The sequence below is a fragment of the Plesiocystis pacifica SIR-1 genome (assembly GCF_000170895.1).
GTDB lineage: Bacteria > Myxococcota_A > Polyangia > Nannocystales > Nannocystaceae > Plesiocystis > Plesiocystis pacifica.
Genome location: NZ_ABCS01000031.1, coordinates 1 through 53,884, shown reverse-complemented (window position 1 = coordinate 53,884; position 53,884 = coordinate 1). Strand labels below are relative to the sequence as shown.

Here is a 53,884-nt window from a genome sequence, read left to right as displayed (position 1 = left end):
CCGTCGACAAGCTCGCCCTGGCCCAGGCCGCCGAGGGCGTCGCCCGGCGCCGCCACGAGCTCGGCGACGTCGGCGGGCTCGAGGAGTCGAGCGCCGCCCTGGCCAGCGCCCACGCGGCCCTCGAGCTCGAGCGCGATCGGGCTCGGCTCGAGCGCGTCGAGGGTCAGCTGAGCGCGCTGCTCGGCTACGCCGCCGGGACCCGCCTCGAGCTCGTCGGGGACCTGCGCGAGCTGGCCGTCGAAGGTACCGCCATCGACGGGAACCCGGGCGCGGCCTCCCTCGAGGCCCGCCCCGATCTGCGCGCCCTCGAGGCCGAGGGTCGCCGCGCCCAGGCCAGGGAGGCCCTCGGCCGGTCCGAGCGGGCCCCCAAAGTCGCCCTCGGCCTGGGCTACACCCTCGAAGAGTCGGAGCACGTCGTCCTCGGCGTGGTCGGCATCGCCCTGCCCGTGTTCGCCCGCGGACAGGGTGAGGTCGCCGTCGCCCGGGCCGAGGCCGCCCAGGTCGACGCCGCGCTCGAGGCCACCCGCAGCGCCGCGGCCGTCGCCGCGGACACGGGCGAGGCCTTCGTGCGCCGGGCCACCGACGCGGCCCTGCAGTTCGAGCGCGACGGCCTCGCCCAGCTCGAGCGCACCGCCGAGCTGACCACCGTCGGCTACGACAAGGGCGCGGTCGCCTACGACGCGGTCCTGGTCGTGCGCCTCGAGCTCGTCGCGGCGAGGCTCGACTACATCGATCTGCTCCACGCCGCCGCCGCGGCGCGGGTCGAGCTCGCGGCCACGAAGGGGGTGCAGCCATGACCCGCCTGCTCCTCGCTTGCCTCGTCCTCGCGGTCGGCGTGCTCGGGCTCCCGGCCTGCGACGCGCCGCGCGACCAACAAAGCCGACCCGAGGGCCGCGCTGTCCACGACGATCACGGCCACGACGACGACCACGGCCACGACCAAGAGCCGGCCGCCCTCGACTGGTGCGAAGGCCACGGCCTGCCCGAGTCCAAGTGTACGAAGTGCCACCCCGAGCTCGTCGCCGAGTACAAAGCGTCCGGGGATTGGTGCGCGGGGCATGGCTTCCCCGAGAGCGTGTGCCCTAGCTGCAACCCCCAGCCCAAGCCCACGGCTGAAGGAGACGAGCACGGCCACGACCACGCCCACGACCACGACCACGCCGCCCCCGAGCCCGTCGACTGGTGCGTCGAGCATGCCCTGCCCGAGTCCAAGTGTACGAAGTGCAACCCCGGGCTCATCGCCGAGTACAAGGCTTCCGGGGACTGGTGCGCCGAGCATGCCTTCCCCGAGTCGGTGTGCCCGATCTGCAACCCCGCGACGCCCCCGCCCGGCGCAGAGCGGGCCGCCCTCGAGGCCCGGATCGTCCGCCTGCGCGACCCGGAGCTCGAGCGCATCTCCGGCATCCGCACGGTCACGGCCCAGCGCGCGATCGCGGCCAGCGAGGTCCGCTGCGCCGCGCACATCGAGTACGACACCGATCGCATCGCGGACGTCCGCGCCCTCGTGCCTGGGGTCATCCGTCGGGTCCACGCCCAGGTCGGCGACCGCGTCGAGCTCGGCGATCCGCTCTTCGAGCTCGACAGCGTCGACATTGGTGCTGTCCAGGCCGGCCTGCTCAGCGCCCGCGAGCGGGTCAAGGCGGCGCAGGCCAACCTCGATCGCCAACTCGAGCTGCGCGAGGCCGACATCGCCTCCCAGCGCCAGCTCGAGCTCGCCCAGCGCGAGCTCGCCAGCGCCAAGGCCGAGGCCCGAGCCGCCCGCGCGGCCCTCGACATGACCGGGGCCGGGAGCTCGGGGCGGGTCGGCCGCTACACGATCACCGCGCCCATCGCCGGCACCGTGCTGCGCCGTCCGGCCGTGCTCGGGACCCTCGCCCACGCCGACACCCCCGGCGACGCCGGCTCCCTCGCAACCATCGGCGACACCTCCCAGATGTGGGCGGTGTGCGAGCTCGCCGAGGACTACGCCGACCACGTCGCCCTGGGCCAGACCCTCTCGGTCGCCTCGCACACCCACCCCGAGGCCGTCGCCGAGGGCACGATCCGCTGGGTCGCCCCCGAGGTCGACCCCCACACCCGCACCGTCACCGTGCGCGCCGACATCCCCAACCCCGAGGGCTCCCTGCGCGCCAACCAGTTCATGCGCGGGACCGTCGCCACGAGCACCGGCCGGGCCGTGGTCGCCGTGCCCCGCGTCGCCGTCCAGCGCGTCGGCGCCTTCGAGCTGGTGTTCGTGCGCACCGCCCCCGGGGTCTACGAGCCGCGCGTGGTCGAGCGCCACGGCGGGGGCGAGACCGTCGAGGTCGAGGGGCGAATCGCCGGCGGCGACGCGGTCGTGACCACGGGCGCGATGCTGCTGCGCACCGAGATCCTGCCAGGCAGCATCGGCGCGGGCTGCTGTGAAGTGAGCGGCGAGGGGGGAGGCCGCTGATGCTGACCCAGCTCATCGATCTGTGCCTGCGCCACCGCCCCCTCGTGCTGCTCGCGGCGGCGCTGCTCGTCGCCCTGGGCCTGGTCAGCTTCCGCGACCTGCCCATGGACGCCTTCCCCGACACCACCTCGGTCCAGGTCCAGGTCAACACCACCTCCCCCTCGCTCTCGCCCCTCGAGGTCGAGCGCCAGCTGAGCTTCCCCGTGGAGCAGGCCATCTCGGGCCTCCCGGGCCTGGTCGAGGTCCGCTCGGTCTCGAAGTTTGGCTTCTCGCAGGTCACCGCGATCTTCGACGACGACACCGACATCTACCTCGCCCGCCAGGTCGTCAGCGAGCGCGTCGCCCAGGCCGAGCTGCCCGAGGACATCCACGGACCCGGCCTGGGCCCCGTGGCCACGGGGCTGGGCGAGGTCTTCCAGTACACCCTGCGCAGCGAGACCCTCTCGCCCGCGGAGCTGCGCACCCTGCATCACTGGGTCATCCGCCCGCAGATGCTCCAGACCCCGGGCGTCGCCGAGATCAACACCTGGGGCGGCGAGGAGAAACAGTTCCACGTCGTCGTCGACCCCTACCGCCTCGTCGAGCACCAGCTCACCCTCGAGGACGTCGCCCGGGTCCTACGCCACGCCAACCGCAACGTCGGCGGCGGCGTGCTCGAGGTCGCCGGCGAGGCCCAGCTGGTCCAGGGTCAGGGCCTGGTCACCGGGCTCGCGGACCTCGAGGCCATGGTCGTCGCCCAGGTCGAGGGCACCCCCGTGCGCCTGTCCGACGTGGCGTCGATCCGCGAGGACCACGAAATTCGCCGGGGCGGGGTCACGGCGGGCGGCGAGGGCGAGGCCGTGCTCGGCCTGGGCTTCATGCTCATGGGCGAGAACAGCCGCGAGGTCACCAAGGCCCTCGAGCAGCGCCTCGACGCCGTGCGCCCGAGCCTGCCCGAGGGCGTCGAGCTGACCCCGGTCTACAGCCGCAGCGAGCTCGTCAACGCCGTCCTGCGCACGGTCCGGGAAACCTGCTCGAGGGCGCGCTGCTGGTCATCGCCGTGCTCTTCCTCGCCCTCGGCAACTTCCGCGCCGGGCTGATCGTCGCCTGCGCCATCCCCCTGTCCATGCTGTTCGCGTTCAACGCGATGCTGTGGGCCGGGGTCGCCGGCAGCTTGATGAGCCTCGGCGCCATCGACTTCGGCCTGGTCGTCGACAGCTCGGTGATCGTGGTCGAGAACGCGGCCCGGCGCCTCGAGCAGGACCGCTCCGAGCGCAGCGTCGTCGAGGTCGTCCGCGACGCCGTCGTCGAGGTCCGCCGCCCCACCCTGTTCGGCGAGCTGATCATCGCGATCGTCTACCTGCCGGTGCTGACCCTCGGCGGCGTCGAGGGCAAGCTGTTTCGGCCCATGGCGCTGACGGTGCTGTTCGCCCTGGCCGGCTCCATGCTGCTGTCCCTGACCTTGATGCCGGTGCTCGCCAGCTACGCCCTCGAGCGCAGGCGCGAGCCCTCGCCAGACGCCCAGCCCGGCTTCCTGACCCGCGCGGCCCGGTCCCTCGAGGCCGGCTACCGCCGGGCGCTCGAGGCCGCCCTCGCCCGCCGCCGCCTGGTCCTCGGGGTCGCGCTCGTGGCCGTGCTCGGCGCGGGCGGGCTGGCCACGCGCCTGGGCTCCGAGTTCGTCCCGCGCCTGAGCGAGCACGCCGTGGCCATCAACACCGTGCGCGCCGCGGGCATCTCCCTCGACGAGTCGATGCGCTACGGCACCCAGATCGAGCGCCACCTGCTCGACCGCTTCCCCGACGAGATCGACGAGATCTGGACGCGCACGGGCACCGCCGAGGTCGCCACCGACCCCATGGGGCTCGAGGTCTCCGACGTGTTCATCACCCTCACGCCCCGGGACCAGTGGCGCCGCGGCGAGACCCAGGCCGAGCTCGTCGAGCAGATGTCCGCGGAGCTCGAGGGCATGCCCGGCATGCGCAGCGTGTTCACCCAGCCCATCGAGATGCGGGTCAACGAGATGCTCGCCGGGGTCCGCACGGACGTCGGCGTCAAGCTCTTCGGCGACGACTTCGAGGTCCTCGAGCGCGAGGCCGAGACCATCCGCCAGGCCCTCGAGGCCATCCCCGGGGCCGCCGACGTCAGCGTCGAGCAGATCACGGGCCAGGCCATGGTCACCGTCGACATCGACCGCGAGGCCGCCGGGCGCCACGGCGTCCCCGTGGGCGAGCTCCTCGATCTGGTCGAGTCCCTCGGCACCCGCAAGCTCGGCGAGGTCGTCGAGGGCCAGCGCCGCTTCGAGCTGGTCCTGCGCCTCGACGACGCCACCCTCAGCTCCGCCGAGCGCATCGGCGATCTGCTCGTCCCGACCGCCGCCGGCGGCCAGGTGCCGCTGTCGAGCCTCGCCGAGATCGCGGTCGTCGAGGGCCCCTCGACCATCCAGCGCGAGTGGGCCCAGCGCCGCATCACCGTCCAGGCCAACGTCCGCGGCCGCGACCTGGGCTCCTTCGTCGCCGACCTGCGCCGGGTCCTCGACGAGGACATCGAGCTCCCGCCCGGCTACTACACCAAGCTCGCCGGCTCCTTCGAGCAGCTCGAGGCCGCCAAGGCCCGGCTCATGGTCGTCGTGCCCATCGCCCTCGCCCTGGTGTTCGCGCTCTTGTACGTCACCTACGGCCGAGCCATCGACGCCCTGCGGGTGTTCACCGGCGTGCCCTTCGGCGCCGTCGGTGGCGTGCTCGCGCTGTGGGCCCGGGACATGCCCCTGTCCGTCGCCGCCGGGGTCGGCTTCATCGCGCTCTCGGGCGTGGCCGTGCTCGGCGACATCGTGCTGGTGTCCCGAGCCAAGCAGCTCATGGCCGAAGGCGCCGGGGCGCGGACGGCCATCGTCGAGGCCGCCGTCGGCCGGCTGCGGCCGGTGTTGATGACCGCCGCCGTGGCTGCCCTGGGCTTCTTGCCGATGGCCTTGAACACGGGGGTGGGCGCGGAGGTTCAACGGCCCCTGGCGACCGTCGTCGTGGGCGGGATGATCAGCGCGACGCTGGCGACCTTGCTGGTGTTGCCGGTGCTCTACCTGAGCGTCGGGCAAGGGCGAGGCTCTGGGCGAGCGCCCGAGGGCCTCCCGGCCAGCGGACCGTCGTGATCGCCATCGCTCGCGCGCCGCTCGTGAAACATCGCCGACTCCGTCGCGGTCTGCGAGCGTGATGCCCTCTCGCACGACCATCGCCCTCAGCGCGCCCCTGCTCCTGTGTTCGCTCCTCCTCGCATCCAGCTGCACCGACGACGCGGGCGCGGAGGGAGAGAGCGCTGACACGGAAATGGACACGGAAGCCAGCACGGATGGCGAGACGACGGGCGGCGACGAGGTCGGAGACTCGAGCACGACCGACACCGGCACTGACACGACCGAAACGGGTACTGACACGACCCAAACCGACACCACGGATACCGACACCGACACCGACACCGACACCATGGACACCGACACCGACACCACGGACACCGACACCGGTGGCGTCTGCGACGAGGACTGCAGCGAGCTCGACGGTCCCTGCGTCGAGGGCCAGTGCATCGCTGGAGAGTGCCTCGCCGTCCCCCTCGCTGACGGTACGCCGTGCGAGGACCCGCTCGGCTGCGTCGTCGACGAGGCCTGCCTCAGCGGAGCGTGCGTCGGCGAATCCCTCGCCCCGCACGAGCCCCCGGTGATCCCCCTCGGCGAGCTCGGCTGCATGGGCTACAGCATCGACGGTGACCTCGCCGACAGCCAGCTGGGTTGGTCCGTCGCGGGCGAGGTCGACTTCAACGGCGACGGCCTCGACGACCTGCTCATCGGCGTCCCCTACGACAACCTGGTGTCTACCACTTCGGCAGCTCTAGCGTTGACGACAAGGCGAGCGCGATCTACGTGATCTTCGGCAAGGACGACCCTGCCCCAGTGCTGCTCGAGGAGCTCGAGGACGGGATCGGTGGCTTCGTCATCCAAGAGGCCCTGCTCTCCGACGGCGCAGGCTACAGCGTCGACGGGGTCGGCGACGTCAACGGCGACGGCCTCGACGACTTGATCGTCGGAGCGCCCCTGTCCGAAGTGATGGGGGCCAGCGGCGCCGGCCGAGCCTACCTCGTCTACGGCAAGGAGGACGGCGACCCCGTCGCCCTCGCCGAGGTCGAACTCGGGATCGGCGGCCTCGTGTTCACGGGCGAACAGGCCGACGCGCGAGCGGGCTGGTCCGTCGCCGGAGCGGGCGACCTCGACGGAGACGGCCGCGGCGACCTGATCATCGGCGCCCCACACCACAGCCACGACGCCGACGCGTCGAGCGGCCGGGCCTACGCCGTGTTCACCGGAAACTTGTGATCGGCAGAGCTCACCACCTCGACGAGCGCGACGAGCCGCGCCCTTGACCCGCGGCCTGACGGCGCCTAGGTGAAGCTGGGTGCCGTCGCCCATCGACGGGCCAGCGAACGATCATGAGCACCTTCGAGTTTGATTTCGTCCCCCGCGGAGTGAAGCCCCCTGGCGACCAGCTCGTGGAGTCCATCTGGTACGCCCGGGGCACCATCCCCTATCGCCGGGAACGCATCGCGCCCACCGGCTCGACGGTGGCGGTGTTCGTATTGGGCGACGCCATCTTGCAGACGCCCCGGGACGGGCAAGGGCCGACCCTGCGCGCCGAGCAGGGCTTTTTGATCGGACCCCACGATGGCCCGGTCATCAACGAGCCCACCGGCGAGACCTTCGCGGTGGGCATCGTGTGTACCCCGGTGGGCTGCGAGGCCGTGTTCGGCCTGCGCCCGGCGTCGCTGCGTGGTCGGGTGGTCGACCTGATGGAGGCCTGGCCCCCCGCCGCCGAGCTTCGCCGTCGCTTGCTGGCCAGCAAGGGCTCCGACGCCATGCTCGCTGCCCTCGAAGGCGCCCTCGCGGCCCTCGCCGAGCGCGATCACGAGGTCAAGGGCATCGAGCGCTGCGCCGCCGCCGTGGCCATGCTCGAGGCCGATCCAACCCGACCCGTGGCCGACATCGCCCAGGCCCTGGACATCTCCCACGGCTACCTCGATCGAGAGTTCACCCGAGTCGTCGGCCTCTCCCCTCGACGCCTCGCCAGGCTCTTGCGCATGCGACGGCTGCTGGCGCTGATCGACGCCCACGGGCCAGTGCGCTGGGCCGAGCGCGCCCTCGACCTGGGCTGGTCCGACCAGGCCCACCTGGTGCGGGACTTCAAGCGGCACACCGGGGTCACGCCGACGGCCTACCTCGCCGCGCAGCGGACCCACTATCCGCCGGACGAGCACGGGGACGGGGCCGGCTTCGTGCCCGAGAGCTGAGCGACCTCCTCCAGGTCAAATCGGTTCAAGACCGGGGGCTCGGCTGGTGGCAACTTGGGTCCACATCCGATGGAGGTCCCCGCATGAAACAGGCATTTTCGGTCGACGAGACCATCGCGCGCCCGGTCGAGTTCGTCTGGCAGGCCATGGTCGACTGGGAGCACGCCGGTCGATGGATGCACGGCATCGACCGGCTCGAAGCCCACGGCCCGCTGGCGGTGGGCACGACGCTCACCTTCCACACCCGGGGCAAGACACGCCAGGCCGAGATCGCAGTCTGCAAGCCAGGCGAGCGCCTGGTCCTTCGCTCCCGCCAGGGCGCCGTCGAGGCGGAGTACGCCTACGCCCTCGACCCCCTCGACCCCGAGCGCACCCGGGTGAGCCTGACGGCCCGGTGCGCCGTGTCGGGCCCCCTTGGCCTGTTCGCCCCGGTGCTGCGCTGGCTGGTGGCCCGCACCGACGCGGGCCAGATCGCCGCCCTCGGGGCCTGGCTCGAGACGAAATAGGGCTCAGAGACGCCGCCGCTTCTGCCCACTCAACCTCCGCCGCCGCTCGTCAACGAATCCACGCCCCCGCGAGCGGGGGCGACCACATGCCCTCTCGATGGCACGAACGCCACTGCCCACCAAGCCAAAGCGGAGGAGCGGATAGCGACGAAGCGCCCCCGGTCCCAGGCGCCTGTGTGGGCAAAACAGAGCTCAGAGACGCCACCGCTCGTCAACGAATCCACGCCCCCGCTTGCGGGGGCGACCACATGCCCTCTCGATGGCACGAACGCCATTGCCCACCAAGCCAAAGCGGAGGAGCGGACAGCGACGAAGCGCCCCCGGTCCCAGGCGCCCGTGGTTTGAGGGGTCAAAAGGTCCGTCTACGGGGCGTGAGGGGGCTGGCGCCCCTCCGTCTCCCGAATCTCTCCAAGCCGGGGCCCGGCCGTGGGCTCAGCCGGCTTCAGGACCGGGGCCGGCTGCTCGAGCAGCGCGATCGCGGCCTCGGTCGCGCCCGGGGACAGGTGCATGTAGCGCTGCGTCGTCACCAGCGACGCGTGCCCCGCGAGCTGCTGGATCACCCGTGCCGCCGCCCCGCGCATGGCGAGGTGACTACAAAAGGTGTGTCGCAGCGTGTGCGGCCCTCGACGTCGCAGCTTCGCGGCGTCCTGGGCCTTCTCCAGCATAGTCCGCCCCGTCTGCCGCGAGGTCGGGATCTCCCGGCCCTCGCTCCCGCGGTACAGCACGAGCTCGCAGTCCCTGGGGAGAGTCCCCAGCGCATCCGCGAGCCGCCGCGTCAGCGGGATCGTGCGGATCTTGTCGTACTTGGGCGTGGTGAGCTCGCCCTTGTACTCCGAGTGCTCGACCGTCAGCTGACGCCGGCGCAGATCCACCGCAGCCCAGTGCAGCCCGCGGATCTCCCCCGCGCGCAGCCCCGCATCGCCGGCAAGCAGCACGAACACCAGGCACTCGGGACTCTGCGCCGCCGCGGCCTTGACCAGCGCCGCGTACTCGTCGAAGTCGTAGAAGTCCATCGACGGGCTCTTCACGCGCATGCGCTTGGCTCGGACGGGCAGCTCCTCGAGCACGCCCCACTCGACGGCGCACTTCAGCATCGTGTTGAGCACGCCGAGCACGTTGTTGATCGACTTGTTGGCCATGTGCTCGGTGAGCTTGGCCTTGAGCCGTTGGACGAGCTCGGAGTTGATCTGATCGAGGCGCTTGTCCCCGAACGCGGGGATCAAGTGCAGGCGCAGGACCTGGCGCTTGGTCTCAAGGGTGGATGGTTTGTGGCCGTTGGCCTTGGCGTAGCCCTCCATGTAGCGTGGGGCGAACTCCGCCAGGGTTGGGACCTCCTTCTTTATCGGGCCAGCGTCGTCGCTGGCGGTTGCCAACCCATGGATCAGCAGGTGGCGCTCGCGTTCCCTGCCCCAGCGCAGCGACGCAGACTTGGCCGAGAACGGCGACTTGCGTCGCTCGCGGTGAGTCTGGCCGTTGGGTAGGCGGATCATGATGTCGACTTCGTAGCCCCCGTTGCGGTAGGGGCGGATTTTCACGCTCATCGTTGTCGTTTCCTCTCAACGACGGGGCGTGGCTCTTCGGTAGGTGACCATCCTAGCGGATGGCAGCCTACGACGCGAAGCCCGTCCGTCGTGTTCCGCCGGGTTCAGTTTTGGGGCTCAGCGTCCGCGCCAGACGAGGTCACGCCCCTTGCCGACCATGGGGTCGTTGTCGAGGCAGCGCACCACGAAGCTCCCACACTGAGCTGCTCGAGGCGCTCGCGCTTCGATCGTCACCGCTCACCTCCAGTTTGTCTCGGCCCCTACGCGCGGGCCGTAACTGGTCCTCACGGTTCGATGTGGAAGTTCCAGCGCGCCACGAACACCAGCCCCGTCTTCGGATCCCGATCGAGCGCCCGGAGCGTCACGTCGCCGTGCATGCTGCCTTCCTTGAACACGATCTGCTGATGCAGCCCCTTGGTCCCGACGAGCTCGAAGCGGACCATCGCGCGGTCGACGTGGAACTCGATGTCGTCGGTGATGTAGGGCATCACGAGGTCGTAGGGCGTGCCGGGGTGCACGTCGTAGCTCTTCTTCGTCACGTGGCTGGACTCGAAGGTCCCCGCCGGACGCCCGTGCTTGCCGTAGCCCGTCACGTCCGTGGGCTTGGGCCGCGCGGCGAAGATGATCACGCCGCGCGGGACCTCGACCATCTCGCCGAAGCGAAAGCCATGACCGGCGTAGGAGCCGAGGTGCGCGGAGAACTCCTCGGGCTCGGAGATCCGCGCCCGGATCACCGTGTCCTCGACGGTCCGCACCTTGGCAGTGAGGATCTCCTCCCTGACCTCGGGGTAGCCCGGCACGGGCTCCGACTTCACGCCGAACAAGATCACGTCTTCCTGGGTGAGGTTGTCAAGGATCTCGTCCTTGGGCGGCGCGTAGCCGCCGAAGGCCTCGATGAACTCCTGCTTCACGTCGTCCGGGAGCGTGTTGCGATCCATGAACCCGCCTCGAGGGCGGATGTCGTCGGGGGTGATCGGGTCGTCGTCGTCCTCGAAGTCCTTGAGAACCACGTCGTCGTCGTCCGCGAGTTCGTCGTCCTTCTTCTTTTTCCGGCGCTTGTAGAGCCAGTAGGCTCCGCCGCCGATTACGGCCGTCGTGGCGAGCGTCGCCGCCACGATGCCCACGGTCCTCATCGCGGTCATCGGCTCCTCCTCCTCAGTGTTGAACCTCGAGACCGGATCGAGCACCGCGCTCCACCACGTGGCGCGCACGGTCTTCGTCGAGACTCGCCAGCGCCTTGGTGTCTGTGTTCGAGAGTAGCTCAACCATGGACTGAGCCTGACTCCAATTGCGACGTCCGTCGAGGATTTAAATGACCACACCAATTGCGCCCATCTCAGGCGTGGGGTCATTTTGGGTCACCTCGAATATGTGCCGGACGAGTCACCCCGCAGAGGTTGGGGGCGCATCACAGAGCGCTCCGGCCGCGGCTTTACCGAGGGTGTCTCAGATGCCTGTCAACGGTCTATCAATCGCGTACTAAATCGCGCTCTCGGTGTATCAACGGCCTGTCAATCGCGTACTAAATCGCGCTCTCGGTGTATCAACGGCCTGTCAATCGCGTACCAACGGCCTATCAATCGCGTGTCAAATGCGCGCCGAAAACCATCTGAGGCACCCGAGGCTGGCCGCTTCTTGGCGAAGTGTGGCCTGAGCGCGCCTCCACCCTTCCTTGTTTCCACCGTGGCCAGAATTAATAGTGGTGCTGAGGCAGACTCATGGGTGACAGAGTTGAAGTGTGGGCATTGTCCCCATGATGTGGGTCAACGGACCTCAGCCTGCGACGACTACCCCGAAGCGCGCGGCTGCGGGTAGACCGCGACAGGGTCCGACAGAAGGTCGGCCTCAGCTCTCGATCATCGTCGGGAGCTGTAGCGATGAGCAACTCCTGGTCCAGGTCCGCCCCCCGGCGGCGGTTGGTATTCGCTAGTCGACGCTGGGGCCTCACGAGTCGAGACCATCCTCCACGGGTCGCTCTCAGCCAACCACTGGTCGAGCCCACCCCGCGCACAGCCGCCCTGTTGAGGTCGGTTGGGATCCCGAAGTCGAACCTGAGCCCTGAGTCCGTACCAACCCTCCGTGAGGAAGCGTCGCCGCGACGACTTCTCGGTCGTGGGTCGTCATGATCGACGCGACACAGGCCCATGACCGGCGAGGCCAGCGGCCTCTCTCGCGCTGATAGCGTCGCAGGATGATGCTCACGTTCATCCTCTCCACCCTCATCCTCGCCCCGGACCTGTGCGCCGACGTCTATATCGATGACGACGGAAGCCCCTACACCGATGGCTTGGGCCAGACCTTCTCCCGCTACTGCCAGTGGACGGGCCCCGACGCTCCCCGACTCGACGCGGATTTGTGCTGCACCATCGACGGAGACAACTCGACCTGCGAGTTCCCCGACGCGAACGATCGCTGCGTGGTAGGCGAGCGCCGCCACTGCGAGTACGGCGAGGCCGTCGCTGATGGTGCGGTGTGCTACCAGCCCTTCCCCGGCGCGTGCGATCTTGGCTTCTGCGTCGATGAACTCGATCCAGTCGCAACCCCCATGGGCTCATCGATTCTGTGCTGCACCTGGCAGGGCTGCGAAGAGATCAGCGCCGATATGCTCTGGGCTTGTGCTGAGATCGATGGCTACAGCACCTTCTGCGATGGAGGCGCGACGAACGAAGACGGAACTGTGGACTGCCTCGAGGGCTAATCTTTGGCGGCCTTCGCACGCTGCTGAAGAGCCAGGGCCTCCCCACGGACCTTATCTGCGTGGGTTCGGGGGAGTCCCTCCTCCCACAGTTCAGTGCGGGCCGTGCTAGCGGCTTCGACCGCCAGCCCCGCGAGCTTGCCCGACAGCTTGGGGGAGGTCTCGATCAGAGTCTTCGCGCGCTCGAGGTAAGCTTGGGCGATGGCGAGAGCAGGCTCGGCGACGGGCTCGCCCTCCGCTTTGCGTCGGCTTTCCTCTGCCTCCCAGACGGCCTGAGCCTCTTCGTAGCGTCCCTCTCCGATTAACCGGACTGCGACATCAGCCGCAGATCGGGTCTCGGCCGGTTCTGCGACGGTCAACTCCGGGACCAGCTTGCCGACACTCGGCCGCGTCATCTGCACGAAGAGCACGAGCAGCACGACGGCGAAGCCTGCGAACCCCGACAGGCCCAGGAGCAGCCCGTGTAGAAAGCCCGAACGTCCGCGCCAGCTCCCGACTCCCCCACCGGATGAGCCTCCGTCGTCGGTCTCCTCGTTGCGCAGGGCCTCGATGAGCTCCGCCATCGATCCAAAGCGATCGTCAGGCTCCTCGGCCAGCCCACGCCGCAGCGCCGCCGCCAACCACTCCGGCACGTCGTCGAGCGCGTCATAGCCCTCGCGCAGGTCCCTCGCTTCGATCGCCGCGAGCAACTCACTCGCGCTCGACCCCTCGAAAGGCGGGCTCGCATAGACCGTTTGCCACATCGACGCGCACAGCGAGTAAAGATCCGAGCGCGCATCCCCAGCCTCGCCCCACAAACGCTCTGGAGCCATGTAGAGGAGCGTCCCCCGCCGAGGCCCCTCGTTGGGAGCCGAGTCCTCTCCAGCCTCGCCGAGCGCCTCAGCTACGCCGAAGTCCGCCACGAGCACCCGCCCCCCTTGGGCGACCAGCACGTTCGAGGGCTTGAAGTCCCCGTGCAGCACCCCCGCCTCGTGCGCCGCCGCGAGACCCTGCGCCGCGGCGACGTAGACTCGGCGAACCTCGGCGAGCTCGACCCAGCGTCGGCTCCACCGGCCTGCGTCCTCGCCCTCGACGAGCTCCATGACCACGAACAAGTGGCCCTCGTAGCGACCCGCGTCGAACACCCGGATGATGTTGGGATGGTCCAGCTTCGCCAGGACCCGCGCCTCCCGAAGCAGCGCCTCCTCGGCCTTCGCTCGCGCCCCCAGGCACAGCTTCATGGCGATCGGGCGCTCGAGCTCCGGGTCGCGCCCCTGAACCACCACCCCCATACCACCGTGCCCGATGTAGTCCTCGATCTCGTAGCGCCCGATCCGAAACAGCGGCTCCTCGGGCATCTGCTGATGGACCGCTCGGCAGGCGCTGATCTCCGCGAGGAGCTCGCGCCAAGCGGGGGGCAGCCGCTCCGACTCATCCAGCAGCGGGATCTCGTCGATGGGCTCACTCGGGTCGAGCTCGTCGGGCCCATCGTCGTCGGGCGGCAGGTCGGCATCCATGAGCGGCGCGGGAGCAGGCTACCACCGAGACGACCATCTGGGCTCGGCGCGTCGACGCCCCCTGAACGCGCTGTCCTCATGGCCAATCCTTCCCCTCTCCCCGCGTGTACACTTGGTCTGCATGGGACTAAACGCGATCTACCGGGCATACCTCGACGCGCTCCGCAGATCCGCCCCGCGTGACCGCGCCCGCGCGAAGGCGATGCTCGTGCACGGGGTCGACCGCTGGCTGATCGGCTACTTCGAGCGGCGCTTCCCCTACCACCTCGCCCGCGACCTCGCCCAACAGTCGAATGAGCTGATCTGGGAGCGCTTTTCCAGCTTCGCGCCCGTCCATGACGAAGCCTTCGCCCGCTGGGTGGGCAGCGTCGCCCGGATTCAAGCCCTGCGAGCTGCCCGTGGGCAAAGCCGGCGAGATGCAGAGCTCGGGCGCGACGTCGACCTCAGCGCGCTCGTCCACGATGGGACCGGCCCGATCACCGCCCTCGAGCGCCAAGAAAAGCGAGACCTACTGGCGCGAGAGCTCGATCGACTCGCCGAGCCCTTTCGACGCGCGGTCGAGGACCAGCTCGCTGGTGGCGATGTCGAGTCCTTCGCTAAAAAGGAAGCGACCGCCGCGGCGACGATCCGAACTCGCCGACATCGCGCAAAGATCGAGCTGAAGCGGCGGATCCGGGCCAAGCTCCGAGCGTCCGCGACCCCTTCGACGTAGCGCGCTGGTTCCGCCTTTGCGGTGCCCCCGGAACTTCCCGTCTCGCCCAGGCGGTGGTTCCTCAATGCCGTCCCTTCAGCTCGTCCCGCGACTCGCCAAGGCGGAGCGCCATGTCCTCCTCACGGTCTTGCGCGACCACCCTCACTGGAAGCTCAGCGAGCTCTTGCGGTTCATCGAAGGGGGTGGACCTCGCGCCGCGCTGCTTCGTGACCTGCGGATCGAGGAGCTCTTGTCTACGGAGGTCACCGTCATCGTACGCCGGCCCTTCGTCGCAGACACAAACCGAGACCGCGAGCGGCTCGAGGCCGCTCAGCAGGCGTCGGGTGAGCTGTTTGACGAGTTCGTCCGGGAAGTCTGCACGAAGCGTCGACGACGGGCTCTGACTGGGTCTGCGCGGCCTACCTGCGCGAGCGCGTCGGCGGACCGCGTTGGAAGCTCCAAGCGTCCCTCGCTCGCTTGGTCGACGGAGGGGACGCCGAGCGTGTGGGGCGAACGAGCTCGACCCGCTACCGTTGCCTCTCAAACGAGACGCCTTCGCCCTGAGCGTTCGGATGAAGCTACTCCGGACACGTTTCGGCCGTCACGTCCGAAGCCTGCGCAAGGCACGAGGTATGACGCAGGAGGAGCTCGCGGAGCGCTCTGGGCTCTCCGCCGACACGATCCGACGCCTCGAGCACGCAGGCTTCTCGCCGAGCCTCGACACGGTCATCAAGCTATGTACGGGCCTCGACCTCATGGTGAGCACCTTGTTCATGAGCTTCGAGACCGGAGCCCGTGACGAGGCTCGAGAACTCATCGACCTCGCACTCGCGCGCCGCCCACGAGATCTGGAGCTCGTGACAGGGATACTGCGGCTGTTGTTCGACGAACTCAGCCGAAGGACCAACGATGAAAACCAGGACTGACCCACAAGTGGCGACGCCGAGTACCTCCACGACCCGGGCGCTGCGCTACGAACTCGCCGAGGCTTGAAGGGGCCTCCCAGAGGCGAGATGTGCACGCGGGTTCGCCGCAGGCCCTGAGTCTCTTCCAAGTTGGAGGCTAGGTCACATCCACCGGGTTCGACTCAGAACATCTGCGGTGCGACTCTCCGTTCATGAAGGGGACGAACCGACTCAAGGGTCTCGCACTCTGCTTGGCCTTCACTCTAGGCGGAGCTTGCGGTGATGACTTGCAGGAAGGCAGCGAAGGGCAGGTGGCATGTCAATCAGTGTGCCTGGTGAACCTCGAGGTCGGGGTCGAGTGTCACGTGGGCTTGGGGATCACCAAGGTCCAGTGCGGGCCAGACGCGAACATCGCCGCGTTCAATTGTAGCGAGGGCGGTGGGCTGCCCGGTGACGTTGTCCCGCATTGCCAAGAAGACGGTGGGGGTGATGAGGCGGGCTCGGGTACCACCATGGGGAGCGGCGCCACCTGGGACCCGTTGACCTTTGTCGAGCTCGAGTCAACAGGTACTCGAGTGATCGACCGAGCAGCCTTCGAGCTCATCCTCGACGATCTGAGTCTGCTGGAGGCCGACGCGACCGTGCTCCGCACCAAGGACGACGGGACCTGGTTCATCGCCTTCGCCGGAGAGCTGTGTGAGGCTCTCGGCCTCGAGCGCTTCGATGAGTTGGCTGCGGTGAACGGCAAAGACCTGTCCGGCTTGGGTGCGATGCCTGAGCTCTACGACCTACTCCAGGGGCAAGGGACCTTCGAGCTGACCATTGTTCGTGGCGGAGAGCGGGTGCTACAGTCCTACCGCCTCGAATGAAGCCCGCGACCCTGACGCTGTCCGCCGTGCTCCTGGGTCTTGGCCTCGGGAGCGTTGCGGCGTGCGCGGAGGAGGAGCCTCCCTTCGAGTTGACCCACGAGACCGAGCACATGCGAATCGGGGTGGCCGATGGGCAACCCCTTTGTGGTGGTGACCTCGCCTACCTCGAGCAACACGTGGTCCGGGTCGAAGATCTGCTCTCGACGCAGATGGAGGGCAAGGTCGACGTCTATCTCTGGCGGGGTGCCTCCGTGGGCTGGAACGACTACTGCTCCGCCGACCAGGCGGGATGCTATCGGCGGGACACCCACACGATCTACACCAGTCAGGACGCGGTCGGCCACGAGCTCGTACACGCGGTGGCGATCCCCTTGGGGAAGCCTTCGGCGATGTGGTCCGAGGGCATCGCCGAAGCCCTCGATCAACATCGGACGGTCTTGGGCGCCACGCCCTTGCTCGAGAACTTCTTCCGCGACGATGACGTCGTCGACTACGCGAGCGCTGGGCACTTCGTGCGCTGGGCCTGGGAGGTCTACGGCGCCCAGGCTGTTCGAGAGCTGCTCAGCGATCCGCGAGATCCAGAGGTGGCGTTCGAGGCGATCACGGGACAGACCCTCGCGGAGGCGCAAGCGGAGTACGCCGCTCAGGCTCCGTGGAGCTTCGCCGTGCTCGAGACCTGCCAGTTCGGGGCGCTCACGGAGACGACGCCTGGTGAATGGGCGGACGACTTGGAGCTCGATTGTGACAACGATCAGACGCTGTGGGGGAGCTCCGAGCTCGGTATGCGGCGGAGCTTCGAGGTCACCTCGCAGGGGGGCTTTCGGGTGACTTCAGACGCGGACAGGCTGTTCATCCAGCGCTGCCCCGACGAGGACATCTTGGCTCGGCCCGAGGAGGAGCCAGGGCCAGAGCAGGGTGACGTACCCATCTCGACTCCAAGTGTGCCGGAAGGGCCGGGGGTGCTCATCGATGGGCAGGGGGCAGGCCAAATCCTCGAGCTCGCCCCGGCTCGCTATGAGTTGATCATCGCAAGCAACGAGGCTCGAGTGGTGAGTGTCGCGGTTCGCTCGGAGACGCTGCCGTAGCCCGGGCTGGCGTGGACCCCCACGACGAGTAGGCCGACGAGGTCATCGCCTGGGCGACGCGCTCGGATCACGACGTCGACGACGAGGGCCGGAGCTGGTCGACGCACCCGGCCGACATGGCCGCCGAGGGCCTCGCCCGGTCCCTCGAGGACAACGCAGACGCCAGCGCCCAGGTCGAGGCCCTGCGCCGAGAGGCAGCCGCGAGCGCGACGACGGCGGCCAGCGTCGTCCGGGCCCTCGAGGTCGAGCTGCTCGAGCTCGGTCTGCTCGAGCGACGCGTCGAGCGGCCAGCGACCATGCCCTGGTACGCCCTGGTCGACGGCGAGGTCATGAAGACCACCCGCGTGGTAGACGAGAGCTGGCTCAGCGAGGAGGTCCGCCGCGAGCAGGCCGAGCTCGCGTCGCTGCCGGTCTTCGGCCCCGTCGCGCCGCCCCGCGACCTCGCCCGCGCGCGGGTCATCTTCGAGCCCATCGGGCGGGACCTCGCGGCCGGGGTCGTGCGCGGGGAGATCGGATCTTTCGCCGAGCTCGATCGGGCGGTTGCGAAGTTTGCGAGTGTCAGCGAGCGGACGGCACGGTCCACGCGTCTGGGCGTGTGGGGAGTCCGTGGGCGTCGCGGTCGGCCGGCCAAGAAAGGGCTTGCAGGGCGAAAATTGGCAAGTCAGGGTGTAGTGGCGACGGATAGCTGCGCCTTGTGAGCGGCGAGCTTCCGCGTCGAGCGAGGCCCCGCAGTTTGACCCGAGAACGGTCGGCTGCGGGGCCTCGTCGCGTTGAAGGGAGCAGGCGTGAACATCGACCCGAGCATCCTGGACATCCTCGGCGGGCTGGTCCTGCTGCTCCTCGGAGGCGGCACGGGCTACGGCGTCCGGGTGACCCGCGGCGACGCGCTGACTGAACGGCTGGCGACGATTCAGGAGCAGCTCACCGAGGCACACTGGATGGGCTCGTGAAGGGGGACCTCGTGCAGCTGCGGGACCGCAGCCACAAGCACGAGAGCGCGTTGGCGCGACACGAGGCGGACATCGAAGAGCTCTTCGACGCGCTGACGATCTACATGACCCATGCCGATGGGCTACCCGAGACGGCCCGGGAGACGATCATGGGGAAGCTCGCGCGGAAGAGGCGACGTGGAGTGACCGGACCAGTCGTACGTGGCTAGGAGTCGTCTCCACGGTAGTCGTAGAGGTCGAGATAAAACCCTGCGTTCAGCGCTGTAAGCCGCTCCATCGACTCAACCGAGAGGCTGTACAGCGGAGCGCTAGCCCACATTCGGACACTACACTCAACGTGTGCAGTCAGGCCGCGAGACTCGACGTACGCCACAACCTGCTGCTGGTAAGGCCAGACCTCGTCTAGCAGCGCAGAGACTGCATCATTGACACAGTCGCCAGCATTCCAGCCTGACGCGACTGTCCAGGATGTGTTCGCTAGATCTGCTCGGGCCCGAAGGTGTTCTCGTTTTTGCGTCCATGTCGTGGTCGGCTGGCGCCCGACTCGACTCGAACAGTCATCGAGGTCGAAGTCGTCTCCGACGATTGAGAAGACCACGAGTATTTCGACATCCGCGCCCGACACGTCTGCTGCACTCATTACAACCCTCCCCCTTCCGCGTACACCCCGCCGAAAAACACGCGGGCGGGTACCCGGGCCCGTTTTTTTCGCCGGCCGACCCTCGAAAATTCCCCGTTAGCCCCCTGAGCCCCGAAGTGCCCAACGATCCCGACAACTTGCCCCCGACCACCGCCGCCCCCGAAGCGCACGGCAACCCGACTCGCCAGCCCACCGGCCGGCCCACGCCCCAGACCAGCGCCCCGACGCGTCCCCGCGCCCCCGCCGTCCGCAAACGGGACACCTCCACCCCCATCCCCGTCGTCCAGCGCAAGGCCGAGACCACCACCCGCGGTCACCTCGCCCGCGACGGCGAGGCCCACCTCGTCCTCATCGGCGGCGACCAGTGGGCCCGCTGCACCTCCGAGCACGACGCCAAGCTCGTCCGCCGCCTGGTCCTCAACGGCACCGACGTCACCCTCGACCGCGTCCACCACATCGGCGGCCGGGTCTTCCGCTTCGAGCTCGCTAGCTGAAGCGCTACCCTGTCGTTGATGAGCGCCCACATCAACGCACTACTCCCCGGAGTCCTCGGTCTCTTTCTCCTCCTCTCGCCTCTCTCCTGGCTGACCAAAGCAAGCGGGGGCAAGGAGAAGCAAGCTCTGGCGATGGCTAGAGCTGTAGGGGCGCTGCTGCTCATCGCGGGGGTGTTCCAGGCCTTCGCTTTCTACATGAGCTGATGCCCCGAGCGATCCGCACCAAGTCCGGCCGCCTCCGCCGAGGGGTCGCCCGCCGCCGCATCCAGGCCGCCGGCCCCGGCGAGGTCATCGTCCTCGACCAGGGCCGGCGCATGGTCAAGCGCAACGACGGCAGCCGCAGCCGCTCCCGGAACAGCTTCACCCTCGACTTCGCCGTCGCCACGCCCCTGGCCTTTGACCTCGACATGCGCAAGCTCGTCGACGAGCTGCGCCTCGACCTCGCCGAGCCCACAGCGCGACCGTCGAGACCCCCAAGCAACCGACCACCCGCGGCGGCGAGTTCCCGAGCCTCAAGTGACGGCGACCAAGACCAGCGAGGCCTCGGAGCTCGTCGACCGGGCCCTCGAGGCGGGCGAGCTCGACGAGACGCTCGAGGCGAGCGTCGCCGAGCGGCTCACGGAGAGCGGGCGCTACTGGGCGAAGATCGGCCTCGAGCTCGTCGCCGAGGCCAAGGCCTGCCGCGGGTCGAGATCACGCAAGGCGAAGCTCGAGCTCCTGGCTATGGCGCGGAGCTGCTTCAAGACGGCCCTCGACGCGGACAAGCCGGCCGAGTTGGTTGAGGTCCGCCGGCTCGCAGACCTGCTCGACCGGCAGCGCCGCGAGGCGGGTCAAGCACAGGATCTCGCGTAGCGAAGACTGATAGGCTCCGAGGGTGAGCGCCTTCGAGCGGATCAGAAAACACGCCAGAGAAACCGGCGATCCTCCACATGTTCTCGTGCAGGTCCTGGCAGAGATGCTCGACACGAAGCTGGACGGCGGACTGCTCGTGGGCGTATTCGGACGCGCGTTTCCGGGAATCCCCTTGGAGGTGGCGCTGGAGGCCCTTGTCTGGCATCGGCTCGCCCCCGACGGCAACGGCATGAGCGACGCCGAATTCGACGCGCTCCTCGGGAAGTGGATTGCCGACGATCTCGCCAACGAGGAATGAAGCCCAAGATGAGCGCCTTCGAGAAGCTCAGGAAGCACGCCAGAGAAACCGGCGATCCGCCGCATGTCCTCGCCCAGGTCCTGGCAAAGCTCCTCGGTAGGGAGCTCTGCGGCCGAGTGATCGTGGGCGGGCTTGGGCAGGCGTTCCCGACGATTCCACTGGATGAGCTGTTGAAGGCCACGATCTGGCGTCGGGTCACCGCCGATGGCGACGGTATGAGCGACGCCGAATTCGACGCGCTCCTCGGGAAGTGGATTGCCGACGACCTCGTCAGCGAGGAGAGAAGCCCAACCTGAATGGGACAAGTCCAAGAGCTCATCGCCGCAGCCCGCCGGGCCCTCGCCCGGCCGCCGCGCTACCACGTCGAGCTCTGCACCGCGCCCACATCGTCGAGTCGCGCCTCCGCGACCACTTCCTGATCACAGCCAGCGGCGCCCACAAGGCCCGCTCCCAGGTCCGCGATGTCGAGCGCTTCGACGCCCTGCGGCCTCGGCCCCGACGCTGCGCATCCAGCTGCAGGTCCCGGTCTGGCGTGACGACGAGGGCATGCGGCCCCTCGACGTATTCGAGGCGCCCGTCCCCGACGACGTGAGCGCGCAGGAGCGCTTCGTCGAGGCCGACACGCCCCTGCGCGTGGTCTGGCGCTCCCGCCTCGACGGCCGCCTCGAGGTCGCCCAGGAGCAGGTTCGGATCCAGCGCCTGGTGGGGCTGGGAGTCGCCCAGGCCGACGTCGTCGCGCTCGTGCGCGACGCGTGGCCGAACCTGGTCGCGCGCCTGCCCCAGGCCTCGAAGCTCGAGGGCTGGGTGCAGGTCGCCACGCGCTGGGTGTCGTCCCAGCTGCGCGCGAACGGGCTCGAGCCGAGCCAGTTCCTGATGGGAGAGCGGGGGGCGGACTTGGTCGCCGCCCGCTTCGTGCTTCACGCGGCCCACAACGGGGAGGCGCCCGGGAACTTGGGCAAGGCCGAGTTCCTCGAGCTGGCCAAGGCTGCGTGGTCGCAGGCCTGGCATGACCTGGTTGTGGGCGGGAAGGGGCTCGACGTAGTCGAGATGGCCCGTGGTGGGACCCCGAAGCGCCCCACCACAGCCGGACTGTCACTTGATCTGTAGTCCCGGTCTTACCGCGAACTAGCCGCCAAGCTCATCCAATGTCGCGGACGGTCTTTCCAACGTAGGCGACAAGGATAACAACGAGGGCGAGTGCACCCAAAGTGGCGGTTTCAGCCATGAGCGTAGTCTTCTTCCGGAATTGTCCCGCTGGCGCTGGTAGCGGAAAGTTGAAAGAACAGCCAAGACGCGATATCAGAAGGTGCTTACTTCTGCTGATACCGGCAGCACCGCTGCGAGCAGCGAAGGCTCACCGTCATTGGTGAGCCTTTTCTTTACTGGCGTCGGAACAAGCAGACCACGTTCAATGATCAGAGGCAAGAGCAGCCAGCCTCTTCAAGACCCTACTTCGCAAAACTCGTTTGCACGCCCTTGCACGCCCTTGCACGCCTTGTGCACGAGCATCCACTGGAGGCCCGACGGGACCCCGTTCTCCGGGGGGCTTCCTCACGACTTGCTGGACACCATTGATGGCCCTTCATCGTCGCTCACCTAAGCATGGGCCCAACGGCTAACCCGGAGCTCGAGAACAGACGATGCAACGCACCACCATCAGCAAGCTCCGGCCGCAACTATCCCAGGTCATCACCTCGCTCCTGCCCCGGAACCCAGCGGAGAAGACCGAGCACCCCTGGACCCCCAACGAATCCGGCCGCCCCGAGGTCCCCGCATTCACCCGCCGCTTCCGCCTCGAGTTCTCCCCCCGCCACTTCACCCCCGGCGGCGAGTGGAGCTCCGGCACCGTCGACACCGCCGTCGAGCTCGCCGTGATCACCGACTACCGCGGCTCCCCCGAGCTCATCGAGGAGCTCGCCGAGGATGACTGGCAGGACCTCCGCCACGCCCTCAACGCCGCCAAGTCCCCCGAGTCCGGCATCATCGCCGTGACCTACGAGGGCAGCCCCTACGTCGACCCCGGCGAGGACGGCTCCCTCGTCCAGATCGCCCACACCTTCGAGCTGCGCTACCGCGCTCGCTACTGACCCACCACCATCCACCTGCTCGAGGCGCGCTCCCACCCGGGACCGCGCCTCGTCGCGTTGGAGCTCACCATGATCGCCCACGCCCTCCCCAAACGCGTCGCCCTCGTCCCCGAGCAGCAGTTCGCCCAGCCCCCCGCCAACTGGACCACCGACGGCCAGCTCTTCTACTGCCTCGAGCCCAGCGTCGAGGGCCTCAAGCAGGCCACCCTCGAGAACGCCAACTACCGCGTCCGCGTCAACAACCCCCACGACGACATCCTCGGCCTGCGCAACGGCACCTTCAGCTTCGGCCGCTACGTCGCCGGCATCCCCAACTCCGCCGCGCCCGGCCAGCAGTGCCCCGACGGCCCCGACCGCATCCTCTACCAGACCGCCCTCGGCGGCGCCCGCCGAGGCTACGCCGCCGCCTTCACCGGCGAGGGAACGCCCGCCCAGCCCGTCGTCGACGCCGAGCACTTCGAGCTCCTCGAGGTCGACGACTGGATCTTCGCCTTCAACACCGCAGCCCAGCGCGGCGAGTTCCACCGAATCGACGCCAAGCTCGACGGCAACGCCCTGCAGCTCGACCGCCCCCTGGCCTTCGAGCCCACGGCCAACGACGTCGCCAAGGCCGTGCTCATGGCCTACTTCGACCAGCACGCCCTGACCAAGCACGACGACCCCGGCCACCTCACCCTGGGCCTGCTGTTCCGCGGCGAGGAGGGCCCCGACGACATCTACGAGGCCCTCGGCGCCAAGCTGAGCATGACCCTCGAGGCCATCCAGCCCGGCGCACTCGTGTCCGCCCGCTTCGAGGGCCAGTGCGCCCGCTTCCGCCACGAGGAGCCCGAGCTCGACGGCGTCACCCTCGAGGGCCTCCCCGCTGGCAACGACCCCGTCGTGTCCAGCATCGGCGACGAGACCCTCGTCAAGATGGCCACCTTCGGCCAGCCCCTCGCGGACATCCCGATCCTCGGCAGCCTCGAGCCCAAGGTGGGCATCACCCACAAGCCCGTCGCTGGCGTGAACGGCCTCGAGGGCGTGCAGGGCTACGTGGGCGACGGGTGGGGCGAGTGCGGCGTTTCGTTCTCAACCTACCACTCGAAGGCGTGTCGCCAGGAGTTCGTAGGGCGGGTGCGGAAGCACCTGCTGCTGCAGGTGGGCATCGCCTCACAGCGGGCGATCGGGATGTACTGGCCGAGTTTGAGCTACCGGGAGGATCCGGGGCGTGGGGTGCAGACGGACCTCACGGCGAGCCGGTTGGTGTTTCGGGGTCACGAGCGCATGGCTTCCAGCGAGATCGGGCGCTCAAGCTTGCTCTTCCTCTTTGCTAACTAAGTCTCGCTTCTTCATTTCAAGCCATGTTGTCCCATAGATTATGACAACAGTGGCAAATATCATCAGGCTCGCAAGGGCCATGTTAAACTGAAGGAATGGAGTGACGTTAACTGTCTCCTGGTACCCCATGGCAACGGGCACAAGTTGAGTGAGTGACGACGCAGCGGGAAGTACTGAGAGGCAAAGGGGGGCGACAGTTCCCCAGTCTGGCAGCTGCCTGAGCACAAGGAATGGCAATGCCACAAGAAACACGGCTGCCAGAATGAACATGCCTATAATGTTCATTCGGATCCCTCATCAGATGGCTGTCCCTTCGTCGGCGACGTGTCGGGCAATTGTAGCAAGAGGCTTCTGACTCCTTCCGGAATGTCCGGGCGACCTGACATCTTCCTGAGAGATTCTAGGACCTGTGCTTGTTCATCGAGAACCTCACGGATATGTTCTGAGCGCTGGAGATGGGTCTCTGTGGTCTCCATGTACTGACGCAATTCAGAGAGCAACCCCTCGTATGTCTTCATTGTGTGACTGGCAAGTCGAGATTCAACAAGGTGTGCGATGGAAACTACGCCAACTCCCACAGAAAGAATGCCCAGAGTTACCCGGCTTACGCTAGTGGGAATGACACCAAACAGTGTAAGTGCAGCATATGCACAGAAACCTAGGAGCATAATGGTGCTCCATGCCTTGAGAATGATGTTCGTCCTCGACACGACGTGAGAGACTACATGGCCCTTCCCACCATCCACAACCCCACCACCCCCATCATCTTCATCGCCCGCGACGACACCGCCTGGGACCGCGACCGCATCAACTACGAGCTCGAGGTCATCGAGGGCGAGGGCGAGCCCGACCAGGACCGCCCCGTGGCCTGGGACGCCGTGGAGGACCACCCCATGGTCCGCTACCAGCTCGGCGAGACCCGCTACGACCTGACCACGGTCGAGCAGTACCTCGACCAAGCCGAGGGGCCGGTCCGCTTCCACCTTCGGCGCCTCACCCGCAATCAGCGCAACAACCTCCTCGCGCTCCAGCAGGGCGGGCAGCTCTACGCCGCCTACGAGGCCGCCTTCCGCCTGGGCGTGGAGACCATCGACGGCGTCCCCAACCTCGAGCTGCAGGCCCGCTTCAAGAAGTCGAAGACCCTCGGCGAGAAGGACATGGGGCGCATCGAGCAGCTCCTCGGCCGCGACATCTTCCACGAGGTCGGCGAGGCGGTCCTGCGCGCGAGCCAGGATCTGACGCGTGCCGAAAAAAAGCCCTCCGCCTCTGGGCCTGGCAGTTCGCCCTAGACCCGGGGGACCCCGGCCGGGCCATGCGGCTGTTCGACTGCGACCGCGAGTGCCGGGACGGCCACGGCGAGCTCCTCGACGAGCAACGGGCCCGGCGCGGGTGCACGCGCCTCGACCTCGAGCCGGTCCACTGGCTCATCGAGCCGCGCTTCCTCCTGCGCTACCTCGGCCGCGCCCCGGACCCGGGCCTCGAGGGCGAGCGCGTCTCGGGCTACCCCGTCGACTGGAAGCGTCCCTGGGAGGACGTCGCTGACGGCTGCCCGCGCGGGTGGATCGACAACCCGTTCACCCTCGCCCTGCGCCCCTTCATCCCCCGGCGCACGAGCACGGGCGCCCGCGACACGAACTACCGCCTCGAGCGCTGCGAGGACTGGCTGATCCTCGACGCGGTCGACACCTTCATCCACGAACAAGAGCGCTGCCTCGCCGAGATCGACGAGCAGCGGCACGACTTGGCCACGCAGCGCGATCGCTGACGCTCACGGCATGAAGGTCACCAAGCACAGGCCCCTCGAAGTGGCGTCGTAGGTCGCGTGAAGGACCGGGCCGTCGACGTCAAAGCTCCGTCTCCAGCATCTCTCCAGAGACGCTCTGGAACGAGCTGGGACCAGACTCCACGAGCCTCCCCTAAATTCCCTCAAACCCAGGCGCCAGCCGGTCCTACCGAAGATCCACGCCCGCGTCGTTTGCCGAACAGCTGAAAACGCCGGGCCAGGCGCCTGTGGGGGCAAAACAGAGCTCAGAGACGCCGCCGCTCGTCAACGAATCCACGCCCCCGCGAGCGGGGGCGACCACATGCCCTCTCGATGGCACGAACGCCATTGCCCACCAAGCCAAAGCGGAGGAGCGGACAGCGACGAAGCGCCCCCGGTCCCAGTCGGCTGCGGGGGCAAAATGGAACTCAGCGCGGGTTGGGTCCGAGGGCCCCGCGCTCGGCCGACCCCCAGCAGTAGACCTTGCCGCCCGACACCACGCAGGTGTGGCGGTGACCCGCGTCGATGTCGACCACCCCGCGCACGCCGTCGAGCTTCTTGGGCGTGGCCTGGTCGCGCTTGCTGCGATCGATCTGCCCCTCGGCGTTGCTGCCCCAGCAGCGCACGTCCGTGGCCGAGAACATCGCGCAGGTGTGCTCGTCTCCGGCGACCAATTTCTTCATGCCGGCCAGGCCCGACACGGCCCTGGGCGTGCGGACCTTGTCCGTGCCCGGGCCCACGCCCAGCTGACCGTCGCGGCCGTCGCCCCAGCAGCTGACCTTGCCGCCCTTGCGCAGGGCGCAGGTGTGGCTGCCGCCCGAGACCAGGGACACGGCGTCGCTCAGGCCCTGGACCGGCTTGGCGTTGATGCGCGAGGCGACGGCTCCGTCGCCGAGCTGGCCCTCGCTGTTGCGGCCCCAACACATCACCCGGCCGCCCTGCTCCACGGCGCAGGCGTGCTTGGAGCCCACGGCCACGGACACGGCCTTGGCCACGCCCGAGATGGCCCGCGGGCGCGCGAAGGCCCGCTCGGCGTCGGAGCCGATCTGCCCGTTGGCGCCCTCGCCCCAGCAAGCCACGCTGCCGTTGCCCCGCAGCGCGCAGGCGAAGGCAGCCCCCGCGGCGACCTCCCGGACCTCGGTCAGCCCGGCGACGCCCGTGGGCTTGGTGCTCCACACCCCGACCTTGGCCCCGCGCCCGTCCCCGAGCTGGCCGTCCTGGTTGTTGCCCCAGCACACCACCGAGCCCGCCTTGCGCCGGGCGCAGCTGAAGTCTCCGCCCACGGACAGGGCGACGGCGTCGCTCAACCCGAGCACGGCTACGGGGGTCGTGCTGTCGTCGCGGGTCCCGTTGCCGAGCTGGCCGTAGGAGTTGCGGCCCCAGCAGGCCACGGCCCCGGACTCCCGCAGCGCGCAGCTGTGCTGGTTCCCCGCGCTGACCTTCACGAAGGCGTCGACTTGCGGCTCCGGCGTGGGCGTTGGCCGGGGCTTTTGCGGCGTGGGCTGAGGCGTCGGCGTTGGCTTGTTCGGCGGCGGCTTGGGCGAGGTGCTCCAGGTACAGCTCAGGCTCAGAGCCACGAGTGCGGCGAGGCCGAGGCCGGGTCGACGAGCGTGCGCGATCACCGGAGCATCTTGGCGCAGGACCGTGGCCAGGACAAATCCACCCCGAGGCTCGGCCAAAACGAGTTCTGCCGGTCGTCGACGCGTCGGCCCCACCCCGCGCGACCCTCACGCTTTGAGCCATGAGTGCCGAACGAAGGTCTGTCGCTGACACAACCTAGACAATCCCCTTCGGACCGGCGGGTAGGGTCCCACGACCGTGCTGATGCCCCGTCCCTCGCGGCCCAAGGCGCCCTCGTTCATCGTTCGAGTCTCGCCCAAGGCCAAGCGCACCGAGCAGCGGCGCCTGGGCTACACGACCCTGCGCCGCCGCCTCCCGGACGCCGACTGGCCGTGCCGCTACTCGCTGTCCTACCCGGGCAAGCTGGACGAGCCGGGGCAGACGCGCGGGCCCAAGACGGTGCTCTACTTCCTGCACGGGTGGATGAGCAACGATCGCTCGTGGTTCGATCGCCGCCCCACCCGGGCGATCCGCGATCACTGGCGACGCCGCGGCGTCGCCGAGCCCGTGGTCGCGTCGATCTCCTACGGCCGCGCGTGGATCTTTGGCGTGCCGGCCCTGCGCGAGCACTTCCTGCGCCAGGTCGTACCGCGCGTCGAGGCCGAGGTTCACGCGCGCACCGACGCCCCCGTCGAGCGCCGCCTGCTCTTCGGCGTGTCCATGGGGGGCATCAACGCCGCCTACCTAGCCCTCAACGAGCCCGACTTCGCGGACCGAGTCGTCGCCGCCTCGCCGGCCTTCCACGACCTGACCCCGTGGAGCGGGCCGGCCGAGATCCACCGCTACGCCCGAAGCAGCCGCGCGTTCACGCCGGCCGTGGGCGTGGCCACCGGCTTTTGCCGGCTCAAGATGGGCCCGCAGTTTGCGAGCCGGGCCGAGTTCGACCTCGAGGGGGACATCTTCGCCCTCGCCCAGCGCAACCTCGGCCCCGCGACCCCGCCCCTGCTGATCACCTCCGGACAGCGCGACCTGTTCGGCTTTGACCAGGGCGCCGGCAAGCTGACGCAGCTCGCCGAGGACCACGGCGCGACGGTCCGGCTGGTGCGCATGCCCAAGGCCGGGCACGCGAGGATCCCCACCCAGCCCGTGGCCGACTTCCTGCTGCCGCCTGGGACTTAGACGCTGTCAACGGATCCACGCCCCCGCGAGCGGGGGCGACCCCATGCCCTCTCCAGGGCACGAACACCATTGCCCACCAAGGCAAAGCGGAGGAGCGGATAGCGACGAAGCGCCCCCGGTCCTCAGATGCCTGTGGGGGTAGAGCAGAACTCACCGGGCGTAGCGCAGCATCGGCGCGCCTTCGTAGTGCGCGGCGTCGAGGGCTTCGATGGCCGCGGCGTCGCCCCGCAGCGTCGCCCCCAGGAAGGCGGCCGTGAAGTGGTGCACGGTGTCGAGGGCGTCGCGTTTGTCCCACGCCGGATCGCTGCAGATGTAGCCCTGCTCGAACGCGGGCAGGGCCGCCGTCCAGGGCTGGTCTTCGCAGTCGGTCATCGGGAGGAAGTGCTCCCCGCCCTCGAGCCCGACGAGGTAGCGCTCGCTGCTGCTCACGTGGTCGAAGGTCAGCTGCGTTCCCCAGTCCCACGGCGTGCCGGTGTCCGCGGTGCCGCCCAGGGCCATGACCGGGATGGTGACCGCCTCCAGGCCGCTGGGGCCGAATAGGTAGGCGTCGCCAGCGAGGGAGACGACGGCGTCGACGCGGGGGTCGGCGAGCGAGGGCGCGCCAGCGAGGGCGTCTTGCTGGTCGAGGAAGGTCGTACAAAAGTACGCCGCGCTGAACTCGTCTTCGACCCCTTCGCAGCGCTCGGCGAAGCCCTCGAGGTCCATCTGGGCGCCCGCGAGGGCGAGGGCCGTGTAGCCGCCGTAGGAGTGGCCGACGACGGCGACGGCCTCAGTGTCGATGTGGCTGGCGAAGGCCCCCGCCTCGGCGAAGTCGAGGGTCGCGCTGACCTCGGCCGGGCGGCTTAGCGTCGCGGGCACGACGTCGGTGAACCAGTCGGACTCGGCGTGCTCGGGCGCGAGCACGAAGAAGCCGTGGGAGGCGAGGTGCTCGGCGAGGGTCCGGTACCACTCGGGGTTGCCCGAGAAGCCGTGCGAGAGGACCACGAGCGGATACGGGCCGCCGTCGGCGATCGGGGCGTCGAGGGCGGCCTCGCCGCGGATCGTGGCCGGCTCGGCGGGCCAGCCTGGGAGCTTGATCGTGATCGAGTAGTCGATCGCCCCGGCCTCGACGGTGGTCGGGTACCAGGCCTTGATCTCCAGGCCCTCGGCGTTCACGACCTGGTAGCCAACGGCGTGGTCCCCCGCGTCGACGAAGGCGGCGTCGCAGTTGGGTTCGCACGAATCGGGAGACTCGGCGTCGGGTCCAGCGCACGCGGTGAGGGCCAGGGGAAGCAGGAGACCGAAGGTCCAGGGGCGGGTCATGCCCTTGGAGTAGTGCGGGCCGCGGTCGCTCGGTACGCGGAATCTCGTTGGGCCTCCATGCATCCACGCATGGAGTCCCCGTACCCTCACTGGACCTTGATCTCGAAGCGCTGGTTGACGATCGTCGGCGCCGGGGCCTTCGCGTAGCGCCAGCTCCGAGCGTCCTGGGTGATGCAGCGGCTCAAGCTCGGGCTCGGGCTGTGATCGACGAGCACACCCCGGACCTCGCCGTCGTGGCCGATGGTGTAGCTCAGGTCGACGGTCCCGCGCAGGGAGTCGTCCCTGGACTTGGACACCGCCGTGCTCAAGCACGCGTTCAGCCCGCGGAGCCGCGCCTTGGTCTGACGCCGGATCGCCGTGGAGTCGTAGTGACCGCTCGCGTGAGTCCGAGCCAGGCGCAGCTCGTGGCGTTTGCTTCGACGCGAGCGACACTTTCGGCAGCCCTTCCCCGACCCACCGCCGCCCTTGCCGATCAGCCCGGTGTTGCCCAGCCCGATCGTGCCGCTGCCCGTGCCTCCGCCTCCGCGGCCGGTCCCGATCAGCCCCAGGCCGCCCGCGCCGCCCCCTCCCCCGGTCCCCACGAGCCCCTCCCAGAGGGTGTCGTCGTGCCCCACGGCGAAGCTGCCCGCGTAGGGGCTCGCCGAGAAGTGTCCCCGCTCCTCGGCGAGGGCGCCGAGGATCCCCGCGTTGCGTCGCGCCAGCTCGGGGTCGAAGCCTCGCGTCTTCGCACCGCGCCGGGGCTCGGGCCGCCCCGGTCGCCCAGGAGTCCCGCCACGTCCCTCGCGCTCAGACGCTCGCTCGCGGGTGACCTTGCCCTTCGTCGGACCGCCCTGCCCGACCTTGCCGGGCTCGCAGATGGGCGGAGGCGGCGGAGGTGGTGGAGGCGGCGGGGGAAGCTTCATGGCCTCGGGGATCGGCCGGTCCACGGGGGCGAGGTAGCGGGTGTAGCGAGGCTCCGACGCCTCGGCCGCGATGAATTCGAGGGACGGCGTGGCTCGCATGAGGCCCGCGAAGGTCAGGGCGAGGGTGAGCACGCCCAGGAGGCTGGCGGCGAAGCCCCTATCTTCTGGGGTCCTCGGAGCCACGGAGATGCTCCGCTCGAGCCGCGCCTCGCTCGTGGGGCGGACCTCGACGCGCACCTCGTCGAAGTCGAGGGTCGCCCCCTTCGCGCCGCACTCGCCCACACCCAGAACAAAGACCCGTCCCCCCTCGACGCGAACCACCTCGAGGCGATCGCTCCCGATGCCGAGGATCAGGTCGGCCGCGGGGCTCTCGCCGATGGCGAAGCTCCCGCGGCCGCGGAGGTGGATGACGTCGAGGGTCGTGCCCCGGTAGCTCACGCGTACTTCGACGAGCATCGAGGGGCCGCTAACGGCTCGCAGGCGCGATGGGTTCTCGAGACCGCGAAGATCGGCGCCCAGCCCCTACCGAGAAAGACAGCCGCCCACGGGTTCAACGCCAGCTGAGTCCGTGGACGATGCTTTCGTGGATCATGGGTCCCGGAGCGGCCGGGGTGGGCGACTGCTAGCATCGCGCCATGGACGAAAGCGGCGAATTCGTCGACGCGGCGGTCCCCGAGCTCCTGGCCCTCGGCGTCGAGCTCTTCGTCCGCGGCGAGGACTCCCGCGCCCGGCTCATGGGACCCGCCCAGATCCGCGCCCGCTCCCGCGGCGAGGTCGAGAAGCCCGAGACCATCAACGCCCGCACCCGCAAGCCCGAGCGCGGCGGCCTGCACTGCGCGCGCATCTTCGGGCCGACCGAGGACCTGCGCTGCCTGTGCGGCAAGTACCAGGGCGAGCGCCACCGCGGGACGACCTGCGAAAAGTGCGGCGTCGAGGTGCTGCCGAGCGCGGTCCGGCGCGAGCGCATGGCCCACGTCGAGCTCGTCGCCCCCGTCGTCCACCCGCTCTTCGCCCCCGCCATCGCGCGCTTGCTCGGCCTCGATCTCGAGCAGCTCGGCGCCCTGGGCGAAGGCGCCGCCCGCTTCCTCGGCGTTGGCCGCATCGACCGCGACGCCGAGGTCGACACCCTCGGCGGCCGGGCCATCCACGACGCCCTGGCCAGCGTCGACATGCAGCGCATGTTCGCCGACGACGCCCTCGCGCCCCTGGCCGAGTACCTGACCCCGACGGACCTGACCCTCGCGGTCTTGCCCGTGCTGCCCGCGGGCCTCCGCCCCGTCGAGGTCGGCAACGACGGGCGCGTGACGAGCTCCGACCTCAACGACCACTACCGGCGCATCGTCAACCGCAACAACCGCCTGCGCCGCCTGGTCGAGCTCGAGGCCCCGGCGATCATCTTGCACAACGAGTACCGCTTTTTGCAGGGGGCCGTCGACGCCCTGGTCCACAACGAGGTGTTGCCGGAGCCCCTGAAGATCCGCGGGCGGGCGCTTCGATCGCTGGGCGCCGCAGCTCGGGCGCGCCTCGACGCCCTCGGGCTGCCCTCGATCCCCGCGCTGTTGGGCCGAGGCGCGGACGGGCTCCCCCGCCCTGCCTCGGCGCCGCTGCTCGACGACGAAGACGAGTACGACTTTTGACGGCTCAGAGACTGTGAGCAACTCACAGTCTCTGACGATTTTAGCCGTCGTGGACGATGCCACGCCCTCCCTGCCCCACGTCCACGACTCAGAGGGTCGGCCAAAACGAGTTTTGCCCGACCCTCTGTCTAGTTTAGCCGTCGTGGACGACGCCACGCCCTCCCTGCCCCACGTCCACGACTCAGAGACTGTGAGTAAATCACAGTCTCTGACGATTTTAGCCGTCGTGGACGATGCCACGCCCTCCCTGCCCCACGTCCACGACTCAGATCAGCCGTCACCGAAGCGAGGCTTCGGCCTACCAAGGATGAAGCGAGCCCTCGCTGACTACCGAGTGGTCAGTTTCTTATCAGAGACTGTCAATCTTTAACCCGGGGTGCGGAGAACCTGAACGATGTCGGGATCTTGGCCCGCAACCCGCCGAAAAGACAGGCCTTTCCCCAGATCCCTCTCTATCCCTCTCGTCCACCTCTTCCACGGTGGAACCGCAGACTCGCAGCACAACGACAGCACATGTGCTGCGACACGAAGAAGCCGGCCTCGCTGATTCAGCGAGGCCGGCTTCTTGCACCTCGTGAGGGGGAGCTCGAGCTTCAACCCGTGTCGGCGAGCCACTCGAGCACGGCGTCACGCCGGAAGCGGATCAACCGTCCAACACGCAACACCCCCGGGATCTCACCGCGCGCGACCGCTTCGTAGATCGTCTTGCGGCTGACTCTCAACAGCGCCGCGAGCTCCTCGGCCTTGAGGTACTCAGGCAAGCTCGCGGCTCGCGGGTTCATGGCTAGGAGCGCTCCCGATGGGGTGCGAGGATCTCTGAGAGCTCATATGGCGCTTCGAACGCTCCTGTCCGCATGTGCGCGACGCTGGTCCAGACAAACTTGGCGAGACACCCGAAGAGGACGGCGAAGTGCTCTTCCGAGTCGCTCGTCCAGTCTCCCGTGTCCAAGCAGTAGTCGCGCACCTCTCGCATGAACTCCGCGACCATGGCGGCGAACTCGGGATCATCGGCTTCGGCCACAACTTCAGCGCAGTGCTGCTCGAGGCCTTCCATGAACAGTTGGGACGGGGTCAGGTTGGGTTGCATGGTGATCTTCCTCGATGGTTCAGGTGTGGACGGAGTAGGTGCGCCAAGCGCTGGGGACCGGGCTCCCGGAGTCGATCGCGTAGTCGTGACCGCCGTCGCTCATGCCGAGGACGTCGATGCCCCACTGGCCGACGGCGGCCCAGATCTCTGGGCCCGGATCATTCCCCCGGGAGGCTGAGCTCTGCCGATGGGCGTAGACCTGGCGAATGCCTGCAGCTCGCAGCCGGCGAAGCAGCAGACGACCCGACTCTGCCTGCGCCGGCGTGAGCACGTCGCGGCCGTAGACGTCGGGCTTCCACCACGTGCCCTTGGCCGACTGGAGGTTGCCCGCGAACTCGATCGCCACCGAGCGCGAGTTGAAGCCGTCCGAGGCCGACAAGCGCGCGCTCATGGGGTGGAGTTGAGCGACGGTCCCATCAGGCAGGACGATGAAGTGCGCGGTGACCTTGCGGTAGCGGGTCGGGTCGCTCCCCCGGGAAAAGGACATCTGGTGAAGCACGACCGCGTCGACGGGGACGCGTCGCTTGGACCGCTTGCTCTCCGGCGTGTCTGCGGTCATGTCGAGGATCGTCAGCCGATTCGCCCGGACATGCGTGACCAGGGCGAAGGCCCCGAAGGCGAGCACGGGGGACAGGCCGATCAGCACGGCGATCATCGTCAGGACCTCTCAGCCATCTCGGCGAGGATGCGGCGGGTCTTCTTGGTGACCAGGCCCGGGAAGCGCGAGAGCTTGGCGGCGCAGGCGATCGCGTCGTCGGGGAGCGGGTTGTGGCGCTGGACGAGCGCGAGGTGACCGACGGGGACGCGGATGTATGCGTCGTTGCGGCCCTTGGGGAGCTTGAGTACGGCGGAGGTGCGGCCGTTGTTCGTCTCGATCATCTGGACCTCGAGGACGACGGACTCGCGGATCCCCAGACCCGCCGCGATCTGGGAGCGCTTGCGGAAGCGGACGAGATCCTTGCGCTCGAGCTTGAGCGCGCCGCGACTGCTAGCGGCCGACTTCTTCGCCCTGGTCGACTTCTTCGCCGTGGTCGACTTCTTCGCCGTGGTCGACTTCTTCGCCGTGGTCGACTTCTTCGCCCTGGTCGACTTCTTCGCCGCGGTGGGCATCTTCGCCGCGGTCGGCTTCTTCACCGCGGTCGACTTCTTCGCCGTGGTCGACTTCTTCGCCGTGGTCGACTTCTTCGCCGCGGTGGCCTTCTTTGCCGCGGTCGGCTTCTTCGCCGCCGTCGGCTTCTTCGCCGCCGTCGGCTTCTTCGCCGCCGTCGACTTCTTCGCCGCCGTCGGCTTCTTCACCGCCGTCGGCTTCTTCGCCGCCGTCGGCTTCTTCGCAGCCGTCGGCTTCTTCGCCGTGGTCGACTTCTTCGCTGCGGTGGGCTTCTTCGCCGCGGTCGACTTCCTGCTCGTCTTCGACCCCTTCTTGCTGCTCTTGTTCATGGTCTTCTCCGCTGCCGCGGCCTCCCGCTCGGCCCGCTTCGCTGCCTGCACCTCTCGCCGCCGCCACTGCTTCGCCCACTTCACGCGTTTGGGCCCGAGCTTCGCCAGCCGCGCGAGGGAGATGTTCTTTGGGTGCCGCTGCGCGAGCTCGAGGTACTCCGCGTACTCGGCCTCGACCCGCGCCACGTCGAGGTTCCCTCCCGTCGGAGCGTCAAAGGTGACCCGCGCGCTGTCGTAGTCCGAAGGAAAGAGCGCCCCCAGCCACGGCCCAGCCACACGAAACGCCGCTGTCTCGTCATCTCCGAGGCGGTCGAGCAGCGTCGCCCCCATGCGGTGCATGAAGTCGTCAAAGCCCCCCTTGGCCTTCCACTCCGTGCGCAGCGGCAACGTCCCACGCAGCTCCCAGGGCTCGCCCAAGGCCTTGAAATGGCTCTCTTTCGTCTTGCGGCTCCACGCGAGCCAGCCGCGTCGCCCCTTGAGCACCATCGCCACGAGGATCGTCTCGTCGAGGCTCATGCCCTTGGGCAGCCTGACCAGCTCCAGCGTCGTCCCCTTCTTCGCCGTGAAGTGCTTGAGGATCGACTTCGCCGTCACGGCCTTGCCCCGCGCGTTGACGGGCCCGTAGGTCACGCCCTCGACCGGATCCGTGAGCCAATAGACGGAGCGCCCGCTGAACCGTCCGTGCTGGACGTCCGCGACGCTCAGCCCTTGCTTGGCGAGGCGAGGCCGAACCTTGTTGGGGATCTTGGCGAGTACGTGCCCCACGGTCGAAGGAGCAACAGCGCCAGCGTAGACGTGCAGGTCCTCGCCGAGGCGCTCGACCAGCCTGGCCATGGACATGTCTTCCATGGCCCTCACCCGGGGCTCGATCTTGGCGCCCTCGGGCAGCGCTCCGCTCCAGCGGCTGATCGGGGTCTCCTTGCCGTCCGCGGTGATGACCGCAGGCGGTGCCAGGGTGACCCCGTGCAAGCGAAAGGGCTTGTCGCGCTCGTAGATGACGCCGGTGGGCACGACCCGAGACAACCAGTACTGCTGTGCCTCGAAGTCATCGGCGGCCGGGATGAACTCGGGGCGACCTTCGGCCTTACTCTTGCCCACACGGCTGCGCGTCACCGCGTTGCGGGCCTCAGCGGTCGCGTCTGCGATCCCGCCGCCTGCCTTGGGGAAGAACTCCGGGTCCTCGTCGACCTGGCAGAGCATGAACGAGCGCGACTTGTTGTTGAGCCCGGCCATCGACGGCGGGCAGGTGCCCACGGCGTGTTTTTGGATCGCCGGGCACAGCGTCACGGAGACGTCGCCCTCCTCGCGGACAAAGCACGAGGTCTTCGGGATGTTCTTCCAGTACCGAATCGAGACCGTCGAGCTCTTCTTGCGATGCGCGACCCAGGCCTGGTTGAGTTCTTGGATCTTCTTCGGGATCTCGGGGCTCGTCTTGGCCATGGTCTTCGCTCGGGGATGCTTGGGTGGCTTGGGTTTCGCGGCGCTCTTGGTCTTGGGCGCGGATGGTTGGCCAGTATCCTCCCGAACGGTGGCCAAGAGCGCCGCGATCGCGTCGCCCTCGCTGGCGTACTGCCCCTCGGCGAAGAAGCCGTGGTCCTTGGGTCCACGCAGCTTGACCTTGGTCTTGCGCCCCGCGGGCGCGACCCCACGCTGAGCCGAGGAGAACCCCTTGACCCAATAGACCTTCAGTCGCCGGTTCTCGCGGTCGTAGCTCGACAGCTCGGGGTGCAGGCGCCAGTACGCCAGGTTGAAGCGACGCTCCGTCAGCTCGCCCTTGCTCTTCGCTTCGCGCACGACCTCGAGCAAGGCCCGAGCGTCGGCCTGCCGCGCCAGCTTCTGCCTCGCGTGCCGAGCCTCGCGCTCGCGGTCGTCGGCGTCGGCCTTGTCCTCGAGTTTGTCGAGGCTCAGGACCCCCGTGCACAGCCGCGAGGCGTCATCGCGCTCGGGAAAGCGGACGTCGTAGATGTCCCACAGCACTCGCTGGGCCACGGAGGTCTCGATCCGACACAGCTGCGTGTAGACCTCCTCGGCCCGGCGCGAGCCGTCATAGAGCGTCGGGTCGAGGGCCAAGCGCATGCGCTCGTCCCAGTCCTCGAGGCGCGCAAGGATCTCGGCGTGGGCTTTCTTCGCCAGCGCTGGAGTCGCGGGCTCGTTCTTGCCGAGGAGCCCCTCAAAGGCCCGCCCTTCGTAGTTGCGCCGGATCTGCCAGGGCGAGTCCCGGACGCGGGCGTCGAGGGTCGAACGCGAGTACCAATCCCGCACATGGCCTTTCGTGGCCTGTTCGAGCTGGGTCCTCCACGTGCGCGCGAACTCGGTGACCGCCACAACCCGAGGGTCCTCGTCGATGCTGCGCAAGATCCCCCCGAACTCCGCGCGGCCGTAGGTCTCGCCGCGCTCGGGAGCCGGGGGCCAGGCCCCGGACTCGAACGCGAGCTTGCCCCGGACGCGGGCCAACACCTCGGTGCCCTCTCCGGCGCGGAGCAGGCGATGCTTGTTGAGCCACGCTCGGAGCTTGGCCCCCACCCCCTGACACTCGGCGTCCTCGAAGGCTGCCCGGAGCTTCGGGAAGTCTGGGTGACGATCTCCGGGCCGGATACCGTGCGAGGCCGCGAGGGTGGCGATGTCGAGCGCTGGCTTCTTGCCCGAGCTCGTGCCCGCCTCTACATACTCGACCGCCACCGAGACCCCCCGGCCCCGCAGCTGCGCCGCCACGGCCTCGATCTTCGCCCGCGGCTGCTGCGTCCCCCGGGTTCGCTGGACGTACCACCCACAGCCCGTGGGCAAGTTGGGCGAGTAACGGAAGCGGTACGGCGAGCGCAGGGCCTTGATGACGTCCTTGTGCGTCTTCGTGTCGCCACACAAGAGCACGCCCCCGTCGACGCTGTAGCGCAGCACCAGGTCAGCCTTGGCCTCTTGCGCGGTCTCCTCGCCAAACAAGCTCCCCGGTCGCTGGATCTCCAGCGCCTTGCCGACCTCCCAGCTCCGATCCGGCTTGGCCGCGACGCCCCCATCGGCTTGTCGGAACCAGACCCGAACCCGGTCCCCCTCCGCCTGAACCTTGCGAATCTCTCGCTCCCCGTCGCCGGGGATCCGCACCACGTCAGCGACGCGGAGCTGTCGCGCCTCGATCTTCATCGCTCAGGCCTCGATCTCGAAGTCCCAGCGCGCCACGAAGATCGTCCCGTGCTCGGGGTCCTCGTCCAGCGCCCGGATCGCCACGTCCCCGCGGAGCGAGTCCTCGGTGAACATCACCTGCTCGAGCGGCCCCTTGGATCCGATGTGGATCATCTTGACGAGCTCCCGGTCCTGGTACCAGGCCAGCTCCTTGGTCCGATAGGGCAGCACCAGGTCATAGGGCGTGCCCGGCTGCACGTGGTAGGTCTCCTTGGTCTTCGAGCTCGGGGTAAAGGTCGCGGCCGGCTTGCCTCGACTCCCGTAGCCCGTCTTTTTTGGAGATCCATCCCGAGCCGCGACCAGCACCTTCGAGCGCGGGACCTCGATCAGCTTCCCAACCCGGAACCCGTGCCCCGCGTGGCTGCCGTGGTGCTCGGCGTGGGCGATCGGCCCCTGGATCCGCGCGCGGATCATCGTCTTCTCGACGCTCAGCACCTTGGCCGTCACGAACTCTTGCCGCGTGTTCTCGTAGGGGCCCGAGGGCTCGCTCTCGACGGCGACGATCACCACGTCCTCTTGGGTGAGGTTGTCGAGCACCTCATCGTTGGGCGTGAAGTCCCCCGGGAACATCTCGATCAACTCCTTGGTGAGCTCGTCGTCGAGCTCGTCCTGGCTGATGTAGTGCCCCTTCGTCGCCCAGTGCTTGGGCGTGGGCTCCTCGTCCTCGCCGTCGTCATCATTGGCGTAGGGATCGCGGGGCGGCTTGCTCGGGGTCGGCCCGATCTTGGGCTCCCGCTCAGGCTTGGTCTGCTTGGCCTTGTGCCGGCGCCACAGCCAGATGCCCCCGCCGACCAACGCGGCGAGGCCCACCCCGGCGGCGACAAAGCCGACGACTTTCATGGTGTTCATGAGTTCCTCCTCAAAGGTGGTGGCTGGGGCTCAGCGATCGAGCTCCCAGCCAAAGGTCATCTGTCCGTGGCTGCCGGCCTCGACGGCCTCGACGCGGGCAACGAGGGTCATGGGCCGACCCTTGATGCCCACCACGGGGAAGGCCGCGCCGTCGTCGCTCACGAAGGCCGCTGCGACGGCGCGGCGACTCGGGACGATCAGCGGGACGTGATCAGGGTTGGCCAGCGCGGCCTCGATCGTCGCCGCGTCGCTGCTCTCGTCCGGGATGCGCTCCGCGGGGACCCAAGCGACGGTGACGATCGGCGCGCGCCGACGGGGAAGGTAGCGCCCGGTGGTCCGCGACAGCGCGGTCCAGGCGACGAAGCGCAGCCCTCGAGCATCGCGGGGCAGCACGGCGAAGTGCCACGTCGGGGAGCCGTCCCCGTCGAAGCGCCGAACCGTGCTGCGGCAGACCGTGGTCACGGCACCAGCTCCGCAGCGCCGAGGTAGTCGGGCCAGGCCAGGGGGACCTTGGTGTAGAGCACGTCCTCGGACAGGCCCAGGGCCAGGGCCGCCTCGGTCGCGTTGCGCCGGCTGGTGCGCGAGCGCGGGTTGTCCTCGTTGGCGTCAGCGACGAGCTTGGGCGAGGCCAGGCCGCGCTTGAGCGCGAGGATCGTCCGGTGCTGCGGCGGGAGCTCGCGGAACTCCCGACGGTTGACCAGACGAAACACGTAGTCGACGAAGAACACCGTCGAGCGCCACGGGTGAAAGACGTCGTAGGGCGTGACCTTGCCCCGGCGCAGGGCGTCCGTCCCCCGCCACGGCGCCAGCGCGTTGGCGGGGATCATCCCGTAGGGCCCGCCGCTGCCGAAGATCCACATGCGCCGCGGAAAGGGCGACTCGAGGTAGGCGCTCTCGTTGCGGTCGTAGGCGATCGCGGCGGCGTCGGACTCGTGGACCTGGACCTCGCGCCGGGCGTTGCGGGGCTCGGCCCAGCTGGGGAAGAGCTCGGGCCGACCGAGACCCGCCTTGGCGTTGCCGCGGCTCTCCGTGTAACGCTGGATCGCCGCGAGGGCCTCGAGCTCCGGGGGCGCGCCGGTCCGGGCCAGGTAGCGGCGGGTAGGGCGGGGCCTGGGACACGAGCAGGGCCGTGCCCGCGAGGCCGCCCACCGCGACCGCGCCGAGGGTCCACCACACCCAGCGCGGCACGGTGGGCTCGAGCTGTGTCCGCAGCGAGCTCATGCCCTCACCGCCTCACCTTGCGCGAGGCCACGACCGCCCCGAGGACGGTGCCCCCGAGCGCAAGACCCCCCGCGGTGACCCCCGCGGCGATCAGCCACGGCTTGCCGATCGTCTTCCACCACGGCCCCTTGACCGAGTTGATCACCCCCTCGACGACCTCGCCCGTTTCTTCGGCGGCGTCCTGGATCGCCTCGGCGGTCACCGTGTGGGCCAGGGCCAAGGCATCGACCACCCGACCGGTGAAGCCGTCGCTCATCTCCTTACTGTGGTCGGCGAGGATTCCGAGCTGCTGCGCGAAGTACATGTGCATGATCGCGTCCGGGACTGGCCCCGCCCCCTGGCGCCGCTTGACCAGGCCGACGAACACCGACTGGGTGGCCGTGCTTTCGGGGCTCAGCTCCTCAAGGGTGTTGGAGTAGGCGTGCAGGCGCTTGAGGTAGGCGAGGAACTCGGCGTGGTAGCGCTCGCGCTCGCTGTCGGCGACCTTGTAGTCCGGGAGCTTGTCCCAGATGTCCTGGGCGAGCAGGTGGACCTTCCGCGCCTCCTCGGCGACCTCTTCGAGCAGCGCGTTGAGCCGCGCCGCCGTCTGCTCCTCGGGGTCGTCGAACTCCGCCCACAGGGTGTCGAGGACCTGCGTGTAGTGCTTGTCCGCGGCGATCTCCGGGGGCCGGGCCGTGCCCATAGTGGGCGGGCCGGGCGGACTGGGCGGGCTGGGCGGATCGACGATCGCCTCTCCCTCCTCGAACTCGTCGTCGAGTTGGTGCGGACCGCTGGGACCCAAGTCGAGCCCGGGCACGTTCGCGCTCTCGGGGGGCTCGGTCACCTTCAGAGACCCGAGCGCGAACTCGGGGCGGATGAACGCGATGATCGGCTGATCAGCCATCGGAGTGCCTCCCGCCCCGTTGCTGGCGGTTGCGCTGAAGGTCCCGGCTGTCCCGCAGATCCTCAAACACCTCCCGGGAGCAGTAGGCCAGTTCGAGCGCCTCGATCGTCTCCGCGTCGAGAACCCCCGTGCGCAACAGGGGCTGTGCGGCGAAGCGGTTGAAGTCGGCCTGGAACTCGCGGATCCCCGCGGCCGAGGTGGTGTAGCCGAGCTTGCGCAGGCGCTGCTGCGGCGTCAGTTTGCGCGCGTTCATTGGGCCTCCTTGACCATCTGGGACCAGATCAACTTGTTGGCGAACCAGTTCCTGAACACGATCTCGAGGGCGTTGAGCGTGTTCTTCCCGGGGATGCCGTCGACGAGGAGCAGCCCGCGATAAAAGGCCAGCGAGGCCTTGTCCCGCGGCTCGCTGGGGAGCTCGAGCTTGCCCGAGTCGATCGCCTTGATGACGCGGTTCCAGTCGCCTTGAAAGCGCGAGACCTGTGGGTGGGGCTTGTTGTTGGGGACGAGGGTCTCGTCGTTGAACGCGACCTTGTAGCCCAGCGCGTTCATGGTCAGCCGGACCGGCCCCGGGCTCTTGAAGCGCGTCGTGTTGTAGCCCTCGGGGTCCTTGCTGATGTTCGGGGGCTTGCCCGTGGCGCGCTTGCCCGAGCTCGACTTGCCCCCGCTCGACTTGTTGCCGCCCGACTTGCCGCCACCGCTCTTGCTGCCGCCGTCGTCGTCATCGATGACGATCGTGTCGTTGATGAACCAACCTCGGCTGCGACCAAGCCGGACCAGGCCAAAGGCGGCGAGGCCTACGGCAGCCGTCGCGCCCACGCCCACGCCGATCCCGACCTTTTGCCCGGTGGTCAGCCCCCGTTCTTTGACCTCGACTCGGGCGAGGGCCTGCGCCGGGGCGTTGCTCTCGAGCGTGGCCTCGGGGTCGTCGTCCTGGGTGATCACGTTCGCGGCCCAGTCATCCGTGCTCTTCAGCGTCGTCATGTCGTCCACAGCAGCAACTTTCTTCGGGGGCTTCGAACTTCGAGACGGGATCGACGATCGAACCGTCCTCCCGCTGGTAAGCCAGGCGGTCGCCCTCGACGAGCACCGGGCGGCACGCCACGCCCTGGGACAGCTCGCGGCCCATGGAGTAGGCGACGATGCTCACCGGGTGCCCGACGCGGGTCTCGAGCAGGCGCTTGGCGTCTTGCAGCGCGCTGTCGGTGTCGAGTTCGCAGCCGGCACAGCGCGCGCAGCAAGGCGAGTCCTCGGGGGCCTCGCGGATGAACTGTCGGGCGTTGAGCTTGGCCAGGGCCTCGGTGAAGAACACCGCGGCCTCGCTCACCAAGTGCTCGCCGACGAGCTCGGTGGGGAAGCGAAACATCCGCGCTCAGCCCTTGCTGCCCGAGTCCTCGGGCCGGATCCCCGACGAGCTGAGCCAGCTGCGCAGCTGGCCGTAGAGCGAGTCGGACAGGCCCAGGTGCTCCTTGAGGTAGCGCAGGCCCGCGTAGCCGCCGATCGCCCCGAAGAAGGTCGCCTGGAACATCTGGCTGTCGGAGCCCGTGAGGTTCGAGACCTCGATCGTGAACCCCTTGGAGCTGTCGACGGGGCCGATGTCCGGCGGGAAGGGGTTGAAGGGGGTCTTGAGCGGCTCCCAGTCGAAGGTGTCGGGGTCGCGGGTGGTCGTGATGCCCGTGCCGGTCAGGCCTGCGTCCCGATCATCGCGGCGGGTGATCGCCTCGATGCGGATGTCCGGCCCCGACAGGTAGGCCACCATGGCGACCGGCAACAGCCGCTCGTTGGGCTTGACCTCGTGGCGCTTGCGGCCACCGGCCGGCACGGGAATCTCGACCTCGAAGGGCACGATGTAGCCGATCGAGAACTCGCCCGCGCAGGGCAGGTTGCGTTGGATCGAGTCCTGGGCGGCTTCGAGTCCGTAGGGGCCTCCGGGCGCGCGCGGGAGCAGGGTGTTGAGGTTGCTGGGTCCGATGAGCATGGTCTGAATCTCTGGTCGTCAGTTGGGGGTCAGTTGGGTGGATGGGTTGGGCCCGCTCAGGTGGCCGGCTCTTCGAGGGCGGCCAGGCGGGTGGCGTGGCTGTTGATGCGCCGCTCGAGCTCGGCCACGCGGCCCTCGAGGCGGCCCTGCTGGTCTTCGAGGGCGTCCTGGCGGGCGCGCTCCTTGGCCTGCTTGTCGAGCAAGAGCCCCGCTCGGCGAGCTCGGCCGCCCTGCTTGGCCTTTCGCCGCTCGAGCTCACGCTGCTCGCCGCGGGTCGTCGTCTCCTCGCCGCTCACAGCTCACCTCGCACGATGCGGCGGGTGGTGATGCCCAGCTGGGTCTGGAGCATCGACTTGCCCACGCGACAGGCCGACCGAAGGGCGCGCTGATTGGGGTTGAGCAGGCACCCGATCTTCGCGCCGGTGCCGAGCAGGCCGTTGACCAGGCCGCCCACGGGGACCTGCTTGGGGCCCACCGTCCAGCACGACAGCGCCCCGGCCCCGATCGAGCTGAACACCTCGAGGGTCTCCGTGGCGATGTGCTCGATCCGGTCGAGGCGGGCCTCCTCGACCTGTCGGCGGGCGTCTTCCTCCGTCTCCCGGAGGCACTTGTGGGCGAAGTTCTGGGCCTGGAGCCGGTTCTCGAGGTCGACGACCTCGGGCAGCGCCTGGTCGAGCGCGGCCATGGCCCCCGGACTCGAGTCCGCGGCGAGTTGATGAATCGACATGCGTCCACCGTGGACCAAGTCGCGTCATTTGCCAACTGGCCGCGAGGTAAGGTCATGCGATTAGCTGGCCTCGACTACGGTCGAGAGTTTGTATTTGCATGCAACGCGGCGTGCATCGTTGCAGCCAAGATGGACCCAAATTGGGCGCCCAGAGGCCAACTTGCATGCAACGGGGCCAAGTTTGCGTCCAAGCTCGTGCAACGTTGGAGTCCAAAACGGCGAGCCATATGTGGTGAATCGAGATTGTTGGCTCTTTCCGCTTGCCATCTCGGAAAAGCGCCACCATGGTTTCGCTCGATATGAGCGCTGCCATCTACGAGTACCCGCCCCCTCCCGCGAAGTGGTCCGACCAGATCGCCGAGTATGACCCCGTCCTCGCGGTCCTTCTGTTGCAGTGGCGCTGCGGTCGGGCCAGCTACCGGGCGCTCATCCCCAATCAGGCGCCACTGCCTGAAGAAGCGACCCTAGAGGGGGATGAGGAGCTCGACGGGACCCGCCTCGAATGGGAGCACGACCCCGATCTGCCCCCCTCGGGTCTGCGCCTGAAGGCCGAACAGACCACCGCCCAGTTCTGGTCTCTCGCCAAGCTGTGGGCGAGCACCCTCGACATCCCCTGCGACTTCAAACTCATCGGCTATGACGAAGGTGGGGACGTCCTGTTTGGGGACGGCAAGCGCTGCCGTCCGCTCGCCCAGTCCAGCACTTCGGCCGTCGAGGATGAACTCGAGGCCTCTCACATCGGAGCCTCGCGCGACGCCTTTCGGCACTACCAGTCCGAGCGCCTGTTCGAGTCCCGCCTCAACGCGATGTTCGATCGCCACATCGAAGAGCGCGACAAGTCCTATGCCGAGCGCGACAAGTCCTTCCAGGTCGCGGCGGATGCTCTGGTCTCCGCCCAGCAGACCTTCGCGGCCGTCCAGGAGACAATCGAGGCTGGCCCCCGCCTCATCAACAAGGCCAGCGAACTGTTCAAGGACGCGACCGAGTACCAGCGCGAGCAGGTCGAGCGGCTGCGTGCCGACTCCTCGGGCCAGACCGAGCTCCGGGCCAAGGCCTTCGCCGAGGGCGAGAAGACCCAGCGCGTGGCCATGGCCCTCGAGACCGGGAAGATGGCCTTCGACGCCTTCATGGGCGAGCTGGTGCCCTTCGCCAACCGCGTCGTCGAGCTGATGGCCCAGCGAGACCTGACCGTCTTCCCGACCTTCGGGTCCGCCCAGCAGGCGATGATCTTCTTGTTCCACACCCTCAACCCGCGCCAGCTCCTCCAGCTGTGGAACGGAAACGAGAAGGCCGCGGGGGCCATGCGGGCGCTGCTCGACAAGGGCGCGGCCTTCGAGGCCGAGCGCGACGCCCTCGAGCACATCGCCCGGCTGATCCCCCTGTTCAACAGCGACCAGTTCCGCGACGTCGCCGACGCCGAGCAGCAGCTCGCCGCGCGCTACATCGTCGGCCGCCTCGCCACGCACCGCATGGCCAGCTACCCCGAGGCGGGCGATGACCCCTTCTGAGCGCCAGGCCTTGCGCCGGCAGCTCTACCGCGAGCTGGGCTTCGACGAGCTCACCCGGGAGAACTGTGCCCGGGAGCTGTTCGGCGACTTCGACCTCGTCGGGCGCCCGCGGTCTGGAGAGCGCGTGCGCGTCGTCCAGACCGGACCCGGGCGGCGAGACCCCAGGCCGGCGAACGAGCCCCAAGCCAACCCTGACCCCGAGCCCACCTGAGTCGATCATGCTCTTGCGCCCCGACGCTACCTACCTCAACCACGCCAACCGGCACCTTCCCATCTTCCCGCCAGGCACGGACTGGCTGCACTTCGAGAGTAAGCTCCCGGGCAAAGAGGTCTTCGCCGACTCGATCCTCGACCCCGCGGTCGGCCTCTCGGGTGAGCTGGGGCTCCGCACCTTCGCCAGCGCGGACTGGAAGAACTGGATCTCGACCTCGCAGATCAGCCTGTTCGAGATCGGCACGCGGATCGGGGTCCCGGCGATCAAGGGCGCCCCCCTCGGCCGCACCGTCGCGCAGGTCTACTCGAGCGTTGGGTCGGTCATCGACATCTTCCAGCACGTCGACGACGGCACCGAGCTCGTCACAGAGCTGCTCAAGAACGCGGGCGTGCAGGCGCTCCAGCAGATCGCCGGGCAAACCAACATGATCGGCCAGACCGTGGCCCAGGTGATCGCGGCGGCGGTTTGGGCCGCGGATGTCGTTGCCGCGCACCGGGCGAGCGAGCTGGCCAAGGACGTGGCCCTACCGCCCTTGCAGTCGGAGGAACCGGCCACGGACACGTGGCAGGTCAACCGGGTGATGGAGGTGATCCGCCAGCGCGGCCACGGCGGGGTGGTCTTCCCCGACGGGAAGGTCGAGGCCGCGTCCAACGCGGACTACACGAGCCTCTACCTGCCGGCATACGAACCAAGGGTCGCGTGGAAGTTCCAGCACCGGGCCAACGGGATCGCGGCGCAGCAGGGCGACCCCGGCCGGGCGCGCGGGCCGAGGGGGGAGACGCAGTACCGCTTCGACGTCGGCGACGGGTCGAACTTTGGGTTCATGCCAGGCACGCGGACGATGCTGCGCGTCCTCCAGGCTTCGTATCGCTTCTATCAGACGCCCCGCGGGACGCCGGTCGATCGCTACAGCCTGCGGTGCAAGGGCGTGGACAAGCCCTGCTACATGCGGGCTGAGGCCTTCGACGGACGCCGGGACTGCCGGATGTGCGTGAAGGCGGAGTCCGTCTGGCCGACGCAGGGTCTGGGCTGGGCCTACGCCGGGGCGCCGCTGAACGTGACCACGCCCGGGGAGAACGTGGGGGCGTTCTACCCGTCGACCAACAAGCTGCTCGCGGGGCTGCTGGAGTCGATCGCCCAACCGGGGCCGCTGCTCTACACCATCGACGTCGAGGCCATCGATCGAGCGTGGAAGAGCTGCTTTGAACAGTTCTGGCTGTTCGTCCAGTCGGAGTGGACCCGGGTTCGCGCCCCTGGATGGCGCGGGCTCCTCTCACGGCTGGCCACGCTCATGACCGCGTATGAGACCAACGGCGAACTCCACGTCGGCGGGCGACACCCCGCGATGCCGACCGCGCTCATCGCCAACCCGCGCGAGGGCCATTTCCAGCTGTCGTTCTCGGAGAGCATCTACTCCCAGCTCATCAAGCCGTTTTGCAAGACCGTCGGGGCGATGCAGCTTCAAGGCCTGGACAACCTCGACGTCGCCTATATCCCGCCCGGCGCGGGCGCGCTCTACCATGGTGATGGTCGGGTACGGCGCAACCGCCTCGGAGACGCCTTCACCGAGGCGAGGGGAGCCCTCGTCCAGTCGACCAAGCGCGTGCTCGTGGACCTGCGCCAAGTCGCAGATCCCGAGATGCGTCAGGCCCTCGAGCAGGCCGGGGTCAAGGTGTCCAACGTCAATCCCCTGCTGCAAGGCAGCCCAGGTCTCGGTCACGAAGTACTGCGACCGAAGCTCAAGCCGCCCCGAGCGATCAAGCCGCCGCGGGTAGCGAGCGGGTCCCCCCTCGACAGCGCGGTGTCCCTGGCCCGGTCGAAGCCTCCTCGCCAGGTCGGTGAGGGTTCACCCTCAGAGACTTCTGAGCTCCTGGAGACATCGAAGGCCGTAGGCCCCGGCGCCATCGCTGGTGGTGCGTTCGCCCTGACCGCTGCGGGGCTCTGGGGGCTCCATCAACTGGAAAAGCACAAGCGGCGGCCGTGATACCGTTCGGCCATGCTCACCCGCCTGGCCGCGCGTGTCTGCGTGCTCCCCCTGGTCCTGCTCTCCTGTCAGAGCCCGCCCGACATCTCCGGCGAGATCGAGTACTTCGGCGACCTGTACAACATCTCGGTTGGCCTGCTGTGTGACTGCCCACAAGAGCTTGGGTACGAGACGGGAGCCGAGTGCGACGATGCCCTTGGCGGCGTCAACGTCGACGAGCGCGCCTGCATCGCCAACGCCCTCGATGGTCATGAGGCCGACGCTCAGGGCTACCTCGGGTGCATGAACGATGCCCTAGATGCCTACGTGGCATGCCTCGAGGACAACGCCGGGTGCGTGGCGGGGTGGAACGCTGACTGCACCAGTGACTACGACAGCGCGCGAGCCAGCTGCTCGGGGCTGGACTCTCCGCAGCGAGACAGCTTCGAGGCCTGCCTGCCTTGAGCGAGCAGTGACTGTGCCACGCAAACCCCGCCCGCCTGCCGAGCAACGGACCGGTGTACCGTCTGTGTCGTGATCGAACGCCGCCCTGTCCACGAGGTGCTCGCTGCGAACCTGCACCGCTTCGCCTTCGAGCAGAACCTGACGCTCGAGGCCGTGGCGCTCGCGGCGGGTATCTCGCTGGAGCGACTCCAAGCGATCTGCGCTGGCGAGTTCGACCCGGACCTCGACCTCGTCCACCGCATCGCCCACGCGGTTGGAGTCACGTCGTCCGAACTCCTCGCCGAGCCCAACTACAACTGAATCACTGAGCCTTCACGTGCGCAGACAGTGCACGGACCATCACGCAGGCGATCTGCTGCTCGTACTCGGGAAGCGCCTGCACCAGCGCCGAGACCTCATCGCCCGCCTGCCCCGCGAGCAGGGCAGAGACGGTCTCTCCCAGCGCGTTCGCGACCTTGCGGACGGTGAAGAGCGAGGGGGTCCCACCACCCTGCTCGAGTCGCCCGATCGTCTCCTTCGAGACCTGCGCCTTCTCAGCGAGCTTCTCCTGGCTCAGGCCGAGCTCTCGCCGCCGCTCTCGCACGCGATCGCCGAGCTCCTCGTGGGTCAACTCCCTCTTGCTGAGCTCGTCCTGGCTCAGCACGTTGACCCTCCGCGGAGCATCGCGGGCATTCGATGGCATCGAGAGCTTAGCTGGTTCATGCGGCTGACCGTTGGACACGCGACAGCTGTCCGCGCCATTCCCAGGAACAGCAAACTAGCAATGGCAGGGAACGGGAGCAAGCGCCTACGCGGACCTGGCCGACACCATTCCAAGCCTTACCGCCACAGGGCTCGTCACGAATTACACCGCTTGGACTAATCCGTGACCTGGTGCTCCGCCGACGACTCGCGCAATGGTCCCCCATTGCGACACGCCGAGCGCTACGTCCCCGGGGCTGCGGCCTACCGCGATCTGATCGAGGCCGTTGAGCGCGGAGCCATCGACGGCGACAACGCCCTCGACTTCCCCGTGGGCGTTAGCGACACCTACACCGTCCAGCTGTCGACTTGGGCGAGGATGACGGCCATCTTGCTCGAGCGCATCATCTCCGACGCAGGCTCGGTCAGGCGCGCGGCCAAGTTCCTGGACGTTCCCCGCTCGACGCTCGGGTCATGGCGAGTCCGGGCGAAGCGCGAACTCGAATGACGGTGGTTACCGATTAGGCCAAGTCTCCGGATTGCTGACCTGTTCTCGGCGTGCACGACTCGCCACGATGGCGAGCATGAAGCATGAGACAGACTCACCAAGCATGGGGCCACACCCCTGCAACATGTCGGCGGCCCCAGGTGATGAACCATTGATGTCGACGACTCTCCTCGATCCTCTCGTCGCCGAGACCGAGCGCCACGTACTGGTCTGCGCCCTGCGCAAGCATCCGAGCTGGACTCTCGGCGAGCTGGTTGACTACGTCGTCCAGGGGGGCGAGCGCGCACAGACGCTCCGAGCGGTCCGTCTGGAGGAGCTAATTGGTGGCGAGCAGGAAGTAGTTGTCGTTGGCAGGCGGGCCCACAGTAAAGGCCTGGTCCTGGAGCGGCTCGAGGCTGCTCGGCAAGCGACGGGCGAGCTCTTCGACGAGTTCGTCCGTGAGGTCCTCGATGAAGCGATGTCTGACCCAGACGTGGACCAGGGCTGGATCGACGGCCGCTTCTTGCGAAACCAGGTCGGCGGCCCACGGTGGAAGCTCCAGGCCTCGCTCACTCGCCTCGTCAACGCGGGGCAAGTCGAGCGCAAGGGCAGGACCAACTCGACCCGCTACCGCCGGAGGCGACCCTGAGCCCCGCGCGGCGCTTCGGGGCTCATGTTCGGAGCCTCCGCAAGGCGCGTGGGATGACGCAGGAGGTCTTGGCCGAGCGCTCGGGGTTGTCCACCGACACGGTCCGCCGGCTCGAGCATGGCTCCTTCTCTCCAAGCCTCGACACGCTCATGAAGTTGTGCCGTGGGCTGGACATGATGATGAGCACGCTCTTCATGGCCTTGGAACTCGGGGAGAGGGACCTCGCCCGTGAGCTTGTCGATCTGATCCTGAGCCGGTCCGCGGGGGAGCAAGAGCTCAGTTTTCAGGTTCTGTGGGCACTCTTTCGGCAGCTCGATCGTGAGGAAGAAGCGGCTGAGTAAGTCAGCCGTTGGCCCCCATCAAGTGCGGCTCTGGATCCGCCTGGCCACACGAGCCTCCATGGACCTTCGCCCCCGTCGTCGGTGGGAACGCACGGTCGCCGAGGGCAAGCCTTCACGGGCAGCAAACGACTGCACGTCACCACCAGCGAGCTGGTCCACGAGCGCGAGCCGGTGCGGCGTCGCCAACCGCCGGAGCTCACTCTCGAGGACGCGGCTCCGCTCCCGTCGGCGCAGCGCCGTGCTCGGACCCGTCGCCGGGTTGGCGAACTCGGCCGACTCGAACTCCATGACCCGCGCAGCTCGGGGTACACGGCGATAACGCACCCGCAGCACCAAGATCCGCGCGATGCTCAGCATCCACCGCTCGAGGGCTTGGTCGTGCACGGGCTCAAAGCTCGCCAGCCGGGTCCAGATGGTCTCGTTCGCCTCCTGGACCAAGTCGGCGACGAGCTGCTCGTCGACGCGAGCCCTGAAGTAGTTCCGAAGCCGGTCATTGATCGCCCTCCCCAGGCGCTCTTTCGCCCGCTCTTTACGGACACTCGCGGGTGCACCAGCGAACTCTCGGTACAGGCGGTCGACCCCCATCGCGTGCAGTCTACCCAAACCGCAAAGCTCGCGACTGCCCCGAAGAACACGTCGAGACTTCGAGTGTTCGCGGACCCGAGGTGATAGGGTCGGAAGCGTCGAGGATGGGCGACGCCGAGGACAAGAAGACGAGCCTCATGGAGCTCGAGGACCACGAGATCGACTGGCTTCACCCGGAGCAGTATCTCGAGGGCTACGAGAGCTCGGATCACGCCCCCGCCGAGCTCTCTCCCAATTCGGAGCGCTTCCAGCAGCTCTGCTCGCGCATCGAGGTCCCGGTGTTCTTCCGACGTAGAGGTGACGAAGGCCACGAGCTCGTTCACATCGATCGCTACGCCATCGACGAGGTCGTCGGCCGCGGCGGCATGGGCATGGTCGTGGCGGGCTGGGACCCCAAATTGGGGCGCAGGGTGGCGATCAAGTTGTGTCTCGACGTTAGCGAGGCTGGCCAAGAGGTGCTGCGTCGGGAGGCGATGATCCTCGCCCGGCTGCGCCACCCCAACATCATCGCGGTCCACGACTTCGGCACCTTCGAGGGCGACTTCTACATGGTCATGGACTACGTCGACGGGATGAACGGTCGGCGTTGGCTGGAGCAGTGGGTGACCGTCGGCGAGGTGTGCCGCGTGTTCTCGGCGGCGATCCGCGGGCTCGATGGAGCGCATCGAGCGGGCGTGCTGCATGGGGACTTCAAGCCGTCGAATGTTCTCGTGGCGAAGACGGGCGAGGTCTTCGTCGCCGACTTTGGCGTGGCGGAGCTGCTGTCCGTCGAGGACTCCGCCGACGGCGATGAGGAGCCGCGCCGGCCTCGGGGCGGCACGTTGGTCTACATGGCCCCGGAACGACTGCGAGGCCGGCGGGGAGATGAGCGGTCAGATCAGTACTCGGCTTGCGTGTCGATGTGGGCGGGCCTGCAGGGATCCTGGCCGTTTGCGGGCAAGACCGCCGAGGAGATGTTGAAGGCGATCGAGCGCGGCGAGGCCCGGGTGGGCTCGCAGCCTGCTCTCGGGGAGATCTCCGACGCGCTGGAGCAGGTGCTGCTGCGCGGGCTTCGGCCGGATCCTCGGGACCGGCACGAGAGCATGGCGGCGCTGCTCGAGGCGATCGAGGAGACCCAGTCGACCGGCGGAGCGGAGCCGCTGCGGGACCGTCGGTGGCTTCACGCCCCGCTGATGTTCGGGGTGATGGTGGTCGCGTTTGCGCTGTCGCTCGGCGCGATGTGGTGGGGGACGCGGCAAACCCCGGCGAGCGAGCTGCTCGCCGAGGTCGCGGAGGTGAGCATGCCGGCGCAGTCCGCGGTGGATGTGGCGGTGGTGCTAATCCGGGACGGGAAGCGCCAGGAGGGCTTGCTGGTTTGGGAGGCCGATCTCGAGCGGCGCAAGACCCGCAAAGAGCCCTTCGGGCAAGAAGGGCTCCGGGTGGGCGCGGCTTTGCTGGCTCGTGGTGAGAAGATCGTCGAAGACGATCCCGAGGAAGCCAAGAAGCTGGCCGAGGAAGCGCTCACACTTGCGAGTGTCCTTGGCGACGAACTGGGTGACTCCGCTGACTCATTGACCAAGCTGACAACAGATGCCCAGGCCTTGCACCACCGAGCGATCCAGTGAGCCCGCCGCTAGTGGAAGCAGGTCACGGTTCCATCTTCGTTCGTGACTCCGTTGAGGCACAAGGCGACATAGCCCTCCACATCCGTGCACCACCCAGCAACATCAGCAGTGATCGGCTCACAGCCCTGACTCGTGCAACACAGCAACTCGGCCTTCGCCTCCTCTGGCGGGGGCCCGCTGTAGCTGAGGCACAAGTCCAAGTCGCACGCGTCGACATAGGGCTGGTAGCAACTGGCTCCGTCTTCGGTCACCTCCCCGAACTCGCAGTAGTAGCGCTCGCCGGTGACGCAGCGCCCCAGGAGGTCGGGCAAGTCGCAAACGGCCGCGTCGGCGGCCTCGTCGATCTCGCAGCACAGCTCCTCGTCCAGCCGAGGAGCGTCTGGTCCACTCGGCTCGCAGTAGCGCGGAAAGACCTGCCCGAGGGCGTCGACGTAGGGGGAGCCGTCTGCGTCGAGGTGTAGAGCCCCACACAGGTCGGGGGCCGCGGCCAGGGTTGAAATGATGGTGAGAATACTCGCGAGTGTCATGAATCGACGCTAGCACCGCGTTTGCGGGTGCCTAGCCGTTCACTCGCCTCACGGCAGCGAGCTCCCAGGTTGCTTCAATCTTGACCACAACCGAGCCGATCACCGAGCCCCAAAAACCTTGGCACATCGCCGGTACCCGGTGACCATCACCCATGGCCAAGGCGCCCCCAAAGCACCCTCGTGCTCGTGCCAAGTCAAAGCGCGTCAAGCCCGCCCCGGAATCCGAGGTCCGTTCCTCGTCCCGCACGCCCTGGGTCCCGAGCTCGGCCCGCTCCGTGCTCCACTCGCTCCCACGAGATGGCTCCGGCCGCGTGTTGATGACTCACCCTGGCCGGCGCCAGCAAGCTGCCGATCCTCCCCTCTCGATCGGCGCAGCTCTCTACGACGCCCTGGCCGGCCGCACCGACAACTTTGCAATGGTCGTCGGCTATTTCGGTCACGGTGGTCGCGCCGCTCCTGGCTCGGGTCCGACCGACTCCGACGCAACGCCGACGACGAGGTCAACCATGAGGCTCTCGAAGATTTTGCCCACCTCCTCCGCGAAACCCACGCGGCCTGTGACGATGCGAGCCCCTCGGTGGCGCAGCAGCTCGAGCGAATTGACGACGTCTTCGCTCGACAGCGCGAACGCCTCGAGGACGACGCCGCAGCGCGTGCGCAGCTTCGCGCCCACGAAGGTTCCACTCGATGACCGAGCCCAACGGATCCGAGCCCACCTCGGACCAACCCACCTCCACCGATGACACCACCCCCTCCACGCCGACGACCGACGCCTCCACGGAGGGCGCTCAGGATAGCCCTGAGCCGCCCGCCGCGGATGATGGTGCCGTCGATGCAGTAGAGGCAGCCGAGGCTTCCACGCCCACGAAGGCCGTCGCAGACGCGCCCGAGTCGGCGGTTGCGACCGAGACCTCCGAGGCCGAGTCGACCTTCGCCACCGAGGTGGCGGAGCTCCCCGACGCACCGCCCCCCGCCCCCGAGCCGCCCGCGGCCGTGTCCGGCGAGAT

The 53,884-nt window shown here is 68.4% G+C and carries 60 protein-coding genes and 2 pseudogenes (1 of these 62 cut by a window edge); 37 read left to right on the top strand and 25 right to left on the bottom strand.

Features of this window, described 5'->3' with window-relative positions:
- The 7 genes and pseudogenes from PPSIR1_RS17610 to PPSIR1_RS43030 all read left to right on the top strand — a co-directional run.
- On the top strand, positions 1 to 797 hold the 3' portion of the coding sequence (locus PPSIR1_RS17610; protein ID WP_086001432.1) for a TolC family protein. Its footprint begins 487 nt before the window's first position; only the last 797 of its 1,284 coding nucleotides appear in the window; the start codon falls outside the window, past its left edge; its stop codon occupies positions 795 to 797.
- Positions 794 to 2,431 carry an efflux RND transporter periplasmic adaptor subunit gene (locus tag PPSIR1_RS17605; RefSeq protein ID WP_006972460.1) on the top strand — a complete coding sequence of 546 codons (1,638 nt, stop codon included), beginning with the start codon at positions 794 to 796 and terminating at the stop codon, positions 2,429 to 2,431. The genes PPSIR1_RS17610 and PPSIR1_RS17605 overlap by 4 nt, the downstream gene beginning before the upstream one ends.
- Positions 2,431 to 5,552: pseudogene (locus PPSIR1_RS17600) on the top strand (efflux RND transporter permease subunit). Before PPSIR1_RS17605 ends, PPSIR1_RS17600 begins: the two are co-directional and overlap by 1 nt.
- A gap of 61 nt (positions 5,553 to 5,613) precedes the next feature.
- Positions 5,614 to 6,318 (top strand): integrin alpha, encoded by a 705-nt coding sequence (locus PPSIR1_RS17595; RefSeq protein ID WP_045116218.1) that lies wholly within the window; start codon positions 5,614 to 5,616, stop codon positions 6,316 to 6,318.
- Positions 6,315 to 6,764 carry an integrin alpha gene (locus PPSIR1_RS17590; protein ID WP_006972456.1) on the top strand — a complete coding sequence of 150 codons (450 nt, stop codon included), beginning with the start codon at positions 6,315 to 6,317 and terminating at the stop codon, positions 6,762 to 6,764. Before PPSIR1_RS17595 ends, PPSIR1_RS17590 begins: the two co-directional genes overlap by 4 nt.
- A gap of 113 nt (positions 6,765 to 6,877) precedes the next feature.
- Entirely contained in the window at positions 6,878 to 7,732 is an 855-nt protein-coding gene (locus PPSIR1_RS43035) for a helix-turn-helix domain-containing protein (protein WP_006972455.1), read from the top strand.
- Between the two features lie 83 nt (positions 7,733 to 7,815).
- Entirely contained in the window at positions 7,816 to 8,238 is a 423-nt protein-coding gene (locus PPSIR1_RS43030) for an SRPBCC family protein (protein WP_006972454.1), read from the top strand.
- A gap of 362 nt (positions 8,239 to 8,600) precedes the next feature.
- On the opposite strand, the gene PPSIR1_RS17575 is transcribed toward PPSIR1_RS43030, so the two are convergent.
- Complete coding sequence (locus tag PPSIR1_RS17575; RefSeq protein ID WP_006972453.1) at positions 8,601 to 9,779, bottom strand: tyrosine-type recombinase/integrase; 1,179 nt, start codon at positions 9,777 to 9,779, stop codon at positions 8,601 to 8,603.
- 284 nt (positions 9,780 to 10,063) lie between these two features.
- On the bottom strand, positions 10,064 to 10,921 hold the full coding sequence (locus PPSIR1_RS17570; RefSeq protein WP_198154535.1) for a hypothetical protein: 858 nt from the start codon (positions 10,919 to 10,921) through the stop codon (positions 10,064 to 10,066).
- A gap of 1,049 nt (positions 10,922 to 11,970) precedes the next feature.
- Here PPSIR1_RS17570 and PPSIR1_RS17565 point away from each other — a divergent pair.
- The gene (locus tag PPSIR1_RS17565; RefSeq protein ID WP_006972450.1) at positions 11,971 to 12,477 is read left to right on the top strand and encodes a hypothetical protein; all 507 of its coding nucleotides are present in this window, start codon (positions 11,971 to 11,973) and stop codon (positions 12,475 to 12,477) included.
- Here the strand turns inward: PPSIR1_RS17565 and PPSIR1_RS43025 are convergent.
- Entirely contained in the window at positions 12,474 to 13,970 is a 1,497-nt protein-coding gene (locus tag PPSIR1_RS43025; protein ID WP_006972449.1) for a serine/threonine-protein kinase, read from the bottom strand. The genes PPSIR1_RS17565 and PPSIR1_RS43025 overlap by 4 nt on opposite strands.
- A gap of 121 nt (positions 13,971 to 14,091) precedes the next feature.
- On the opposite strand from PPSIR1_RS43025, the gene PPSIR1_RS17555 reads away from it, so the two are divergent.
- The 7 genes from PPSIR1_RS17555 to PPSIR1_RS50205 all read left to right on the top strand — a co-directional run bounded on the left by PPSIR1_RS17555 (position 14,092) and on the right by PPSIR1_RS50205 (position 18,679).
- Entirely contained in the window at positions 14,092 to 14,682 is a 591-nt protein-coding gene (locus PPSIR1_RS17555) for an RNA polymerase sigma factor (protein ID WP_157595660.1), read from the top strand.
- Positions 14,683 to 15,233: 551 nt separating this feature from the next.
- The gene (locus PPSIR1_RS17550; RefSeq protein ID WP_045116217.1) at positions 15,234 to 15,587 is read left to right on the top strand and encodes a helix-turn-helix domain-containing protein; all 354 of its coding nucleotides are present in this window, start codon (positions 15,234 to 15,236) and stop codon (positions 15,585 to 15,587) included.
- A gap of 314 nt (positions 15,588 to 15,901) precedes the next feature.
- On the top strand, positions 15,902 to 16,435 hold the full coding sequence (locus tag PPSIR1_RS17545; protein WP_157595659.1) for a PDZ domain-containing protein: 534 nt from the start codon (positions 15,902 to 15,904) through the stop codon (positions 16,433 to 16,435).
- Positions 16,432 to 17,520, top strand: a complete 1,089-nt coding sequence (locus PPSIR1_RS17540; protein WP_006972444.1) for a hypothetical protein — start codon at positions 16,432 to 16,434, stop codon at positions 17,518 to 17,520. Before PPSIR1_RS17545 ends, PPSIR1_RS17540 begins: the two co-directional genes overlap by 4 nt.
- A 116-nt stretch (positions 17,521 to 17,636) precedes the next feature.
- Positions 17,637 to 18,218 carry a hypothetical protein gene (locus PPSIR1_RS17535; protein WP_006972443.1) on the top strand — a complete coding sequence of 194 codons (582 nt, stop codon included), beginning with the start codon at positions 17,637 to 17,639 and terminating at the stop codon, positions 18,216 to 18,218.
- 87 nt (positions 18,219 to 18,305) lie between these two features.
- Positions 18,306 to 18,470 carry a hypothetical protein gene (locus PPSIR1_RS47965; protein ID WP_006972442.1) on the top strand — a complete coding sequence of 55 codons (165 nt, stop codon included), beginning with the start codon at positions 18,306 to 18,308 and terminating at the stop codon, positions 18,468 to 18,470.
- Positions 18,467 to 18,679 (top strand): hypothetical protein, encoded by a 213-nt coding sequence (locus tag PPSIR1_RS50205; protein ID WP_006972441.1) that lies wholly within the window; start codon positions 18,467 to 18,469, stop codon positions 18,677 to 18,679. Before PPSIR1_RS47965 ends, PPSIR1_RS50205 begins: the two co-directional genes overlap by 4 nt.
- On the opposite strand, the gene PPSIR1_RS51270 is transcribed toward PPSIR1_RS50205, so the two are convergent.
- Positions 18,676 to 19,110 (bottom strand): DUF4279 domain-containing protein, encoded by a 435-nt coding sequence (locus PPSIR1_RS51270; RefSeq protein ID WP_086001430.1) that lies wholly within the window; start codon positions 19,108 to 19,110, stop codon positions 18,676 to 18,678. The two genes, PPSIR1_RS50205 and PPSIR1_RS51270, sit on opposite strands and share 4 nt — an antisense overlap.
- Positions 19,111 to 19,226: 116 nt before the next feature.
- On the opposite strand from PPSIR1_RS51270, the gene PPSIR1_RS17525 reads away from it, so the two are divergent.
- The 10 genes from PPSIR1_RS17525 (at position 19,227) to PPSIR1_RS17480 (ending at position 25,923) form a co-directional block, all read left to right on the top strand.
- Positions 19,227 to 19,604: a hypothetical protein gene (locus PPSIR1_RS17525; protein WP_006972439.1), complete on the top strand. Its 378-nt coding sequence runs from the start codon at positions 19,227 to 19,229 to the stop codon at positions 19,602 to 19,604.
- 18 nt (positions 19,605 to 19,622) lie between these two features.
- Complete coding sequence (locus PPSIR1_RS17520; protein WP_006972438.1) at positions 19,623 to 19,808, top strand: hypothetical protein; 186 nt, start codon at positions 19,623 to 19,625, stop codon at positions 19,806 to 19,808.
- 312 nt (positions 19,809 to 20,120) lie between these two features.
- On the top strand, positions 20,121 to 20,456 hold the full coding sequence (locus PPSIR1_RS17515) for a hypothetical protein (RefSeq protein ID WP_006972437.1): 336 nt from the start codon (positions 20,121 to 20,123) through the stop codon (positions 20,454 to 20,456).
- A gap of 22 nt (positions 20,457 to 20,478) precedes the next feature.
- Complete coding sequence (locus PPSIR1_RS17510) at positions 20,479 to 20,754, top strand: hypothetical protein (protein WP_157595658.1); 276 nt, start codon at positions 20,479 to 20,481, stop codon at positions 20,752 to 20,754.
- Positions 20,755 to 20,762: 8 nt separating this feature from the next.
- Positions 20,763 to 21,050 carry a hypothetical protein gene (locus tag PPSIR1_RS17505; protein WP_157595657.1) on the top strand — a complete coding sequence of 96 codons (288 nt, stop codon included), beginning with the start codon at positions 20,763 to 20,765 and terminating at the stop codon, positions 21,048 to 21,050.
- 250 nt (positions 21,051 to 21,300) lie between these two features.
- Positions 21,301 to 21,861 (top strand): hypothetical protein, encoded by a 561-nt coding sequence (locus PPSIR1_RS17500; RefSeq protein ID WP_006972434.1) that lies wholly within the window; start codon positions 21,301 to 21,303, stop codon positions 21,859 to 21,861.
- Between the two features lie 533 nt (positions 21,862 to 22,394).
- The gene (locus tag PPSIR1_RS17495) at positions 22,395 to 22,841 is read left to right on the top strand and encodes a hypothetical protein (protein ID WP_006972433.1); all 447 of its coding nucleotides are present in this window, start codon (positions 22,395 to 22,397) and stop codon (positions 22,839 to 22,841) included.
- A gap of 69 nt (positions 22,842 to 22,910) precedes the next feature.
- Positions 22,911 to 24,158, top strand: a complete 1,248-nt coding sequence (locus tag PPSIR1_RS17490; RefSeq protein WP_157595656.1) for a hypothetical protein — start codon at positions 22,911 to 22,913, stop codon at positions 24,156 to 24,158.
- A 725-nt stretch (positions 24,159 to 24,883) separates the two neighbouring features.
- Entirely contained in the window at positions 24,884 to 25,447 is a 564-nt protein-coding gene (locus tag PPSIR1_RS17485; RefSeq protein WP_006972431.1) for a hypothetical protein, read from the top strand.
- Positions 25,448 to 25,470: 23 nt separating this feature from the next.
- Positions 25,471 to 25,923, top strand: coding sequence for a hypothetical protein (locus PPSIR1_RS17480; protein ID WP_006972430.1), 453 nt, complete (start codon positions 25,471 to 25,473; stop codon positions 25,921 to 25,923).
- A 425-nt stretch (positions 25,924 to 26,348) separates the two neighbouring features.
- Here the strand turns inward: PPSIR1_RS17480 and PPSIR1_RS17475 are convergent, their stop codons facing one another.
- Entirely contained in the window at positions 26,349 to 27,542 is a 1,194-nt protein-coding gene (locus PPSIR1_RS17475; RefSeq protein WP_198154534.1) for an RCC1 domain-containing protein, read from the bottom strand.
- 202 nt (positions 27,543 to 27,744) lie between these two features.
- On the opposite strand from PPSIR1_RS17475, the gene PPSIR1_RS17470 reads away from it, so the two are divergent.
- A complete protein-coding gene (locus PPSIR1_RS17470; RefSeq protein ID WP_232296503.1) occupies positions 27,745 to 28,659 on the top strand; it encodes an alpha/beta hydrolase-fold protein in 915 nt (304 codons plus the stop codon).
- A 150-nt stretch (positions 28,660 to 28,809) separates the two neighbouring features.
- Here PPSIR1_RS17470 and PPSIR1_RS17465 read toward each other — a convergent pair whose 3' ends face one another.
- Entirely contained in the window at positions 28,810 to 29,961 is a 1,152-nt protein-coding gene (locus tag PPSIR1_RS17465) for an alpha/beta hydrolase family protein (RefSeq protein ID WP_006972427.1), read from the bottom strand.
- An 86-nt stretch (positions 29,962 to 30,047) separates the two neighbouring features.
- The gene (locus PPSIR1_RS49380) at positions 30,048 to 31,319 is read right to left on the bottom strand and encodes a hypothetical protein (protein WP_198154533.1); all 1,272 of its coding nucleotides are present in this window, start codon (positions 31,317 to 31,319) and stop codon (positions 30,048 to 30,050) included.
- Between the two features lie 179 nt (positions 31,320 to 31,498).
- Between PPSIR1_RS49380 and PPSIR1_RS51265 the strand changes: the two genes are divergently transcribed.
- Complete coding sequence (locus tag PPSIR1_RS51265; protein ID WP_006972425.1) at positions 31,499 to 32,500, top strand: DNA-directed RNA polymerase beta' subunit; 1,002 nt, start codon at positions 31,499 to 31,501, stop codon at positions 32,498 to 32,500.
- A gap of 593 nt (positions 32,501 to 33,093) precedes the next feature.
- Here PPSIR1_RS51265 and PPSIR1_RS17450 read toward each other — a convergent pair.
- The 14 genes from PPSIR1_RS17450 to PPSIR1_RS17385 form a co-directional block, all read right to left on the bottom strand.
- Positions 33,094 to 33,282 (bottom strand): helix-turn-helix domain-containing protein, encoded by a 189-nt coding sequence (locus tag PPSIR1_RS17450; RefSeq protein WP_006972424.1) that lies wholly within the window; start codon positions 33,280 to 33,282, stop codon positions 33,094 to 33,096.
- A gap of 2 nt (positions 33,283 to 33,284) precedes the next feature.
- On the bottom strand, positions 33,285 to 33,587 hold the full coding sequence (locus tag PPSIR1_RS17445) for a hypothetical protein (RefSeq protein WP_006972423.1): 303 nt from the start codon (positions 33,585 to 33,587) through the stop codon (positions 33,285 to 33,287).
- A 19-nt stretch (positions 33,588 to 33,606) separates the two neighbouring features.
- Positions 33,607 to 34,242, bottom strand: a complete 636-nt coding sequence (locus PPSIR1_RS17440) for a peptidoglycan recognition protein family protein (RefSeq protein ID WP_006972422.1) — start codon at positions 34,240 to 34,242, stop codon at positions 33,607 to 33,609.
- 2 nt (positions 34,243 to 34,244) lie between these two features.
- Positions 34,245 to 38,159, bottom strand: coding sequence for a hypothetical protein (locus PPSIR1_RS46195; protein ID WP_198154532.1), 3,915 nt, complete (start codon positions 38,157 to 38,159; stop codon positions 34,245 to 34,247).
- A 3-nt stretch (positions 38,160 to 38,162) separates the two neighbouring features.
- Complete coding sequence (locus PPSIR1_RS17430) at positions 38,163 to 39,047, bottom strand: hypothetical protein (RefSeq protein WP_006972421.1); 885 nt, start codon at positions 39,045 to 39,047, stop codon at positions 38,163 to 38,165.
- Positions 39,048 to 39,077: 30 nt separating this feature from the next.
- Positions 39,078 to 39,509 carry a hypothetical protein gene (locus PPSIR1_RS17425; protein WP_006971261.1) on the bottom strand — a complete coding sequence of 144 codons (432 nt, stop codon included), beginning with the start codon at positions 39,507 to 39,509 and terminating at the stop codon, positions 39,078 to 39,080.
- The gene (locus PPSIR1_RS50200) at positions 39,506 to 39,907 is read right to left on the bottom strand and encodes a hypothetical protein (protein ID WP_006972420.1); all 402 of its coding nucleotides are present in this window, start codon (positions 39,905 to 39,907) and stop codon (positions 39,506 to 39,508) included. The genes PPSIR1_RS17425 and PPSIR1_RS50200 overlap by 4 nt, the downstream gene beginning before the upstream one ends.
- A 365-nt stretch (positions 39,908 to 40,272) precedes the next feature.
- Positions 40,273 to 41,151 (bottom strand): hypothetical protein, encoded by an 879-nt coding sequence (locus tag PPSIR1_RS17415; protein ID WP_006972419.1) that lies wholly within the window; start codon positions 41,149 to 41,151, stop codon positions 40,273 to 40,275.
- Complete coding sequence (locus PPSIR1_RS17410; RefSeq protein WP_006972418.1) at positions 41,144 to 41,404, bottom strand: peptidoglycan-binding domain-containing protein; 261 nt, start codon at positions 41,402 to 41,404, stop codon at positions 41,144 to 41,146. The genes PPSIR1_RS17415 and PPSIR1_RS17410 overlap by 8 nt, the downstream gene beginning before the upstream one ends.
- Positions 41,401 to 42,132 (bottom strand): hypothetical protein, encoded by a 732-nt coding sequence (locus PPSIR1_RS17405; RefSeq protein ID WP_006972417.1) that lies wholly within the window; start codon positions 42,130 to 42,132, stop codon positions 41,401 to 41,403. The genes PPSIR1_RS17410 and PPSIR1_RS17405 overlap by 4 nt, the downstream gene beginning before the upstream one ends.
- Entirely contained in the window at positions 42,107 to 42,514 is a 408-nt protein-coding gene (locus PPSIR1_RS17400; RefSeq protein ID WP_006972416.1) for a hypothetical protein, read from the bottom strand. Before PPSIR1_RS17400 ends, PPSIR1_RS17405 begins: the two co-directional genes overlap by 26 nt.
- A gap of 6 nt (positions 42,515 to 42,520) precedes the next feature.
- Entirely contained in the window at positions 42,521 to 43,126 is a 606-nt protein-coding gene (locus tag PPSIR1_RS17395; protein WP_006971255.1) for a hypothetical protein, read from the bottom strand.
- Positions 43,127 to 43,182: 56 nt separating this feature from the next.
- A complete protein-coding gene (locus tag PPSIR1_RS17390) occupies positions 43,183 to 43,422 on the bottom strand; it encodes a hypothetical protein (protein ID WP_006971254.1) in 240 nt (79 codons plus the stop codon).
- Positions 43,419 to 43,853: a hypothetical protein gene (locus tag PPSIR1_RS17385; protein ID WP_157595654.1), complete on the bottom strand. Its 435-nt coding sequence runs from the start codon at positions 43,851 to 43,853 to the stop codon at positions 43,419 to 43,421. The genes PPSIR1_RS17390 and PPSIR1_RS17385 overlap by 4 nt, the downstream gene beginning before the upstream one ends.
- A 284-nt stretch (positions 43,854 to 44,137) precedes the next feature.
- Between PPSIR1_RS17385 and PPSIR1_RS17380 the strand changes: the two genes are divergently transcribed.
- The 5 genes from PPSIR1_RS17380 to PPSIR1_RS17360 all read left to right on the top strand — a co-directional run bounded on the left by PPSIR1_RS17380 (position 44,138) and on the right by PPSIR1_RS17360 (position 48,303).
- Positions 44,138 to 45,361, top strand: a complete 1,224-nt coding sequence (locus PPSIR1_RS17380) for a hypothetical protein (protein WP_232296499.1) — start codon at positions 44,138 to 44,140, stop codon at positions 45,359 to 45,361.
- Entirely contained in the window at positions 45,348 to 45,572 is a 225-nt protein-coding gene (locus PPSIR1_RS17375) for a hypothetical protein (protein WP_006972413.1), read from the top strand. Before PPSIR1_RS17380 ends, PPSIR1_RS17375 begins: the two co-directional genes overlap by 14 nt.
- Positions 45,573 to 45,579: 7 nt before the next feature.
- Positions 45,580 to 47,559 (top strand): hypothetical protein, encoded by a 1,980-nt coding sequence (locus PPSIR1_RS17370; RefSeq protein WP_006972412.1) that lies wholly within the window; start codon positions 45,580 to 45,582, stop codon positions 47,557 to 47,559.
- Between the two features lie 12 nt (positions 47,560 to 47,571).
- Complete coding sequence (locus PPSIR1_RS17365) at positions 47,572 to 48,003, top strand: hypothetical protein (protein WP_006972411.1); 432 nt, start codon at positions 47,572 to 47,574, stop codon at positions 48,001 to 48,003.
- A 69-nt stretch (positions 48,004 to 48,072) separates the two neighbouring features.
- On the top strand, positions 48,073 to 48,303 hold the full coding sequence (locus PPSIR1_RS17360) for a helix-turn-helix transcriptional regulator (protein WP_232296498.1): 231 nt from the start codon (positions 48,073 to 48,075) through the stop codon (positions 48,301 to 48,303).
- Position 48,304: 1 nt separating this feature from the next.
- Here PPSIR1_RS17360 and PPSIR1_RS46185 read toward each other — a convergent pair whose 3' ends face one another.
- On the bottom strand, positions 48,305 to 48,646 hold the full coding sequence (locus PPSIR1_RS46185) for a helix-turn-helix domain-containing protein (protein WP_006972409.1): 342 nt from the start codon (positions 48,644 to 48,646) through the stop codon (positions 48,305 to 48,307).
- A gap of 264 nt (positions 48,647 to 48,910) precedes the next feature.
- Between PPSIR1_RS46185 and PPSIR1_RS17350 the strand changes: the two genes are divergently transcribed.
- The 3 genes from PPSIR1_RS17350 to PPSIR1_RS17340 all read left to right on the top strand — a co-directional run bounded on the left by PPSIR1_RS17350 (position 48,911) and on the right by PPSIR1_RS17340 (position 50,161).
- Complete coding sequence (locus PPSIR1_RS17350) at positions 48,911 to 49,192, top strand: hypothetical protein (protein ID WP_006972408.1); 282 nt, start codon at positions 48,911 to 48,913, stop codon at positions 49,190 to 49,192.
- A 154-nt stretch (positions 49,193 to 49,346) separates the two neighbouring features.
- Positions 49,347 to 49,820 (top strand): hypothetical protein, encoded by a 474-nt coding sequence (locus PPSIR1_RS46180; RefSeq protein WP_006972407.1) that lies wholly within the window; start codon positions 49,347 to 49,349, stop codon positions 49,818 to 49,820.
- A complete protein-coding gene (locus PPSIR1_RS17340) occupies positions 49,817 to 50,161 on the top strand; it encodes a helix-turn-helix domain-containing protein (protein ID WP_045116223.1) in 345 nt (114 codons plus the stop codon). The genes PPSIR1_RS46180 and PPSIR1_RS17340 overlap by 4 nt, the downstream gene beginning before the upstream one ends.
- 18 nt (positions 50,162 to 50,179) lie before the next feature.
- Here PPSIR1_RS17340 and PPSIR1_RS17335 read toward each other — a convergent pair whose 3' ends face one another.
- Positions 50,180 to 50,746 (bottom strand): RNA polymerase sigma factor, encoded by a 567-nt coding sequence (locus tag PPSIR1_RS17335; protein ID WP_157595653.1) that lies wholly within the window; start codon positions 50,744 to 50,746, stop codon positions 50,180 to 50,182.
- Positions 50,747 to 50,883: 137 nt separating this feature from the next.
- Between PPSIR1_RS17335 and PPSIR1_RS17330 the strand changes: the two genes are divergently transcribed.
- A complete protein-coding gene (locus PPSIR1_RS17330) occupies positions 50,884 to 52,350 on the top strand; it encodes a serine/threonine protein kinase (RefSeq protein WP_157595652.1) in 1,467 nt (488 codons plus the stop codon).
- A gap of 8 nt (positions 52,351 to 52,358) precedes the next feature.
- On the opposite strand, the gene PPSIR1_RS17325 is transcribed toward PPSIR1_RS17330, so the two are convergent.
- Together PPSIR1_RS17325 and PPSIR1_RS17320 are read right to left on the bottom strand one after the other, a co-directional pair.
- Positions 52,359 to 52,877: a hypothetical protein gene (locus tag PPSIR1_RS17325; RefSeq protein WP_006972403.1), complete on the bottom strand. Its 519-nt coding sequence runs from the start codon at positions 52,875 to 52,877 to the stop codon at positions 52,359 to 52,361.
- 436 nt (positions 52,878 to 53,313) lie between these two features.
- The gene (locus PPSIR1_RS17320; protein WP_006972402.1) at positions 53,314 to 53,550 is read right to left on the bottom strand and encodes a hypothetical protein; all 237 of its coding nucleotides are present in this window, start codon (positions 53,548 to 53,550) and stop codon (positions 53,314 to 53,316) included.
- A gap of 14 nt (positions 53,551 to 53,564) precedes the next feature.
- On the opposite strand from PPSIR1_RS17320, the pseudogene PPSIR1_RS17315 reads away from it, so the two are divergent.
- Positions 53,565 to 53,884 (top strand): annotated as a pseudogene (locus PPSIR1_RS17315) (hypothetical protein); the annotation flags it as partial.

Excerpts from the sequence above, each read along its gene's own strand:
- PPSIR1_RS17605 (WP_006972460.1), top strand. The coding sequence starts at position 794 with ATGACCCGCCTGCTCCTCGCTTGCCTCGTCCTCGCGGTCGGCGTGCTC.
- PPSIR1_RS17595 (WP_045116218.1), top strand. The coding sequence starts at position 5,614 with ATGCCCTCTCGCACGACCATCGCCCTCAGCGCGCCCCTGCTCCTGTGT.
- PPSIR1_RS43035 (WP_006972455.1), top strand. The coding sequence starts at position 6,878 with ATGAGCACCTTCGAGTTTGATTTCGTCCCCCGCGGAGTGAAGCCCCCT.
- PPSIR1_RS43030 (WP_006972454.1), top strand. The coding sequence starts at position 7,816 with ATGAAACAGGCATTTTCGGTCGACGAGACCATCGCGCGCCCGGTCGAG.
- PPSIR1_RS17575 (WP_006972453.1), bottom strand. The coding sequence starts at position 9,779 with ATGAGCGTGAAAATCCGCCCCTACCGCAACGGGGGCTACGAAGTCGAC.
- PPSIR1_RS17570 (WP_198154535.1), bottom strand. The coding sequence starts at position 10,921 with ATGACCGCGATGAGGACCGTGGGCATCGTGGCGGCGACGCTCGCCACG.
- PPSIR1_RS17565 (WP_006972450.1), top strand. The coding sequence starts at position 11,971 with ATGATGCTCACGTTCATCCTCTCCACCCTCATCCTCGCCCCGGACCTG.
- PPSIR1_RS43025 (WP_006972449.1), bottom strand. The coding sequence starts at position 13,970 with ATGGATGCCGACCTGCCGCCCGACGACGATGGGCCCGACGAGCTCGAC.
- PPSIR1_RS17555 (WP_157595660.1), top strand. The coding sequence starts at position 14,092 with ATGGGACTAAACGCGATCTACCGGGCATACCTCGACGCGCTCCGCAGA.
- PPSIR1_RS17550 (WP_045116217.1), top strand. The coding sequence starts at position 15,234 with ATGAAGCTACTCCGGACACGTTTCGGCCGTCACGTCCGAAGCCTGCGC.
- PPSIR1_RS17540 (WP_006972444.1), top strand. The coding sequence starts at position 16,432 with ATGAAGCCCGCGACCCTGACGCTGTCCGCCGTGCTCCTGGGTCTTGGC.
- PPSIR1_RS17535 (WP_006972443.1), top strand. The coding sequence starts at position 17,637 with ATGGCCGCCGAGGGCCTCGCCCGGTCCCTCGAGGACAACGCAGACGCC.
- PPSIR1_RS51270 (WP_086001430.1), bottom strand. The coding sequence starts at position 19,110 with ATGAGTGCAGCAGACGTGTCGGGCGCGGATGTCGAAATACTCGTGGTC.
- PPSIR1_RS17520 (WP_006972438.1), top strand. The coding sequence starts at position 19,623 with ATGAGCGCCCACATCAACGCACTACTCCCCGGAGTCCTCGGTCTCTTT.
- PPSIR1_RS17505 (WP_157595657.1), top strand. The coding sequence starts at position 20,763 with ATGAGCGCCTTCGAGAAGCTCAGGAAGCACGCCAGAGAAACCGGCGAT.
- PPSIR1_RS17500 (WP_006972434.1), top strand. The coding sequence starts at position 21,301 with ATGCGGCCCCTCGACGTATTCGAGGCGCCCGTCCCCGACGACGTGAGC.
- PPSIR1_RS17495 (WP_006972433.1), top strand. The coding sequence starts at position 22,395 with ATGCAACGCACCACCATCAGCAAGCTCCGGCCGCAACTATCCCAGGTC.
- PPSIR1_RS17490 (WP_157595656.1), top strand. The coding sequence starts at position 22,911 with ATGATCGCCCACGCCCTCCCCAAACGCGTCGCCCTCGTCCCCGAGCAG.
- PPSIR1_RS17485 (WP_006972431.1), top strand. The coding sequence starts at position 24,884 with ATGGCCCTTCCCACCATCCACAACCCCACCACCCCCATCATCTTCATC.
- PPSIR1_RS17480 (WP_006972430.1), top strand. The coding sequence starts at position 25,471 with ATGCGGCTGTTCGACTGCGACCGCGAGTGCCGGGACGGCCACGGCGAG.
- PPSIR1_RS17470 (WP_232296503.1), top strand. The coding sequence starts at position 27,745 with ATGCCCCGTCCCTCGCGGCCCAAGGCGCCCTCGTTCATCGTTCGAGTC.
- PPSIR1_RS17465 (WP_006972427.1), bottom strand. The coding sequence starts at position 29,961 with ATGACCCGCCCCTGGACCTTCGGTCTCCTGCTTCCCCTGGCCCTCACC.
- PPSIR1_RS49380 (WP_198154533.1), bottom strand. The coding sequence starts at position 31,319 with ATGCTCGTCGAAGTACGCGTGAGCTACCGGGGCACGACCCTCGACGTC.
- PPSIR1_RS51265 (WP_006972425.1), top strand. The coding sequence starts at position 31,499 with ATGGACGAAAGCGGCGAATTCGTCGACGCGGCGGTCCCCGAGCTCCTG.
- PPSIR1_RS17450 (WP_006972424.1), bottom strand. The coding sequence starts at position 33,282 with ATGAACCCGCGAGCCGCGAGCTTGCCTGAGTACCTCAAGGCCGAGGAG.
- PPSIR1_RS17445 (WP_006972423.1), bottom strand. The coding sequence starts at position 33,587 with ATGCAACCCAACCTGACCCCGTCCCAACTGTTCATGGAAGGCCTCGAG.
- PPSIR1_RS17440 (WP_006972422.1), bottom strand. The coding sequence starts at position 34,242 with ATGATCGCCGTGCTGATCGGCCTGTCCCCCGTGCTCGCCTTCGGGGCC.
- PPSIR1_RS46195 (WP_198154532.1), bottom strand. The coding sequence starts at position 38,159 with ATGAAGATCGAGGCGCGACAGCTCCGCGTCGCTGACGTGGTGCGGATC.
- PPSIR1_RS17430 (WP_006972421.1), bottom strand. The coding sequence starts at position 39,047 with ATGAACACCATGAAAGTCGTCGGCTTTGTCGCCGCCGGGGTGGGCCTC.
- PPSIR1_RS50200 (WP_006972420.1), bottom strand. The coding sequence starts at position 39,907 with ATGTGGATCTTCGGCAGCGGCGGGCCCTACGGGATGATCCCCGCCAAC.
- PPSIR1_RS17415 (WP_006972419.1), bottom strand. The coding sequence starts at position 41,151 with ATGGCTGATCAGCCGATCATCGCGTTCATCCGCCCCGAGTTCGCGCTC.
- PPSIR1_RS17410 (WP_006972418.1), bottom strand. The coding sequence starts at position 41,404 with ATGAACGCGCGCAAACTGACGCCGCAGCAGCGCCTGCGCAAGCTCGGC.
- PPSIR1_RS17405 (WP_006972417.1), bottom strand. The coding sequence starts at position 42,132 with ATGACGACGCTGAAGAGCACGGATGACTGGGCCGCGAACGTGATCACC.
- PPSIR1_RS17400 (WP_006972416.1), bottom strand. The coding sequence starts at position 42,514 with ATGTTTCGCTTCCCCACCGAGCTCGTCGGCGAGCACTTGGTGAGCGAG.
- PPSIR1_RS17395 (WP_006971255.1), bottom strand. The coding sequence starts at position 43,126 with ATGCTCATCGGACCCAGCAACCTCAACACCCTGCTCCCGCGCGCGCCC.
- PPSIR1_RS17385 (WP_157595654.1), bottom strand. The coding sequence starts at position 43,853 with ATGTCGATTCATCAACTCGCCGCGGACTCGAGTCCGGGGGCCATGGCC.
- PPSIR1_RS17380 (WP_232296499.1), top strand. The coding sequence starts at position 44,138 with ATGGTTTCGCTCGATATGAGCGCTGCCATCTACGAGTACCCGCCCCCT.
- PPSIR1_RS17375 (WP_006972413.1), top strand. The coding sequence starts at position 45,348 with ATGACCCCTTCTGAGCGCCAGGCCTTGCGCCGGCAGCTCTACCGCGAG.
- PPSIR1_RS17370 (WP_006972412.1), top strand. The coding sequence starts at position 45,580 with ATGCTCTTGCGCCCCGACGCTACCTACCTCAACCACGCCAACCGGCAC.
- PPSIR1_RS17365 (WP_006972411.1), top strand. The coding sequence starts at position 47,572 with ATGCTCACCCGCCTGGCCGCGCGTGTCTGCGTGCTCCCCCTGGTCCTG.
- PPSIR1_RS46180 (WP_006972407.1), top strand. The coding sequence starts at position 49,347 with ATGTCGACGACTCTCCTCGATCCTCTCGTCGCCGAGACCGAGCGCCAC.
- PPSIR1_RS17335 (WP_157595653.1), bottom strand. The coding sequence starts at position 50,746 with ATGGGGGTCGACCGCCTGTACCGAGAGTTCGCTGGTGCACCCGCGAGT.
- PPSIR1_RS17330 (WP_157595652.1), top strand. The coding sequence starts at position 50,884 with ATGGAGCTCGAGGACCACGAGATCGACTGGCTTCACCCGGAGCAGTAT.
- PPSIR1_RS17325 (WP_006972403.1), bottom strand. The coding sequence starts at position 52,877 with ATGACACTCGCGAGTATTCTCACCATCATTTCAACCCTGGCCGCGGCC.